Source organism: Desulfovibrio legallii (genome assembly GCF_900102485.1).
GTDB classification, from domain to species: domain Bacteria; phylum Desulfobacterota; class Desulfovibrionia; order Desulfovibrionales; family Desulfovibrionaceae; genus Desulfovibrio; species Desulfovibrio legallii_A.
Map to the genome: position 1 here is coordinate 24,295 of NZ_FNBX01000002.1, position 57,085 is coordinate 81,379.

Consider the following 57,085-nt stretch of genomic DNA (forward strand, 5'->3'; position numbering starts at 1 on the left):
CGACCGGGATGCGGGGTCTTTTGCCTTCTGGCAGCGTCAGGAGCCCGTTTCGGGCCGGGGTTGCACCAGGAGCGTACTATCCCCGCCCGGGCGGGCGATCCCTACCGCCGTCGGAACGTCGGCGCAGCGCGTGCCGCCGCAGGCGCCGCGTCTGTGCGCGGCCTGTTCGGCAGGCCGTTCCCCCTCTGGTTTTCCCCCAACAATGGAGGAGGCCTCCCTATGTTCTTGCAGCGTTTGTTTCCGGCAGCCGTTTCCCTGCGTGGGGCAGCGCTTCTGCTCTGCGCCCTGGCGTTGATCGCGGCCTTGGGCTGCGCCCCGCGCCAGCAGCGGCCCTTGACCTTTGAAGAGCAGCAACTGCGCATGGCCGAGGCCCAGTGCCGCCAGGAAGCCAGCTCCATGAACCCCGAATGGCGCGGCAACAGCCGTTACTTCCCCTGGCGGGCCTATTTTGAAATGTGCATGCACCGGCTGGGCGTGACGGATGCGGAGCTGAAGACGCTCTGGTACTAGGCATTGCAACTTTGCAATGCCCTGGCGGCTGCATGAGCAGACGCCCGCCGTGAAGGCGTAAGCGCAATGTATTTGCGCTGGCAAGCGCCGAAACGAGCGTGCCGTAAACTTTGAGTATGTCTGTTCTCAAGGGTAATCTGCTCTGGCGCTGCGGCAGCCATCGCAATCCCGGCAGTTATCCCGTCGGCGCGCTGTCCGTTGTCCGAGCCGGCGTGACCTTTCCCCTCTCGGCCATGCCTTTCCTGGGGCGCTTGTGGGCCGGGCTGCTGCCTTCGACGCAGCTGATGAAGCTGGAATCCTCCACCGCGGTCATGGGCGCGCCGGCCGTCGGGCAACTGCCTGCCTTGTGCGCCTTTGCGCTGCAGGGGTTACTCTTTGTCTTCGTCGTCGGGCCACCACCAGCGGGCGCGCTGGCAGAGCAGGTCCACGTCGCCGGCGGCGGCCAGGTTGAGCAGCTGGCGGTACTGGCGCACGGCTTCGTAGCTGTGGGGGTTGGCCTCAAAAAGGCCGGTGAACAGGGCGGCGTCTTCGGTAAGCATTTTGCGGGCCGCGTCCCGCCGCCGCCGGAAAGAGGGCGTGAGAAAGGGCAGCAGGTCGTCCTGCCCGGCCAGGAGGGCGAAGTAGGCCAGATTGGTGATGAAGTTCATGCTCTGGATGCGGGCCATGGCCTCGTCGTGCTGGCGGGCCGTGGTGCGGAAGGTCTGGAAGCCCAGAGCGCGGAAGAAGCCCTCCACCAGCGGAAGGGCTGTGTCGCCACCGTGTCCGGCAACGCGGCGGCCGGGCACGATGGCCACGGGCAGGGGGCCGTGGGGGTCCGGCTTGGGGCCGAAGAGGGGGTGCGTGCCCACCACGGGGCCAGGCCAGGCGGCCTCCATCTGGCGCAGGGGGCGCTCCTTGACGGAGGTAATGTCGGCCAGCACGGCGCTGGGCGGCAGGTGCGGGATAAGGCTGGCGAGAACGGCGGGCACCACGGCGGCGGGCACGCAGAGCAGAACCAGGCCCGCGTCCGCGCAGGCCGGGGCCAAGGCGGCGGGGGTCAGGGGCTGGTCCACGCCGCGGGCGTTGAGGCCCGCAGCGGCGGCGCGGGCCAGCAGCATGGCCCCCATGCGCCCGCGGGAGCCCACAAAAAGCAGGGGGAGGGCGCGGTCAAAGCCCTCGGTTGCGGCGGGCTGGGGGATGGTTGGGGTGCGGCTCATGCCAGTTGCTCCCAGACGTTCCAGAATTGCGGGAAGGATTTGCGCACCACGGCGGGGTCGTCCAGGCGGGCGCGGACGTGGGTTTCGGGTTCGCGCAGGTCCAGAAGCGCCAGGGACATGGCCATGCGGTGGTCGTCGTGGGCGGAGAGGGCGGCGTCGGCGGGCAGGCAGGGGTGGTCGGGCTTGCCGTGCCCGCGTCCGGCCAGGCCGTGCACCAGAAGGCCGTCGGAGAGCTGGTCCACGGTCACGCCCGCCTTGGCCAGCTCTGTGGCCGGGGCGCTGATGCGGTCCGATTCCTTGAGGCGCAGGTGGGCCACGTTGCGGATGCGGGTGGAACCGCGGGCAAAGGCGGCCAGCACGGCCACGGTGGGCACCAGGTCCGGGCAGTCGCCCATGTCCAGCTCCACGCCGTGCAGGGCCGAGGGGTGGACAGTGACGGCATTGGCTTCCGTTTCCAGGCGCGCGCCCATTTTTTGCAGGATGCCCAGCAGGGCGCGGTCGCCCTGGAGAGAGGCGGGGTTGAGGCCCTCCACCCGTACAGGGCGGCGGCCCAGGGCCCCGGCGGCCAGAAGGTAGGACGCGCCGGACCAGTCCCCTTCCACGTCGTAGACGCCGGGCCGGTAGGGGCCGGGGCGGACCGTAACGCGCAGACAGCCGGGCTCGGCGGCCTTGAGCTCGCGCCAGGCCCCGGGGGGCAGCGCCTGCCAGAGGACGTCAGGACAGGGGCGGGTTTCCACGTCAAAGTTCAGGCCGAAGGCTTCCAGGGCCTGCAGGGTCAGGCCCACATAGGGCCAGGACACGGCCTTCTGCCCACAGAGGGATACGGCTAGGGGGGCGGGCAAAAGCGGCGCGGCCAGGAGCAGCCCGGAGAAGAACTGGCTGGAGCGCTCCATACCCAGCTCCACCTCGCCGCCGCAGAGGGCCGGCTGCAGGCCCGCGGCATGGATGCGCAGGGGCGGGCAGCCCGGCTGGCCTTCGTAGCGGATGTCCGCGCCCAGAAAGCGCAGAGCCTGGACCAGCTCGTCCATGGGGCGCTGGTGCAGGCGGCCCGCGCCGTGAACGTGGAAGACGCCACGCCCGGCGGCCAGCACGGCCGTGAGCAGGCGGCAGGTGGTGCCGGAAGCGCCCACGTCGCAGTCCAGAGGGGCGGCGTCCGTGCCGCCCTGTGGCCGTCCGGCCGTGCCGGCCACCTGCCAGCAGCCTTCACCCATGCCGGGCAGGGGGGTGAAGCGCGCCCCGGCCGCGGCAAGCACGGTGCGGGTGCGGTCCGTATCGTCGCTGACCAGGGCGTGGCGCACGGTGGAAACGCCGTCCGCCAGGGCCGCGCCCAGAAGAAAGCGGTGGGAAAGGGATTTGGAGGCGGGCGCGCGCACCGCCGCGGGGGTAGAGGTCTGGCTCATGGGGTTCAGTGCTCCGGTTCTGCGGCGTTGAGGTCCAGGCGGTCCAGCTGCGGGCCCGTGGGGTAGCTGCCCAGGATGCGGAAGCTGGTGCAGGCTTCGTGCAATTGGGTAAGCAGCGCGGCGTAGCGCGGGTCTTCCAGGTCGCATTCCACATCCACAAAGAAGACGTACTTCCAGCACTGGCCGCGCAGGGGGCGGGATTCCAGCTTGCGCATGTTCACGCCGTGGCTCGCCAGGAGCTCCAGCACGCCGGAGAGCGCCCCGGCTTTGTCCGGCGTGGTGAAGAGCAGGGAGGTTTTGTCCGCGCCGGTGTGGCCGGGCTGGGGGCCGCTGAGGCGGCCGCCGTGGCGGGCGCTGCTGGGGCCGATGATGACAAAGCGCGTCCAGTTGCCGGGCTCGTTTTCAATGCGCCGGGCCAGCACGCCCAGGCCCAGCAGGTCGGCCAGCTTGCCGTGGCCGATGGCCGCGGCGTCGGGGCTGGAGGCGGCGCGCTGGGCTGCGGCGGCCGTGGATTCCACGGGCACCAGGGCCGCGCCGGGCAGGTGGGCGCGCAGCCAGACCCCGCATTGGGCCAGGGGCTGGGGGTGGGAATAGACCGTGCGCACGGCGGCCAGGGAAGGCGCGTTGCTCAAAAGGCAGTGCGAAATGCGGGAAAAGAGCTCGGCCTGGATATAGACCTCGTGCTTGAGGAAGAGGTCAAAGCTCACGCCCACGGTGCCCTGCAGGGAATTTTCCAGGGGCGCCACGCCCAGTTCGCACTGGCCGGAGGCCACTTCCTCAAAGACTTCGGTCAGGTCGTTGCAGGGATGGAAGCGGGCGGCGTGCCCCAGGTATTCCACCCCCGCGAAGTAGGAGAACGTGCCCTCGGGACCGAGGTAAGCCACGTTCTGCGGGCGTTGCAGGGCGCGGGAGGAGGAAAAAATCTCGCGCCAGATGGCCCGCAGATGGTCTTCGGGCAGGGGACCGGGGTTGTGGGCGGCCAGGCCGTCCAGCACTTCTTTTTCCCGCAGAGGCTTGAAGATGATGCCCGGCACGTCGGCCTTGATGCGGCCCACCTCCAGGCTCAGGGCCGCGCGTCGGTTGCAGAGGGCCAGCAGTTGGCTGTCCACGCTGTCGATTTCCTTGCGGATGACGGCCAGACGGGCCTGAGGATCCGCCGGGGCGGCCGCGTCGGCGGTTGCAGGGGCCTGGTCCGCGGCGTGGGCGGCCGTTGCGGCGGGCGTTCCGCGCCAGTGGCTGGTGCTGTCGTCCATGCCTAAACCTCCTGGATGTCTTCGCGTACGCGCATGCCGAAGTGGCGACCGGCCTCGTCCAGACGGCAGAGCACCGCATCGCCGGGCTTGAGGCCCACCACGCTCACGGGCGTGCCGTCGGGCGCGGTCAGGCGGATGGTCTCGGCATTCTGGAGGAAGACCGCGCCGCTGCGGGGGCCGTCTTCAGTTTCCGCCTGAGCTTCAATGAGCAGCATGGGCCGCACCTCAATCTTGACCCGGCCCAGCGTGGCCAGGGAGGCCGCGCCGTCCGCGTCCACAATCAGCACTTCCTGCCCGGCGCGCAGTTCGCCCAGGTAGGTGGTTTTGTCGTGGGGCAGACGGGCGTAGGCGTGCACAGCCCCGGCGTTGACCCGGAAGGGCCGGGCGGCCACATATTCGTTGTGCTCGGTTTCGGCGTGAACCAGGAAGGTGAAGGCGCTGGAATTGCCCACCAGCAGGCCCTGGCCCCGGTGCAGCAGCGAGAGGGTGTCCGCGCAGACGCGGTGCCCCAGGCCCACGGATTCCACGCGGGTGACCACGGCGGGCAGGAGGTTTTCGCGCGGCTGGGCCAGCTTGCACTGGGGCACGACCTCCTTGAGCAGCGGGGCCGGGCCGGAAAAAACAATGCCCGCCACGCCGCGTTCCAAAATTCCCGCGGCCAGGCGGGCTTCCTCCAGGGTGCCGGCCTCGGCCAGCACCGCGTCGCTCTGGGCCAGGAGGTTCTCCACGGGGATGACCTCCCAGCCGCGGGCCAGCGCCACGCGCTCGCCCTGGCGCAGGCGGGCCAGCACAGCCTCCTCGTCGGCCTTGGAGGCCAGCGTGGCCAGGGGGGTGTCCTCGTCGGCCCAGACCGAGCCGCGGGCCAGGCCCGCCACCTGCTCCACATGCTGGCGGGGGGCAATAATGCCGTCCACGCCCGATTCCAGGGCCAGGGTTACGGCGCTTTTGTCAAAGGGCACACAGCGAAAGTAGATGCGCGACATGTTATTCCCCCACGATGGTCAGGGCCTGGTCCACATCGGCATCCTGGTGCACGATGGCGCGCAGGGCCTTGACCAGGGCCACCCGGTTGGGGTGCTGGAAGACGTTGCGGCCCACGGAAATGCCCGCGCCTCCGGCCTGGAGGGAATCGTAAACCATCTGGAGAATCTGGCGGGTGGAATCCATGCGCTCGCCCCCGGCGATGACCACAGGCACGCAGCAGGCGGCCACCACTTCGGCAAAGCTGTCCACATCGCCGGTGTAGGGCACTTTGACGATGTCCGCGCCGAGCTCCACGCCCACGCGGGCGCAGTGGGCCACCACGGTCTTGTCAAAGCCGTTCTGCACCTGCGGGCCGCGCGCGTACATCATGGCCAGCAGGGGGATGCCCCAGTTGTCGCAGGATTCGGCCACCCGGCCCAGGTCGGCCAGCATAAGGCGTTCGTTGGGGTCGCCCAGGTTCACATGCACGGAAACGCAGTCCGCGCCGTGTTTGAGGGCCTCTTCCACCGTGCCCACCAGGGTTTTGGTGTTGCCGTATGGGGAAAGGGCGGTGGAAGCCGAAAGGTGGATGATGAGGCCGATGTCGCTGCCCGCGTTGCGATGGCCGCAGCGCACCAGGCCCTTGTGCATGAGCACGGCGTCCGCGCCGCCGGTGGCCATGTCGTTGACGGTTTCGCGCATGTCAATAAGGCCTGCCACCGCGCCCACGGTGACGCCGTGGTCCATGGGCACGATGATGGTGCGCCCGTCTTCGCGGTCGATAATGCGTTCCAGCCGGATTTTTTTGCCCAGATACATGGCGGTCTCCTTCCCTCTGCTGCGGTTGCGCGCGGCGTGTCCGCGCGGGTAGGGGAAGCGGGCCCGGCCCTTTCCGGCGGCCGTTACAAGAAAAGGGCCGCCGGCGGTTTGCCTGCGGCCCTTTTGAACTTCCCAACTTTTTTACGGCGTCAGCGAAGCTCCCGACCACAGGCTCCCATAAAGTACGCAAAGTAGTACCAGCTAAAGAAGCCGGCGGCGTAAGCGGAGGTGTGGTTAGGGGCGATGCGTTGCATGACGTGTTCCTGCATAAAAGCGTGAGAGGAGAATTACGCGCGGCCTGTGGGCTTGTCAACCCCAAAAATCCCCAGGTGGCAAAAAATCTGCGCGCCGCTTCCCGCAGGGCTTCAGCTTTCGGCGGCTTTGGGGGCGGCTGCCGGGGCGGCGTCCTGCCCGGCGGGCGGCGCAGGCGCGGCGGTCTGGCGGGGGCGCAGTTTGCGCGTCTCCAGTCTTTTGAGGACAAACTCCGCCGTCTTGACGCCTTCGGGCACGGCCTCCAGAGGAAACTCGGCCCGGCCCAGGGTGCGGTGGCCCCCGGCCTGGCCCACGTCGTAGAAGCAGGCGTCGGCCAGGCGGCCGATGTCCCGCCCGCCGTCGCCGCGGAAGATGACAATGACGGTTTTGCCCACAATGCCGCTCACGGCGATCCACTTGAGACCGTGCACGCGGGTGAAGAAGTCGGCCACGGCCACCAGCAGGTCTGCGCTGTTGACCTCGTTGAGGCAGGCGTGCGCGCCCGCGCCCCGGCAGTCCGTCAGCGAGCGGAAGGCGCGGGAGAACAGGGGCAGCCATTCACGCAGATATTCGCTGCGCATGATGCGGCGCAGCACATTGTTGTCCGCATGGCGGGAAAGCCACTGGTAGGCGCGGAAGTCGTCCTCGCCGCCGGAGCGCTCAAAGGCCGCGGTGTCCGTGCGGATGCCGTAGAGCAGGGCCGTGGCCAGACGCGGGCCGGGGCGCACGCGCAGGCCCTGGAGGTAGCGGGTCATCATGGTGCTGGTGGCCCCCACGCCGGGGCGGATGTCGTAAAAGGACGCCGCGTCCGGGGCGGCGTCGGCCGGGGCGGTCGGCAGGGGGTGGTGGTCGATGATGCAGTCGAAGGCCACGTCCTGGAAGGCTTTGTGGTGGTGGGGCTGGGAATCCACCAGGGCGAAGCGGGTGTACTGGCAGGCTTTTTCCGGCTGCCAGGGCTTCACCGGGATGTTCAGGTAGCGGATCATGGCCAGGTTGTCGGGCCGGGTGACTTCGTTAACGCGCGCAATATCCACGCTGTGCACGCGGGGGATAAGAATGCGCTTGAGGGCCAGTGCCGAGGCCAGGGCGTCCGGGTCGGCATTGATGAGGATGCACCAGCGGTCGTCCTTGTTCAGGCTTTGTCGCCACTGCTTCATGTGGGCGACAAGCTCTGCATTGCCTGTCATGTCATATCCTTATGCGGTTCCTGGTCCGGGGAGGGCCCCTTGGGCCAATGCAGCCAGAACGGGCAGCGAAGCGGCCAGCCCGTCCCACTGAAAAATTTCCGCCAGGTGTACGGCCGTGCGCGGCGCGCGGACCATAAGCCCGGCGGCCGTGCGGACTTCCTCCGGGGTGAAGGCCGTGAGCGGCCGGTGTCGGTCGCCGCCGTCCGGGGCGCTCCAGTGGAGCAGCTCCGCTTCTTCCGGCAGGGCGGAATGCAGCAATCGGCACTGAGCATAGCCCAGGAGATGCCCCACGTCCAGGCAAAGACGCAGATTATGGTCGGGAAGGAAGCCCCGCCCCAGGGCGGCAGGGTCGCAGACGTCGATATTTTCCACCAGAAGGGGCGGGCCGCCCCCGGCCTGCCAAAGGGCGGCAAAGTCCGCCAGCAGGCGGCGCTGGCGGGCGGGGGCCCCGTCCGGCGGGTGCAGCACGGCCAGGCGTGGCCGCAGGTAGGCCGCCTTGGCCGCCACGGCGCGGGCCAGGGCCACGCAGGGGGCCGCCGGGTGCGCGCCTGCGGCGCGCGCGGGCCAGGGCAGGTCCACGGGCAGATGCACATGCCAGCGCAGGGGCAGGCGGGCCAGGGCCGGCGGCAGGTCGGCCGGTCCGTAGGCCAGGCAGGCGCGGGCCTCAAAAAAGCAGAGCCCCACCTCGTCCACCTTGCCCGCCAGAAAGCGGGCGTTGGCCGCCACAGTGCCGGGCAGCACAAAGGAAGGCGCGGCCAGCCGCCCCGCCAGGGGGTGCACGGCCAAGGGCGCAGCCTCCGGCTGTGCAGGCGCCCCGCCAGCCGGGCTGTCGGCCGGGCCGCGATCGGGGCCGCCATGCGGGCCGTTGTGTGGGGTGGGCCTGTTGGAGCTCATGGCCGCGCGCCCTCTGGCGGGGCGGTGGGCCGCGGCGCGCCTGCCGGGGGCGGCGGCAGCCGTCGCATGGTCGCCAGCCATGCGCCCAGAGCGCGGGCGCAGGCCGGACTTTCCAGATCGTCAAAAGGCGCGGGAGGCTTGTTGTCCGGGCCGGAGCGCAGGGCCGCATAGATGCGCCGGGCCAGCGCGCCCCAGGGGGCCGGATCCGCGGCCGCGTTCTGCGCCTGCCCTTCGGGCGCGGGGGCCCCTTCCGGATCTGACGGGGCATCCTCTCCCCGGTGATGGCAGAGGGCCGCGTCCAGAAAATCGTTGCAGAATGCGGCGCGTTCAGCGGCGTCCACAGGCCGGTTCAGGAAGAGGGACAGCCGCTCCAGGGCCGTCTGGGGGGCGCGCAGCAGGGCGTCGTAATCCGCCAGCATCCGGGGCAGACCCGCGCTGCCCGTGAGCGCGCCCAGGGTGTGGGCAACCCAGAGGGCCTGGCTGTGTTCCGCGCCCAGGGCGTCGCGCCGGGCCAGGGAGGCGGCCACGCTCTGCGGGCTGCGCAGGCAGATGAGGCAGTGCGGCCGCAGCCCGGCCGCCGCCAGCACGGGCCGCCAGAAGGGCATGAGCAGGCTGAGGCGCGGATCTTTGAGCCCGACGGGCGCATCCGCAGCGCATTTTTCCCGCAGCAGGGCCAGGGCTGCGGCCCCGGCTTCGCCTCCGGCCAGGCGGCGCTGCTCCAGGGCGGGGGGCGGCGGCCAGTGGCTCCAGCTCGCGCCCAGCAGGCGCAGCAGCTCTTTGTTGCAGGCGTAAACATCCGCATCCTCAAAGAATCCTTTGGGGTTGCAGGGCAGGGGCGGCAAAAGGCGCGCGCCCAGGTCCGCGCCCAGCACGCGCAGGGCCCGGGCCCAGGCGCTGGTGCCGCTGCGGTGCATGCCCAGCACCAGGATAAGCTGTGCCGTTTGCGTCATGAAGCGTCTCCTCAACGGGCCTTGTGCGGCGACGGGCGCGCTCAGAGCGCCAGCACCACGAACAGAACCCCCCCCTGCATGAGCGCGGCCAGGCCCAGGGCCAGCCAGCGCTTGCCGCGTGAAAGGCTGCGCGGCGCGTGTTCGGCGCAGAGGGCCAGCATGCCCTGCACGGTCCGTTGCAGGGGCCAGAGCAGCGCCAGGGCGGTCCAGAGCAGCCCTGCCCAGGCGAACCAGCGGATTTCCCCCACGCTCCAGAAGTGTTCCAGGGCGCTGCAGAGGTTCAGGCTGCCCGCGCCAAAGGCGTTGGCGATGGCCTCCACCCGGTCCAGGGCCGCGCCCTCGCTGAAGGCGAGCCCCATGCCCAGAAACAGGCCCAGCAGCGCCAGAAACAGGAGCAGAAACAGCCAGACGGTATGCAGCTGCCATTGGGCGTGGGCTGCCCCCACGGCCTCTTCCCCACGAATGCGGGCCATGCGGCGCAACAGCAGGGCCAGGGCCAGCACGGGCAAAGGGGCCAGGGCCAGCCGGGGCGCCCAGAGCGCAAAAGAACCCCCCGCCAGCAGGAGATAGTCTAACCAGAACAACCAGGGGGTGGAAAGAGCGGCTGCGGGCACGGCACCTCCGGAGCGGACGCGCTCGATTTGGGCAAAGATTTTAGCAAGGCTATATAAAGAAATGTATTGCGTCCAGAAGTAAAATTACGGTCCCTCGCGCAGGCCCGCCCCGGCATTGCCGCAAGCCCTGGCACGTCTCTCGCAAAAAAAGGAAGGGCGCCGCCTCCCTCTGGGATGCGGCGCCGCAACAACGGAGACAAAAACCAAGACTACTTGATGGCGTCTTTCAGCCCCTTGCCGGGCGTAAATTTGGCAACCTTGCTGGCGGGGATGGTGATTTCCTTGCCGGTGCGGGGGTTGCGGCCCTTGCGGGCGGCGCGCTCCACCACTTTGAAGCTGCCGAAGCCGGTAAAGGTCACGGATTCGCCGGCGGCCAGGGCTTCGCGCAGGGCGTTCACCACAGCGTCCAGAGCTTCTTCGGCTTTGGCTTTGGTAGGCAGGCCGGCCTTGGCATGGATTTTTTCAACAAGCTCAGCTTTTGTCATGATGCTTCTCCAAACGGATTTCGGTTTCTTGTGCAGCCGGCCCGGCGGGGCTGGACCGGGGCCCGGGGCTGACGACGGCAGGCGACGCGGGGGGCGCTGTCAATCTGGGTCGGCCCGGCAAGAACGCGCCACGGGATAAGGCCTCTGGCCGCGTCAATCGCGGTCGGACTGTCCCTTCCTTACGTGAGGCCCCCTCTCCTGTCAACGAAAAAGCGCAGAATGCCGCGCCCTCTCTGGCTTTTAGGCCCTCGCGCCTTTTTGTCCGGTTTTCTTCGCGGTGACGCTTTTTACAAATTTATACAATAGTTAAAATATGTTGTATAAATTTGCTAGAGGTCCACCAGGGCTACTTCCGCGGGGTCCAGGGCGCGCCCCAGAAAGAGGCTGCCCGTGCGGGCAAAGCGGGCCGCGTTGTCCGTGGTAAGGAAGCGGCAGCGCGCGACGGCGGACGGCGGGCCGGGGCGCAGCAGGCCTTGACGCTCCAGGGACGCGGCTACCCAGGCCGCTGTGGTGGCTGCGGAATCCACAATGCGCACCTCAGGCCCCACCACCTGCCGCAGGGCCCCCAGCAGGAGCGGAAAATGCGTGCAGCCCAGCAGCAGGGTGTCCGGCGCGTCGTCCGGGCGGGCTTCCGGCGGGGGAAAAAGGTCGCTCAGGTAGCGGCGGGCCACGCTTTCCACCACGGGGCCGTCCATCCAGCCTTCCTCGGCCAGGGGCACGAAGAGGGTGCAGGCCCGTCCCGTAACCACGGCCTCAGGCCTGAGCCTGGCTATGGCCCGCTGATAGGCCCCGCCCGCGATGGTGGCCTCGGTGGCGATGACCACAATGCGGCCGTTGCGGCTGGCCTTGGCGGCAGCTTCCGCGCCCGGCTCCACCACGCCCAGCACGGGCAGGGGGGCCAGAGCCTCCCGCAGGGCCGGCAGGGCTGTGGCCGTGGCCGTGTTGCAGGCCACCACCAGCATTTTGACGCCCATGTCCACCAGGGTGCGGGCGGCCTTGAGCGTGTAGCGGACAATGGTGTCGCGGCCCTTGGTGCCGTAAGGCAGGCGGGCTGTATCCCCAAGGTAGACAAGGTCTTCATGGGGCAGGCGGGCGTTGAGGGCCTTGAGCACCGTCAGGCCCCCCATGCCGGAATCGAACAGCCCCACGGGCAGCGTGGCGGTATCGTGCATGGCGTGTATCCTTTATGCCGCGCGCAGGCTGCCTCTGGGGCGGCGCGCGGCGCTACACACCTTGGCCCAAATAACGCAGGGCTGTAAAGAGCAAAACCGCCGCCAGAAGAACCTTGAGCGCCAGGGCGGGCACATGCTTCTGGCAGCGCGCGCCGAGGTAAACGCCGCACAGGCCGCCCAGCCCTACCAGCAGGCCCATGCGCCAGTCCGGGGCCACGGCCAGATGCGGATAAAAGGGGGCGAGCAGGCTGTAGAAGCCCACCCCGGCCAGGGAGGTGAGCCAGGTGGCCAGCAGGGTGGCCCCGGCCACCACATGCACGGGCAGGCCGAAGCAGGCTACCAGGAAGGGGGCCATGATGGCCCCGCCGCCGATGCCGTAGGCCCCGCCCACCAGGCCCACCGCAAGGCTCAGCAGCGCTAGCTTGCGGGTGGAGACGCTGTAGCGGACCTCCTGAAACGCGAATTCCAGCACGCGGCTGTTCCAGGCGAGCACATGGCAGCACGAAAGGTCTCCCGCGGGCTTTGGGGCGGGCTTGCGGCCCCGCTCCCGCCACAGCAGGCGCGCCATGCGGCCCCCCATGTAGAGCAGAACCAGCCCGGCAAAAATGCGGAAGCGGGCTGGGTCCGGCAGTAGGGTGAGGCGGATGACGGCCCCCAGAAAGACCCCCGGCAGGGTGCCCAGGGCCACGGTGAAGGCCAGGGGCCAGAGCATGCGGCCCTCGCGCCAGTAGCGCCAGACGCCCGAAGGACAGGCCAGCACGTTGAAGAACTGGTTGGTGGAGCTCACGCTGGGGTTCACATAGCCCAGCACGCTCATGTGGAAGGGCAAAAGCAGAAAGGCCCCGGAAATGCCCCCCATGGACGTGACGAAGGAAATGCCCAGGGCCGCGGCAAAGGGAACAAGGGGGTGGCATTCGATGCCTGCAGTGGGAAAATACATGGAAGCCCCCTGGTTTGTCAAAATCTGTAAAAAATTATTTCAAATAAAACACGAAATTATTTATTTTGTTCTTCACGGTTTTTATAATAAGCGTGATTATATGATTTGTCATCCCCACAAGGCGGGGTTTCCCCCTGATTCAGCAGCGCCTGTTTGCAGAGTGGTTCGGGATTGTTGCCTTTTTACGGCTGAAAATTTTTATGCGGGGGGCAGGCCGCGGCGGCTTCCGGCGGCCGGGCGTTACGGTGCGCCGGGGCCTGCGGCCGGGCCGCGCGGCCGCGCGTTGCCTGCCGAGGCGGAAAACGCTATAGTCCTGCACCGCAACTGAAGGCATACGACCGGCGCTTTCCCCCCGTTTTGCGCCGTCCACACAAGAGAGGACGCACATGTTGGCCATTCTGGACTACAAGGCGGGCAATCAGACAAGCGTGCGCCGGGCCCTGGAGCATCTGGGCATACCCTGCGCCATCACGGCGGATCCGGCGGCGCTGGACGCGGCCCACGGCATCATTTTCCCCGGCGTGGGGGCCGCGGGCCAGGCCATGCGCACCCTGCGCGCGGGCGGCCTGGACCAAGTGCTGCGCCGCGCCGTGGAGAAGGGCCGCCCCTTGCTGGGCATCTGTCTGGGTTGCCAGATTCTGCTCGCGCACAGCGAGGAGAACGACACCCCCACTCTGGACATTGTGCCTGGCGTCTGCCGTCGGTTTGAGGACGGCCTGCGCCAGGAGGACGGCACCCCCGCCCCGGTGCCGCACATGGGCTGGAACAGCATTGAGCTGCAGGCCCCGTGCCCCCTGCTCACGGGCGTGGACCCCAGGGCGGAGTTCTACTTCGTCCACAGCTACTATGTGGATCCGGCCCCGGAGCTGGTCCTGGCCACCACTGTTTACGGGCGGGAGTTCTGCTCCCTGTACGGACGGGACGGCCTCTGGGCTGCCCAGTTCCATCCGGAAAAAAGCGGCCGCCCCGGCCTGACCCTGCTGCGCAACTTCTACAACTACTGCGAGGCCCGCCATGCTGCGTAAGCGCGTCATCCCCTGTCTGGACGTGCGCAACGGCAAGCTCACCAAGGGCATCCGCTTTGCGGGCAACGAGGATATCGGCGACCCGGTGGAGAGCGCCCGCCGCTACTATGAAGAAGGCGCGGACGAGATCGTCTTTTACGACATCACGGCTTCGGCCGAGGCCAGGGGCATCTTTCTGGACGTGGTGGAGCGCGTGGCCGCGCAGATTTTTATTCCCTTTTCCGTAGGCGGGGGCATTGCCAGCGTGGAGGACATGCGCGCCGTGCTGCTGGCCGGGGCCGAAAAGGTTTCGGTCAACTCGGCGGCGGTCAAGAATCCGCAGCTCATCAGCGAGGGCGCGGCGGCCTTCGGCTCCCAGGCCGTGGTGGTGGGCATGGACGTGCTGGCCGTGCCCGTGAGCCCGGCCATCCCTTCGGGCTACGAGATCGTCATCTACGGCGGGCGCAAGCGCATGGGCCTGGACGCCGTGGCCTGGGCCCGGCGCTGCCAGGAACTGGGCGCGGGCGAGCTCTGCGTTAACTCCATTGACGCGGACGGCACCAGGGACGGCTACGAACTGCGCCTGACCCGCGCCATTGCGGACGCCGTGAGCATTCCGGTCATTGCTTCGGGCGGGGCGGGCGAACCCCGGCACATGCTGGAGGCCGTCACCACGGGCGGGGCCTCGGCGGCGCTCATTGCCTCCATCGTGCACTACGGGCAGTACAGCATCCGCCAGTGCAAGGCCTATCTGGCCGCCCACGGCGCGCCCGTGCGGCTTACCTGGTAGGGCGGGCTGGACTTCGGCCCGGAAAGTGCTTATACATACCCACTTAAAATACAGGGTTGCCCCCTTGGAGGATTTTATGGCTCATAAAAAAGTGGAACGCAAAAAGGAACTGGACCGCCGCCGCCACCGTCGCGAACAGCGTCTGAAGCAGCGCGTGCGCGAAGCCAAGGCCGCCAAAGCGTAGTTTTTTTGCCTCCTTCCCTTCTGGGACGGGGGCGGAGCGCGCCCTGGGGCGTTGCCGTGCGGCAGGCCTCCGGGAGCGCCGAAACTTTATGGAGAACGGTGCGCGCGGCCCGGCCGCGCCGCCGTTGTTTGCAGCCATGCCTATTTACGAATATCAGTGTCCCAAGTGTCAGCATCGTTTTGAAGAATGGGTCAAACTGGCGGACGCCCACGGGCAGGAGCCCTGCCCCAAGTGCGGCGCGCCCGCGCCGCGCATCATGTCGCACACCTCCTTTGTGCTTAAGGGCGGCGGCTGGTATGTGAGCGACTACGGCTACCGCAAAGGCATTAAGGAAGACGGTTCTGCCGCTGCGGCCGGTTCCGGCGGCGCGTCGGGCGCGGCTTCTTCTGGCCCGGCCGCGGCAGCCCCAGAGGCTTCGGGTCCGAAGGCTTCCAGTGCGGCGGCTTCCGGCGCGGAGGCTTCCGGTTCCGGCGCGGCCGCCGCAAAAGGCGGGGCCGCTGCGCCCGCCCCCACCCCTGCGTCCAAGCCCGCTGCGGCGGCTTCATGAGGCTTGCATGATCGATCGTTACACCCGGCCGGCAATGGGCCGCATCTGGACCCTGGAAAACCGCTACCGGGCCTGGCTGGACGTGGAGCTGGCCGTGTGCGAGGCCTGGGGCGAGCTGGGCCGCGTGCCCGCCGACGCCGTGGCGCGCATCAAGGCCAGGGCGGCCATTGATGTGGACCGCATCCTGGCCATTGAAGAAGTGACCCGCCACGACGTCATCGCCTTCCTGACCTCTCTGGAAGAGAAGGTGGGGCCGGAGGCCCGCTACATCCACCTGGGCTGCACTTCTTCGGACATTGTGGATACGGCCAACGCCCTGCTGCTGGTCCAGGCCGGGACGTTGATCCTTAGCGATCTGGACGCCCTGCTGGCCACCCTGGCGGATCTGGCCCGCCGCCATAAGGGCGTGCTCTGCATGGGCCGCACCCACGGCATCCATGCGGAGCCCACCAGCTTCGGCCTCAAGATGCTGGGCTTTTACGCCGAATTTGTGCGGCACCGGGAGCGGGTGCAGGCGGGCCTTGAGAGCGTGCGCGCGGGCAAGATTTCCGGCGCGGTGGGCACCTACGCCTTTCTTTCGCCTGACCTGGAGGCCCGCGCCCTGGCCCGCCTGGGCCTGGCGGTGGACCCGCACTCCACCCAGATCGTGCAGCGCGACCGCTACGCCCATTTCTTCACCTCCCTGGCGATCATGGCCGGCGGGGTGGAGCGGCTCTGCGTGGAGCTGCGCCATCTGCAGCGCACGGAGGTGCTGGAAGTGGAGGAGGGCTTCGCCAAAGGGCAGAAAGGCTCCTCGGCCATGCCCCACAAAAAGAATCCCATCTCGGCGGAGAACCTGTGCGGCCTTTCCCGGCTGCTGCGTTCCAACGCCCTGGCCTCGCTGGAAGATCAGGCCCTCTGGCACGAGCGGGACATCAGTCATTCTTCGGTGGAGCGGGTTATTATGCCCGATTCCACCATCCTGGCGGACTATGTGCTGGCCCGGCTGGACCGGCTGCTGCGCGGCCTGGTGGTCAAGCCCGAACGCATGCGCGAGAACATGGAGCGCTCCTACGGGCTCTACTTTTCGCAACGGGTGCTCACGGCGCTCATCGCCACGGGCCTGCCCCGGCAGCAGGCCTACGAGGCCGTACAGCGCCTGGCCATGCAGAGCTGGGAAAGCCGCACCCCCTTCCCCGATCTGGTGCGCGCCGATGCGGCCATCAGCGGCCGCCTGGGCGCGGAAACCCTCAAGGATCTGTTTGATCCCGCCTACTACCTGCGCTACGAGGACGCCATTTTTGAGCGCGTGCTTGCCGCACCCCTCACGGAGGACCGCTAGTGGACGCCCCCATGCTGGACCATAAACGCCGCCTGGCGCGTCTGCTGGTGGAAAAATCCTACCGGGAAGGTGATTTTTTGCTGGCTTCCGGCCGCCGAAGCGATTATTATTTCGACTGTCGCGTTACCGCACTGCACGCTGAGGGCTCCTGGCTCATCGGCACGCTGTTCAACAACCTGCTCAAGGACGTTGACGTTCGCGGCGTCGGCGGCATGACCATGGGCGCGGATCCGCTGGTTTCCGCCACCACGGTTGTTTCGCACCAGCTGGGCCGCCCTTTGCACGGCCTTCTGGTGCGCAAGGAGGCCAAGGGCCACGGCACCGGCCAGTTTGTAGAGGGGTTGGGCAACTTCCGCCCGGGCGACCGGGTGGCGTTGCTGGAAGATGTGGTCACCACGGGCGGTTCGCTGCTCAAAGCCTGCGAAAGAATACGGGAGGCGGGCCTGTCCATTGCGGCGGTCTGCGCTATCCTGGATCGGGAGGAAGGTGGCCGGGAAAAGCTCCGTGAGGCGGGGTATGACCTGCTTGCGCTCTTTACCCGTGCGGAACTGGTGGCCCTTGCGCGTTGAGGGAGCCGGTTGCCGCCTCTGGGGGGCGGTGCTGACGCTGCTCCTTTGCGGCGTTGTGGCCTCGGCCCGACAGGCCCTGGCGGACAACTGGCAGGCCACCCTCTACAACGAGGGCCTGCCCACACATCTGGTGGCCGTGGATAAGGCGCGTCAGACCTTTCTTTTTTTTGAGAAAAAAAGCCCTCTTAAGCTCAAATACAGTTTCCCCTGCACCACGGGGCAGCTCCCCGGCGATAAGCAGGCCCTTAACGACCTGCGCACGCCTGAGGGCGTCTACTTTGTGGAATACAAAATAGCCAGCGGCCTGGACTTCAGGGAATACGGCGGCATAGCCTACACGCTCAACTATCCCAACCCTGTGGACCGGCTGCGCGGCAAAACCGGCCACGGCATCTGGATCCACAGCAAGGGCTTCGGCATTGAGCCCCTTTCCACCAGGGGCTGCGTGGCCATCGGCCTGGACGAGATCGGCGAGGTGGGCCCGCAGCTCACCCCGGGCACGGCCGTGGTCCTGGCCGAAAAGCTGGACGAGCGCAGCGTGCCCCGCCCTGACGACGGCACGGCCCGCGAGCTGCGCCGTCTTATGCAGGCCTGGAGCAACGCCTGGGCCGCGCGCTCCCGCAAGCTGTTCGAGTTTTACGATCCCGAAGCCTATTCCAGGGCCATGCCGGAAAGTTTCGCCGCCTTCCGGCAGAACAAGGAACGGCTGTTCAAGATCCTCAGCTTCATCAAAATCTACAACCGCAAAATCCATGCGCTGCAGGGGCCGGGCTACTGGGTCACCTGGTCGGAGCAGTTCTATACGGCCTCCAACCTTTCCACTGAAGGCATCCGCCGTCTGTATTGGCAGCGCGGCAAGGACAACAGATTTCGCATTGTGGGCATGGAGTGGACCCCGCGCGACCTGGGCATGCGGGCCGATTTTCAGAAGGGCCGCCTGGTGGCCGAGGCTCCGCTGCAGGTAGTGAGCGACGCCGCTTCCTCCGAAGCGCCCCGGCCGCCGCGCCTGGATATGCCCGAAAGCGCCGCCGAGCCGGCGTCCGCAGAGGCCGCGCCCGCCGCCGCTCCTGATGCCGCGCGGGAAACGGCGGCAGCGGAAAAAGCCCCGGCCCCGGCTGCCGCAAAGCCGGCTCCGTCCGCCAAGGCCGCGCCCGCGGAAAAAGCCGCCGCGCGCACTCTGCTGGCCGTGAGCGAGCCGCTGGTGCCGCGCCGCCAGGCTTCGCCGCCCCCGGCGGAAGTCAACTGGGGCGCGCGCCCCGGCATGGTTTCCGGCAGCGCAGCCCGGCCTGCCCTGCCGCCCGAAGAATCGCCCCGGCCCGCGCCCGCGAAATCCACGCCTGCGGCAGCCGCGTCGCCTGCGCCTGTCGCGTCCACAGCGACCGCGCAGCCCGCCCCTGCGCCCGCGACAGCCGCGCCTGAAACGGCGGCCGCGCCCGTCGTGCCCGCCGCGCCCGCCGCGCAGGTTCTGGAGCTCACGCCCGCAACTCGGCAGGCCCTGGCCGCGGCCGTGGAGGGCTGGAATGCGGCCTTTGCCGCCCGGTCCGCCCAGCAGATCGCCGCGTTTTATGACCAGGTCCGCTATAACCGCGAGCCCGGCGTGCCGCGCGGGCACTCCTTGCGCACCACCCTGCGCGAGCTGGAGCGGCGCTTTGCCGCGCCCTGGCTTACGGTCATCAACCGCAAGCCGGAGATGGAAATCAAAGGCAATCTGGTCGTGACCGCCTGGGCGCAGATGACGGCGGCCCCTGAAGGCTTTGCCGAAGGCCTGCGCACGCTTTGGTGGCGCAGGGGCGAGGACGGCGGCTTCCGCATTGTGGCGGCCCGCTTCCAGCCCGGCCCCACAGGGCTTGCCGCCGATTATCTGGACGCGGTCAGCGGCCAGGTCAGCGCAGATCTGGAAGCCTGGCGCAAGGCCTGGGAGGCCGGAAGCCTGGATGCCTACCTGGAGTGCTATACCGCGGACGCCCTGCAGCAGGGGCGGCGCGGGGCCGCCAATATCCGGCGGCAGAAGGAACAGCTCTGGGCCCGCGTCAAGCCCACCCTGGTGCGGATTTCCGGTTTGCGGCTGGTGGTGGAGCGCACGGGCCTGCGGGCGGACATGACCCAGATCTACGCGGACAGCTCCGGCCACAGCGACCGGGGCACCAAGACCCTCCAACTGCGCTACGACGGCAAGCGCTGGCGCATCGCCCGCGAGGATTGGGCCGCCCTGCCGCCCGCGTCCCAACCCTGACGCCTGTGCGGCGCGGAGCCGGCCTTGGGCTATAAAACCAACCTTTGCATTATCTTTATGCCCGATGCGGGGCCGCGCCGCAGCTATCGGGTGCGGCAAAGCCGCTTCCGCCTGCTGTTGCTGCTTTGCGCCTGCCTGCCCGTGGTCTGCGCGCTGCTGGGCTGGCAGTGCTGGCGGCTGTGGCAGCAGAACGCGCAACTGCGCGAAAACGTGCTGCGCTTTGAAAGCGACTACCAGGCCGCCCAGGCCACGGCGGAACGGCTGGAAAACCTGGAAGCCCTGCTGCAGGAGGAAAACCTGCCCGGCAGGGAGCAGGTGCTCCGCCGCCTCAACGCCCTGGAAGGGGATGAAGCGCCGCCCGCCGAGGCCGCGCCGCCGGAGCCCGCGCCCCGCGCTGAAGGCCCCGGCCATGAGGACTTCCCGGCCGTGGATACGGGCTATGTGGCGGTGAGCAATGTCCAGGCCCGCGCCCTGCGCGGCGGCAAGCTGCGCATCGCCCTGGACCTGCGCAATACGGACAGCCAGAAGATCGCCGTCGGCATGGTGAGCGCCGTCCTGCTCACGGCCGACGGCAAACGCCGCCCGCTGGACGTAACCCCGGAAAGCGCCGCCAGCTTTCGCATCAGCCGCTTTAAGCGCTCGGTCATGGTGGTGGGCGCGGGGCGCACCAGCATGGTCAACGCCCAGGTGCTGCTGGAGGTGCGCAGCCAGGACGGGGCGGTGGTCTTCCGCAATATTTTCCCGGTGGAGCGTTAGGCGTTTCAGGCCTCAATGTTCCTTCGCCAGCGGCGCGGACAGCCCGCCCCATCGGGCCCGCGCGGGCAGGGCGCGGACAAGCCTTGCCGGCACAGCCTTACCAATCCTTACCCTTCGGTTCCGTCAAAAGGATACAGTCATGAACAGGCACGGTTTCACACTGCTTACGGAAAAAATTCTGCACGAAGCGGGCGGCACGGCGCGCCTGTGGCGGCATGCGGTCACGGGCGCGGAGCTGCTCTCCGTCAGCAATACGGACGAGAACAAATGCTTCGGGGTCAGCTTCCGCACCCCCCCGGCGGATTCCACGGGCGTGGCCCACATCCTGGAGCATTCCGTGCTCTGCGGTTCGGCCAAATATCCGGTGAAGGAACCTTTTGTGGAGCTGCTCAAGGGCTCGCTGCAGACCTTCCTCAACGCCTTTACCTTTCCCGACAAGACCTGCTACCCCGTGGCCAGCTGCAATCTGCGCGATTTTTACAACCTTATTGACGTTTACATCGACGCCGTGTTCCACCCCCGCATCAGCGAAGACATTTTCAAGCAGGAGGGCTGGCATGTGGAGGCCCCCACGCCCGACGGCCCCTGGGCTTACAAAGGCGTGGTCTACAACGAGATGAAGGGCGTTTACTCCTCGCCCGACTCCATCCTGGGGGAGCAGAGCCAGCAGGCCCTGTTCCCGGATACGCTGTACAGCCTGGATTCCGGCGGCGACCCGGAGCGCATCCCCGATCTGACCTATGCGGCTTTTCACGAGTTCCACAGCCGCTACTACCACCCCAGCAACGCCCGCTTCTTCTTCTGGGGCGACGACCCGGAGGAGGAGCGCCTGCGCCTGCTGGCCGCGGCCCTGCAGGACTATGCGGCCCGGCCCGTGGATTCCGCCGTGCCCCTGCAGCCCCGGCTTACCATGCCCCGGCGGCTGGAGCTGCCCTATGCCGCGGCGGCGGGCGAAAACCGCGCCCTGTTTACCGTCAACTGGCTGCTGGGCGAACGCGGCGACGTGCACCAGGCCCTGCTCATGGAGATGCTGGAACATGTGCTGGAAGGGCTGCCCGGCTCGCCTTTGCGCAAAGCGCTGATCGCCTCCGGCCTGGGGGAGGATACCACCGGCTGCGGGCTGGAAACGGATCTGCGCCAGATGTACTACTCCACAGGCCTCAAGGGCGTGGCCCCGGCAGACGTGCAGAAGGCCGAGGCGCTTATTTTTGATACCCTGACGGACCTGACGCGCACGGGCATCCCCGCCGCCGCCGTGGAGGCCGCCGTCAACAGCGTGGAATTCGCCTACCGCGAAAACAATTCCGGCCGCTTTCCGCGCGGGCTGGCGGCCATGATCCAGGCGCTCTCCACCTGGCTCTATGACGGCGACCCCCTGGCCCCCCTGGCCTGGGAAGCTCCCCTCACGGCCATCAAGGACCGCCTGGCCGCGGGCGAAAAGCTGTTTGAAGCGGCCATTGCAGACAACTTCCTGAACAACGCCCACCGCGCCACGGTGGTGCTGTTGCCCGACGCCGGTCTGGGCGCGCGGCGGGAGGCGGCCGAGGCCGCCCGCGTGGCCGCCGTGCAGGTCGCCGCAGGGCCGGAGGCCAGGGCCGCCCTGACGGAGGAGACCCGCCGCCTGCAGGCGGCGCAGACCGCGCCTGACAGCCCGGAGGCCCTGGCATCCATCCCCGCGCTGGGGCTGGACGATCTGCCGCGCGAAAACGCCGCCATCCCCCGCGCTGTGGCCCAGTGGCCGGAAACGGCTCTCAGCCATGAGCTGCCCACCCGCGGCATTGCCTACGCCACCTTGCTGCTGCCGCTGGAAAATGTGCCGGACCGTCTGGCGGCCCTGCTGCCGTTGTTTGCCCGCAGCCTTACGGAGACGGGCACCGCCCGGCGGGACTATACGGAGCTGGGCGCGCTTATGGCCGCCAAAACCGGCGGCCTGGGGGCCGACCCTTTGCTGGGCGTAGTGCGCGGCAGCCGTAAGACCGTGAGCTGCCTCAGCGTGTCGGGCAAGGCCGTGTACGACAAGTTGCCGGACCTCTTTGCCCTGATGACGGAAATTCTGCTGGAGCCGCAGACCGACGTTGCGGCGTTGGGCGAGCGGCTGCGCCAGATGCTGCTGGAGGCCCGCGCGCGCCTGGAGCACGGCCTTCAGGCGGCGGGGCACGCTGCGGTGAGCGCCCGGCTGCGGGCGCGCTACACGGGCGCGGGGGCCGTGGCCGAACGCACCACGGGCCTGAGCTACCTGGAAAGCGTGCGCGGGCTGCTCCGGCAGTTGGAAACCGAACCGCAGGCCCTGCTGGAGGATATGGAAGACCTGCGCCGCCGCATCGTGGCCCGGCCCGGCGCGGTGTTCGACTGCACCGCCGAGGCCGAAGGCCTGGCCCTGGCCGAAACCCACGCCCGGCAGCTCTTGCGGGCCTTGCCGCCCGCGCGGGCCGGCGGGCGCGGCGACCTGGGCGCGGCCCCTCTGGACCTGCCCCTCGGCGAAGCCTTCGTGGCCCCGGCCCAGATCAACTATGTGGGCAAGGCCGCCAACCTTTACGACCTGGGCTATGCGTACCACGGCTCGGCCAGCGCCATTCTGCGCTATCTGCGCATGGGCTATCTGTGGGAACAGGTGCGGGTGCGGGGCGGGGCCTACGGGGCCTTCTGCGGCCTGGACCGCCTGGGCGGCACCCTGGTCTGCTCCTCCTACCGCGACCCCAATGTGGACGACACCCTGGCCGCCTTTGACGGCATGGCGGACTTTCTGCGCGCCTTCACCCCGGACAAGGCCCAGCTTACCCAGGCCATTGTGGGGGCCATCGGGGATCTGGACGCCTACCAGCTGCCCGACGCCAAAGGCGCGCAATCCCTGGCGCGCTGGCTCACGGACGATACGGAGGCCGCCCGCGCCCTCATGCGTGAGGAAATCCTCAGCACCACCCCGCGTCATTTCAAGGAGTTTGCCGAGGTGCTGGCCACGGCCGCGCGGGAAGGGGCCGTGTGCGTGCTGGGCGGGCCCAAAACCCAGGCCGCGGCAGAGGCCCACGGCTGGCCCGTGCAGAAGCTGGTGGAAACCCAGGGAACCGCAGCGGAATAACCGAAAGCAGCGGGGCCGGGCGCGTCTTTTGGAACGCCCGCGCACCCCGCGCAGGACGTCGTTCGGCGGTAGTGAGCCCCCGGCAACGGCAGGAAGAACAGCCTGCCGTTGCCGGGGGCTTCTGTGTTGCTGCAGGCGGGCGTGCGCCTGGACGCTTTATGCGTCCTCCCGCGTCGGGGGTGCATGAACGCCACAAAGCAAGCGCTGTGCCCACAGGGCAAACGAACGCACAGGCGGGGCCCTGCCGGTTCCACACCTGACCCTGCCAAGGGAGAAATTTTTTCAGCGCGCAAGGTGCGCGCCGCGCTTGAGAAAAAAAGCGCCATCCAGCCCGTCCGATGTGGGACGGGCACATTTTTTCCTTATTTCCCCCTTCTCTTTTGCCGTGGAGCAGGTTATGATGAACTATCTGCAAGCAGATGCGGGCCGCACCCCAGCTTCTTTTTCAGGCGCGTAGCCAAGATTTTTTTCGGGAGATGGTTGACTTTTTGTTAGATTATTCACAAGATGCTTTTTGAAAGCAGTCCTCCCGTTTGGCGAGCCGGCACGCCAGCTCCTGGGGGAGGCGCACATAACCAAAACACGGAGGATTTCGCGATGTCCAAACTGGTAGCTCCTCATGGCGGCAAGGGTCTGGTCTGTTGCTTGCTGGAAGGCAAGGCCCTGGAAGACGAAAAGAAAAAAGCCGCTGGCTTGAAGCAGATCGAAATTTCTTCCCGCGCCAAGGGCGACCTGATCATGATGGGCATTGGCGGCTTTTCGCCCCTCAAAGGCTTCATGAACAAGGCCGACTGGAAGAGCGTTTGTGAAAAAATGACGCTTTCCGACGGCACCTTCTGGCCCGTGCCGGTGACCATGGACGTGGCCGCCGCCGACGCCAAAAGCCTGAAGCCCGGCGAAGAAGTGGCCCTGGTCCGCAAGGGCGAAATCATGGCCACCATGAAGGTTGAGGAAGTCTATGAGATGACCGAGGCCGACAAAAAGTGGGAATGCGAGCTGGTGTTCAAGGGCGCCGGCCCGGACTCCGAAAAGTTTTGGGAAGTGGCCCCCAGCGACCACCCCGGCGTGAAGATGGTGCTGGCCCAGAAGGAATTCAACGTGGCCGGTACGGTCAAAGTGCTTTCGCAGGGCGAATATCCTGAGAAGTTCCCCGGCGTGTACATGACCCCCGCCCAGCTGCGCGCCAAGATGGACGAACGCGGCTGGCAGAAAGTGGCCGCCCTGCAGCTGCGCAACCCCATGCACCGCTCGCACGAGTATCTGGCCAAAATCGCCGTTGAAGTGTGCGACGGCGTGGTCATCCACTCCCTGGTGGGCTCCCTGAAGCCCGGCGACATCCCGGCCGAAGTGCGCGTGAAGTGCATCGACACCCTGGTGGACAAGTACTTCGTGAAAGACTTCGTCATCCAGGCCGGCTATCCCCTGGACATGCGCTACGCCGGTCCGCGTGAAGCCCTGTTGCACGCCACCTTCCGCCAGAACTACGGCATCAACAACCTCATCGTGGGCCGCGACCACGCCGGTGTGGGCGACTTCTACGGCATGTTTGAGGCGCAGGAAATCTTCCGCAGGATTCCCCAGCCCGCTGAGGAAGGCAAGCGCCTGCTCTGCCATCCGCTGAATATCGACTGGACCTTCTACTGCAAAAAGTGCGACGGCATGGCCAGCATGCGCACCTGCCCCCACGGCAAGGAAGACCGCGTGATCCTTTCCGGCACCAAGTTGCGCAAAATGCTTTCCGAAGGCGCGGAAGTGCCGGATCACTTCGGCCGTGAAGAAGTGCTCGCCATCCTGCGCGAATACTACTCCAGCCTCACCGAAAAGGTGGAAATCAAAATGCAGCGCGCCGCTTCCGGCTCGACCATGTAAGCTCGGCTCCGGAGCAACGCCATCACAACATCAGGGGGCGCCCGCAAGGGCGCCCCTTGGCGTTTGGGGCGCGTTGGCCTGCGGGGTTGGCATTTCAAAGTTGCAAGGCCTTAAGGCAGACCCAAAATCCTGACCACGCGGCCGCTACGAACTATGCGAAAATTCTGGACACCACCGCGGGTAGCTGCCGTGCGACTGTCAGAGCACTGCAGCGCGCTTGTCCGCACCAACGCCAAAAAAAAGAGAGGGCATCCCCTCTCTTTGTCCGCCTGCGGTCGTGCAGAAGGGCTTTCAGATGTTTTCCGTTACCCAGTCCACCACCTGGGCCATGCGTTTGAGCATGTAGCGGCGGTGGGGCAGGGGCTGGGCCAGATCGGTAAGGTCGCCTTCCAGGCGGTAGATGCGCCAGTCGCCCCGGGGCAGCCGCCCTGCGGCCATGGCCGCGTTGACGGCCGCACGGGCCGCGCCAGGGGAGCAGAAGAGCTCAAAATCGCTGGCCCCAGGATCCAGCACCACGTCCGCGCCGCTGGCAATATCAATGATGTAGTTGCCCGGCGCGTAAACGTAGACATACGGGCAGGGCTCGGCGGGCCCTTCCGGCGCGGGGGCCGGGGTGGGCTCCTGGGTTTTGGCGCAGGCCGTCAGCGCCAGACAGGCAAGCAGAAGAAGGCGTTTGGGCATGGACTGACCTCACCGGCAGGGGTTACCCGCGCTGTTGTTGCCGCGCCATTTCCTGGAGGCGGCGGATGCGTTCCTCAATGGGCGGATGGGTGCTGAACAGGCTGGCCATGCCCCCGTGGGCGAACAAGGGCGTGACGATGAACATCTGCTCCGTGCTGGGGTTGCCGTCCTGCATGGGAATGCGCCCGCTGGCCGCGGCCAGTTTCTGCAAAGCTCCGGCCAGGGCCAGGGGCTGGCCGCAGAGGGCCGCGCCCGTGTCGTCGGCCAGGTACTCGCGCGAGCGGGAAATGGCCATCTGGATGAGCCCGGCGGCCAGGGGGGCCAGCAGGGCCATCATAAGCGCCGCCAGGGGGTTTGCGCCGCCCTCGCCCTCGCGGTTGCCGCCAAAAATGGCCGTGAACTGAAAAATGTTGGCCAGGGTGACGATGGCCGAAGCCATGACCCCGGCAATGGTCTGGATGAGGATATCCCGGTTCTTGATGTGGCCCATCTCATGGCCTAGCACGCCGCGCAGCTCTTCGGGCGAGAGCAGGCGCATGATGCCCTCGGTCACGGCCACAACGGCGTGCTCCGGGTTGCGGCCTGTGGCGAAGGCATTGGGGGCGGCCTCAGGCACCACGCAAATGCGGGGCTTGGGGATGCCGGCGTTATGGGCCAGCTCCTCCACCATGCGGTGCAGGGCCGGGGCTTCTTCCGGGGCCAGCTCCCGCGCGCGGTACATGGAAAGGACGATCTTGTCCGAATACCAATAGCTGCCCAGATTCATGAGCAGGGCCAGGCCAAAGGCGAAAATAACGCCCGTGCGCCCGCCCAGCAGGCCGCCCATGACAATGATGATGCCCGAAAGCAGACCCAGAAGAAGAACGGTCTTGATCTGACTGGTCATGCCAACTCCTTATGCTGCAAAAACGTCCGTCCGCGGCGCAAGACCGCATTCCTTATAGTATAAGCACCCAGGGGGCGCTGGCAAGCGGGAGCGCATCGCCCCGCCCCCGTGTGCCGCGCACAACTGCCGCGGAAAGATGTGCCCGGCCAGAGGCCGACACATGCGTAAAAACGCTCGGCCAGGGTACTAGCGCAGAGTACCTTTGAGAACAGGCATTGCTCAAAGTTTCAGGCACGCTCGTTTCGGCGCTTAACAGCGCAAATAAATTGCGCTTACACCTCCACTGCGGGCGTCTGCCCGCACAGCCGCCAGGGCATTTCAAGGTTAAAATGCCCTATTCGGATCCATAGATAATATACCCTTCCCCCCACAAAACGCTGTTTTCTCCCCAATTTTTCTGTCTCAGTCCTTGTGCGCGAGCCAGCAGGCCACGCGGTGCGGGCCTTGGGCGTGCTCTGGGGGCATCTGGACGGCGCAGCGGGGCAGGGCGTGGGGGCAGCGGGGGTGGAAGGGACAGCCGGGGGGCATCTGGCGCAGGTCCGGCACGCTGCCGGGGATGGTGGGCAGGCGGCGCAGGCCGGGTTGGCGCAGGGCCGGGGCGGCGCGCAGCAGGCCTTGGGTGTAGGGGTGGCGCGGGTGGGCGAAAAGCTCTTGGGTGGGGGCGCACTCCACCAGGCGACCGGCGTACATAACACCCACGGTTTCGGCCATCTGGGCGGCGATGCCCAGGTCGTGGGTAATGAGCAGCACAGCCATGCCGCGTTCCTGGCTGCGGGCGGCCAGCAGGCGCAGGATCTGGCCCTGAATGGTGGTATCCAGGGCGGTGGTGGGTTCGTCCGCCAGCAGCAGGCGGGGGCCGCAGGCCAGGGCCATGGCGATCATGACCCGTTGGCGCATGCCGCCGGAAAGCTGGTGGGGGTAGTCGTTGCAGCGGTTGCGGGGATCGGGGATGCCCACTTCAGCCAAGAGGGCCGCGGCTTCCCGACGGGCGTCCGCGCGGGAGCGGCGCAGGTGCAGGCGCAAGGGCTCCGCCACCTGGCTGCCCACGGTGAGCACGGGGTTGAGGGCGGTCATGGGCTCCTGAAAGACCATGCCCACCAGGCGGCCACGCACGCGGCGCAGTTCGCGTTCGGAGCAGGCGGCAAGGTCCGTGCCTTCCAGGAGGATACGGCCGCGTTGCTGGGCGTTTTCCGGCAGCAGGCGCAGCACGGCCTTGGCGGTGAGGCTTTTGCCGCAGCCGGATTCGCCCACCAGGCAGGTGGTGCGGCCCGCGGCCAGGCGCAGATGGAGCCCCTGCACGGCAGGCAGCAGGCCCTGGTCCGTGCGGAAGTGGACGTGCAGATCCTCGATTTCCAGCAGAGGGGCGGCTGCAGCGGGCTCCGTGCCGCAAGGCGTCCCGGCGTTCTGCGGGGCGCGCGCCTGGGGGCCTGTCCGCGGCGTGGGCACGGCGGCGGACGGCATGGAAGGCGAGGCGGCGGTCATGGCCTTAGTGCAGCACTTGCGCCCGGCGGAAGCTCACATAGGCTTCACGCATGGCGATGTAGGGATCCACAGCCACGGAGTTGAGGTCTTCGTAGAGGGGCAGCACATCGCCCAGGGCGTTGAAGCGCAGGCCCCCGCCCGCCCCGAAGCTCAGCTCCCAGGGCTGGAGGTAGAAGAGCGGCTCGGCGAAGAGGTCGCCCACGCGGCCCACGGTGTCGCGCGCCGAGCTGGGGCCGAGGAAGGGCCAAACCAGGTAGAAGCCGTGGCCCAGGCCCCAGCGGCCCAGGGTCTGGCCGAAATCCTCGCCGGCGGGGTCCACGGGCACCACGGTTTTGAGGCCTTTGGCCACATCGGCGAAGCCCGCGCTGGAGGTGGTGTTGATGATGAAGCGGCCGAACTCCACCCCGGCTTCCATGAAGCGGAACTGAAGGATATTGTTGATGAAGCGCACGGGGAAGAGGATGTTGGAAAAGAAGTTTTTCAGCCCGCTGCGCAGCTGGTGGGGGGTGATGAACTCCCAGGCCTTATAGACGGGCTTGGCCACATAGAGGAAGAAGATGTCGTTGAAGTGGAACCAGAAGCGGTTCCAGGGTTCAAAGGGGTCGGCGATGACGCTTATGGGCGCGTCGTCGTAGTCGTCCAGGTTGTCGGAAACGCGCAGGCTTCCGTAGGGGTGGACGGTGACGGCGCCGGGCGGCAGGGCCGGGGCGTTGCCGTAAACGGTGGAAGGCGCGGCCTGCTCCGGCGCGGCGGCGGCGGGCGCGGCGTGCAGGCAGCAGCATACGGTCAGCGCGGCCAAGGCAGTGACGCCGCAACGCCAGGGGCGTGTGACCCGGTCAGCTGCCACTCTGGCCCACCTCCCGGGTTTTGGCCCGGATTTTTTCAATAAGCTGGTCGGGGCTTGCACTGTTCAGAATGTCCTGAAACTGGGTGCGGTAGTTTTTGACCAAGCTGAGGTTCTCGATAAGCACGTCATAGACGAACCAGGAGTTGCGCTTGGGCAGCATGCGGTAGGCCACGGGCACCTTTTTGCCGTCCTTCATGGTGATGCTGGTCTGGATTTCCACGCGCTTGCCGTCGGGCGAGACGGTTTCGCCGGTGTAGAGCACCTGCTCGCCGTTATAGCCGTCGATTTTGTTCAGGTAGGTGTTGATGAGCAGATCGGCGAAGGCGTCGCTGAAGCGGCGCTGCTGCTCCGGGGTGAAGGCGCGCCAGCGCGGCCCTACCGTGCGGGAGGAAAATTCGCCGAAATCAAAGACATGGAGCACCTCGTCCTCGATCTGCTGGCGCAGGGGGCCGCGAGTGGCGGGATTGACGTAGTCCGGATTTTTGATGCAGTTGAGAATGCGGCTGATGGAGGTTTCCAGCGTCTGGCGGGCCGGTGTGGCGGCCCCGGCGGGCAAGGCGGCCAAGGTCAGGGCCAGCAGGCAGCAGAGCAGCAGGCAGCGGCGGAAGGCGCGAAGGCGCGAAGGCCTGGCGGCGGGCATCATTTGACTCCTCCGAAGGCGTATTTACTGATAAGGGTGCCCAGGTCCACGGCGGATTCCGTTTCCGTAATGGCGTCGCCGGGGGCGAGCATCTGGTCCGAGCCTCCGCGCGAGAGGCTGACGTATTTGTCGCCGATAAGGCCGCTGGTGCGGATGGAGGCCATGCTGTCGTCCGAAAGGCGCAGATCCTTATGGAGGCGCAGGCGCACTACGGCCTGGTTGCGCACCGGGTCCGGATCCAGATGGATGTCCACCACCCGCCCCACGGGCACGCCGGACATTTCCACATCCGCTCCCACCCGGAGGCCGGAAACGGAATCAAAGCGGGCCACCAGCTCAAAGCCTTGCGAGCTGAACAATTCCATCTTGCCCAGCTTGACGGTGAGGTAGGCCACGCAAAGCAGGCCAATAAGAACAAAAAGGCCCACGGCGGTTTCTCTAGCGGAATTCATGCGGTATCCAGATTGCCGGTTTGCAGGTGATAACCGTTGGTAACTATACGGACACGGGGGCCAAGTTTCAAGCCCTGCGCCGTTGCAGGCGGCCACGCGGCAAAAGCGCGGCCCTTGCAGCGGACGGCGCGGCGGCTCAGGAGGCCAGCCAGCGGTCCAGGGCCTGCCGCACTGCTGGGTCCGGCGGGTCCTGAAGGTTGATGCCCGCGCCCGGGCCGGGTTCGCGACGCAGAAACTGGCGCAAATAGGGATCCGCGCTGCTTTCCAGCGCGGCCAGGGAACCGGAAAACAGGGCTCGCCCTTCGCCCAGCACCAGCACATGGTCGGCGATGACGCGCAGGCTTGCGAGGTCGTGGCTTACCACCACCAGGGTCATGTCGGGCATCTGCTCCCGCAGGGAGAGCAGCAGGGCGTCCATGCGCGCGGCAGTGATGGGGTCCAGGCCGCTGGTGGGTTCGTCGCAAAGCAGCACGCGCGGCTCGGCGATGATGGCCCTGGCCAGGCCCGCACGTTTGCGCATGCCGCCGGAAAGCTGATTGGGATAATAATCGGCAAAATCTTCCAGCCCCACCAGCCGCAGCACCCGCAGGCCCGCCTCGCGGATGCGCGTTTTGGAGAGGCGCAGGTGCTCGCTTAAGGGCAGGGTGACGTTCTGCACCAGGGTCAGGGCCCCCAGCAGCGCGCCGTCTTGAAAAAGCACGCCCATGTGGCGGCGGGCCCGGCGGAAGTCGCGCCGGCCAAGGGCAAAGAGGTCGCGCCCGCCCAGCAGCACGCTGCCTTCCAGGGGGCGCGCAAGGCCGATGACCTGCCGCAGCAAGGTGGATTTGCCGCAGCCGGAACCGCCGAGAATGACGGAAACCTTGCCCCCCGGCAGCACGGCGTTGATATGGCGCAGCACCACATGTTCGCCGTAGCCTGCGCTCAGGGCGCGAAATTCAATGTCCCATGCCTCCATGCGGCTCCTTGTGCGGGGGCGCAACGCGCCCGCCGTTGCCCAGTATAGACCGGGAAAGGCGGGCGCGCAAGCGGGTCAGTCAGTAAGCATGTCGTCGGGGAAATCCGCGTTGGCGTAAACGTTCTGCACGTCGTCGTTGTCGTCCAGGGCGTCCATAAGGCGCAGCACCTTCTGGCCCATGTCCGCGTCCACGGGCACCAGATTCTGCGGCACCATGGCAAGCTCCGCGGACTGCATGACAATGCCCGCGGCCTCCAGGGCGTCGCGCACGGCGGCGAAATCGGCCATGGCGGTGTGGATGGTCCAGACGTCCTCGTCGTCAATGACGTCGTCGGCCCCGGCTTCCAGGGCGGCTTCCATGATTTTGTCTTCAGCGTAGGCGGCCTTGTCCACAGAGATGACGCCCTTGTGGTCAAACATCCAGCCCACGCTGCCGTTCTCGCCCATGGAGCCGCCGTGCTTGGTGAACAGGTGGCGCACTTCGGCCACGGTGCGGTTTTTGTTGTCCGTGGCCACTTCCACCATAACGGCAATGCCGCCGGGGCCGTAGCCTTCATAGAAGGTTTCGGTCAGGTCGCCGCCCGCGTCCTCGCCGGTGCCTTTGCGGATGGCGGCGTCGATTTTGTCCTTGGGCAGGTTCACGGCCTTGGCGGCGGCGATGGCCGCCCGCAAACGGGGGTTGCCCGCGGGATCGCCCCCGCCCTTGGCGGCGATGATGATTTCTTTGGCGGCCTTGGTGAAGATCTTGCCGCGCTTGGCGTCCTGGCGTCCCTTACGGTGCTGAATGTTGGCCCATTTGCTGTGCCCTGACATAAAACCTCCGAAAAAACCTGCGGTGAGTAAAAAGTTCAGATGCCCGGCGGCGCGTCCTGCCCGTGAAAATGCAGGCCCACAAAGAACGTCTCCTTGCTTTCCGCCCGCGAGCTTTTGGGCTTGAAGGATTTGACCGTGGCAAAGCCCGCGCGCATGGGCGCGAGCAGCTCCTGAATGTCCGGCCCCATAAAAATCTTGACCACAAAGTGCCCACCGGGCTTAAGCCGCTGGCGGGCTACGGCCAGGGCTTCCAGGGCCAGCTCCAGGGAACGGGCCTGGTCGGTGAAGCGCGTGCCCGTGGTGCGGGGGGCCATGTCGCTCAGCACCACGTCAAAAGGGCCCAGCGCCGCAAGCCGGGCCTCAAAGGCCGCAGAACGGGCAAAAACGTCCTCCTGCGCGAACTCCACCTGGGGGGGGAAGGCCGTGTCCGTGGCCTGAATGTCGCAGGCCAGCACCAGGCCGTGGTCCCCCACGCGCTCCGCCGCGCCCAAAGACCAGGAGCCCGGCGCGGCGCCCAGGTCCAGCACCTTCTGGCCGGGCTTGAGCAGCCGGAATTTGGCGTCCAGCTCCTTGAGCTTGTACACGGACCGGGCGGGGTAGTGCTCCCGCTTGGCCTTAAGAAAGTAGTGGTCTCGATATTCCTTCATGACAAATCCCAACATGTGAGCATACACTTTTTGTCGCCATTCGCCAAGGGGGCGAAATCCGGCTTCCGGGTTGACCCATACGCCGCCTTTGCGTAGGGTTTTACTATGTGGAAAAGGCGTGCGGATTTTCGCGTGCCGCAATTCCCCCACAGGAGACGTTTATGAAAAGAATTCTTCCTGTTCTGCTGGTTATGGGCGGCGCTCTGCTGCTGGCCGCGGGCCATGTCCGGGCCGAGAGCGTTACGGTTCCGATCAATAAGATAATGGACGCCGGCGTGGACAAGGCGCTGGGGCAGGTGGTTTTTGCGGACGACGGCAAGGGCGGGCTGGACATTCTGGTGGAAGTGGCCGGGCTGCCGCCCGGGCCCCACGGCATGCACATTCATGAGAAGCCCTCGTGCGCCCCAGGCCTCAAGGACGGCAAAAACGTGGCGGGGCTGGCCGCCGGCGGCCACTTTGACCCCGCCCACAGCGGCAAGCATGAAGGCCCCGGCAAGCCGGGCCACAAGGGCGACCTGCCCTTTATCACTGCCGACGCCCAGGGCACGGCCAAGGCCAAGCTGCACGCCCCCGGCCTGACCACGGCGGAAATCCGGGGCCGCTCCCTTATGATCCACGCCGGCGGCGACAACTACGCCGACGTGCCCGCCCCCTTGGGCGGCGGCGGGGCGCGGATAGCCTGCGGCGTCATTAAGTAGCGCAGAGTACCGTTGAGAACAGGCATTCTCAAAGTTTAAGGCACGGTTGTTTCGACGCTTAACAGAGCAAATAAATTGCGCTTACACCTCCACAGCGGGCGTTTTTGGCCCGCTGGCTGCATCAACGGGCCGCTCCGATTCAGGTCAGTGCCGCAAGGGTACTTTCCCTGTTTCGGGGCGGCCTATTTTGCCTCGTGTACTTTCCCTGTTCCGGACGGCCTTTTTGCCCGGTGTGCGCTTCCTGCTCCGGACGGTTTGTTTTTTGGTCCAAGGTACGCCTGTGGCGTCCCCTGAGGGGAGAAAAGTTTTTTGAAGGGGATGGGGGGTGTGGGGGGAAGGGGGGACTTTTGTCCACAAAAGTCCCCCCTTCCCCCCACAAAAAACAACAGTCCAAGGCCCCTTACTGTCCCGCGCGCATGGCTTTGCGCAGGGCGGCCACTTTGGCGGGGATGTCGGGCGCGCCCACGAGGTCGGTGATCAGGCAGCAGCAGCGCGCGCCGTGGCGGGCCACGTCGGCGATGTTGTGTTCTTTGATGCCGCCGATGGCCACCAGGGGCAGGTCGATGTTGCTGTGCACCCAGTCCAGGTACTGGAGGCCCACGGGGTCCACGACGTCTTCTTTGGTGTGGGTGGCGTAGATGGGGCCCACGCCGATGTAGTCCGCGCCCAGGCCGCGCGCTGCCTGGGCTTGTTCCGGCTTATGGGTGGAGAGGCCGATGAGCATATCCGGCCCCACCAGGGAGCGCACTTCGGGCACGGGCAGGTCTTCCTGGCCCACATGCACGCCGTCGGCCTCGGCCAGGATGGCCAGGTCCACATAGTCGTCCACGATGAAGCAGGCGTCGGCCTCGCGGGTCAGGCGGCGGAGCAGGCGGCATTCTTCCAGCATGGCTCCGGCTTTGAGCTTTTTTTCGCGGTACTGCACGATGCGCACACCGGCGCTGAGCAGGGCGCGGACCACTTCTTCCAGGGGGCGGCCCAGGGAGTAGTTGGGGTCGGTGATGGCGTAGATGTCGGTTTCTCCGGGCAGGATTTTGGGCATGGGGTTCTCCTTGCCGTTCAGGTGCGGAAGACGGCGCAGATGCGGCGCGCGCAGCTTTTGAGCAGGCGTGCCGGGTGAAAGGAGGTATGGGCCAGGCGCGCGGGCAGCACAAAGCCCGCGGCGTCAAAATCTTCAGGACGCAGCAGGGGGTAGACGGGCACGCAGCCTGCGGCGGCCGTGCCTGGGGCCTGGCGGCGGATCAGCGCCGCGCCCAGGGGCACGGATGACGGCGTGCGGCCCAGCACGGCGCAGAGGGCTTCGTCCAGGGCCGGGGCGCTGGCGCAGGCTCCCAGGAGGTTGAGGGGGAAGGGTTCGCCCTTGCTGGGGCCGGTGACGTGCATGGCGCGCACGCCGTCGGCCAGGGCGGCCACGGGCGGCAGCGCGGCCCAGAGCGCGGCCAGGCAGTCGGCGAAAAAATCCGGATCGCGGCCTTCGCGGGCGTGGACCACGGCCTTGCGCAGGCCGCAGACGCAGCCGAAGCAGTTTTTTACCGCCAGGGTCAGGAGCATCTGGCTGTGGGCCTTGACCCTGGGCAGGGAGAGGATGGCGTCGCTTTCCAGGGCCAGGCGGGCGATGCCGAAGCGCGGGGCGCGGCCGTGGGGCGGGGGGGAGCCGGAGAGCAGGGGCAGGGTTGTGGGCACGGGGGTTTCCAGCGGGCGCACGGCGAGGCCCAGGGGTTTGAGGGCGGCCTCCAGGCCCACGGCGCGGGCCACGGCGGCGGCGCGGCCAAAGCCAGGGGCGTCGGCCACGGTGACGCGCGCGCCCTGGTCCATGAGCCAGGCGCAGGCGGCGGCGACCACGGCGGGCGTGGTGCAGGCCAGGGCCTTGGCCTGCAGGAGGTTGGGTTTGACCAGCACCCGCGCGCCGCGCAGGGAGATGTGCTCCGTCAGTCGGGCGGCGTCCAGGGCCGCGCCGGTCTGGCGGCTCAGGGTTGGTTCCGTATAGTCCTGGCAGCGGGTCAGGGCCACGGGCAGGGGGGCGTGAACGGGGGCAGGCGCGGTCATGGCTGAACTATGCCGCCCGAGGTGCGCCTTGTAAAGCGGCTCTTTTCAAATGGGCGCGCTTGACGTATGCACAGGCATTGCGCACGGCCGCGGCCTTTGCGGCGGCGCGACACTCTGCGTAAGGATGGCAGCATGCGTGCAGTCATTATGATTTTTTGCATGGCTCTGGCGCTGACCTGCGGCGTGGGAAGCGGCCCTGGGCCGGTTCTGGCGGCAGCGGCAAGGGATAAGGCCGCGCCCAAGGCCGACCTGGACGCCAAGGGCGCGGACAAGGCGGCCAGGATAGAGGCCGCCAAAAACGGCGCGGATAAGAACGCGGACAAAGCGTCGGCCAAAGCGGACGCCGCCAAAACGGACGCGGACAAGGGCGGCGACAAGGCTCCGGCCAAAGCGGACGCTCCCAAAGCGGACGCGGCCAAGACGGGTGCGGATAAGACGGATGCGGACAAGCCCGTCCTGCCCCTGCAGGATCCCTGGGAAGCCGTCTGGAGCAACCAGCGGACCATGCTGAACGAGGTGGACGACAAAGCCGCGCAGATGAGTGCGGATTTCAGCCAGCGCACGGTCAATCTGAGCGCGCGGGTGCAGCCCTATACGGAGGAGGCCCGCCGTCTGCTGGTGCTGGTGAATACATACAAAAACTGGCCCAACCCCATGGAGGCCGTAAGCCGCCGCATCACGGTCACCATGGAAGACCTGCGCAAACTGCTGGACCCCATGACGGCGGCCCGCAAAGAGGCGCAAGGCCTGCTGGAGCGCATCGGCTACCTGGCGGACAGCCTGCCCGAAGACCTGCAGGACAGCAGCCTGAGCCCGGAAATTCAGGATTACGCCAGGCGTCTGACGCTCACCCGCCTGCGCCTCACGGCGGTGCTGGCCCAGTTTGACGCCGCCCTGGCCCCCTCCCTGGCCCTGATCAAGCGGCTGGAAAAGACCAGGGAAGAGATCGGCGCGCAGCTGCCCTTGCTGTGGAAGGACTATTACCTGCAGCGCCCGGTGCCCTGGCTCAGCCCCGACGCCTGGCGCGACTTCTCCAAACAGATGGGCTATTCCCTGCAGGGCATGGTGCTGCGCCTGCCCGTGGAGATTCCCGTTACGCCGGACCGCTGGGGCACGGCCCTGGTGCGCCTGCTTATCGGGCTTCTGGTTACCGGGGCCTTCTGCACCCTGCTGTACCGGCGCTATGCGGCGGCCGCGGCGCAGAACGCCACGGTGCGGCACATCTTCCGGGTCAGCCTGCCCTGGCTCTGTGTGGGCCTGGCCCTGCTGGGCAGCTCCATTTCCGCCACAGGCGAGTTCTTTCGGCTGCTCCTGGCCGTGGGCAACCTCTGCCTTATTGTGGCGCAGCTCTACCTGGCCTGGGACTTCCGTCGGCTCAAGTATCCTGATGTAGCCGTGGAGCGCGCGCCCTTCTGGGATCTCATGCCCCTCACCCTGGGGGCGTATGTGCTGCTCTATCTGCCGCTCACCAAGGCGCTGGTGCTGCTCATCTGGCTGGGGATAGTCATTGCGGCCATGGTGCGCCAGCGCCGCCGCCCCCGGCCGGATCTGGGCCCCCTGCATGTGGAGGCCAGCGTGCTGGAATGCGAGCCCCTGGCGCTCTGGATCTGCCTGGTGCTGGCCCTTTCCGGCCTGCACATCTATAGTATGGTGCTGTACCTGCTTTTTGCCTCCACTTCGCTGGCCCTGCAGCTCTGCCTGGGCGGCATGGCCATGGTCAGCAACCTGAACGACAACCTGCCCAAGGAGGGCGTGCGCGCCGCGCTTGCCCATCTGGCCGTGGCCCTGGCCGCGCCCGTGGTGCTGGTGGCCGTGGTGGTGGGCGTTTCGCTCTGGATCGGCACCCTGCCGGGCGGCATGGCTCTTATGCAGCGCTACCTGCTGCAGGGGGTCAGCGTGGGCAGCACGCAGTTCAACATCGTTCATGTGCTGCTGATCATCACCATGTTCTACCTCACGCGCACGGCCGTGGCCATGGGCTCGCGCTTTCTGGCCCGTCTGCCCAAGCAGGGCCTGACCATTGATTCCACCCTCATCCCGCCCATGCAGACGGCCTTTACCTACGCCCTGTGGTGTTGCTTCGGGCTGTTTGTGCTGCGGGCCCTGGGCATGGAGCTGAGCAACCTGGCCATGGTGGCCGGCGGTCTTTCCGTGGGCATCGGCTTCGGCATGCAGACTATTGTCAACAACTTCCTTTCGGGCCTGATCCTTATTTTCAGCCGCACCCTGCAGGCCGGGGACGTGGTGGACGTGGGCGGCATCCAGGGCCGGGTGCGCAAGATCAGCGTGCGCGCCACCATGGTGGAAACCTTTGACAACGCCCTGATCATCGTGCCCAACTCCGAGTTTGTAGCCAGCAGGCTCATCAACTGGACGCGCAACAGCCGCACCGTGCGGCGGGAGATCAAGATCGGCGTGGCCTACGGCAGTTCGGCCGATCAGGTCATGAAGATCCTGCTGGCCATCGCCAACAGCCACAGCAATGTGCTCAAATATCCGCCTCCGGCCGTGTCGTTTGACGATTTTGGGGCCAGCACCCTGGACTTCACCCTGCGCTTCTGGGTTCGGGATTACGACGTGAGCGTGTCCACTTCGTCGGACATCCGCCTGGAGATCGAAAAAGCCTTCCGCGAGGCGGACATAGAAATTGCCTTCCCGCAGCTGGACGTGCATATTAAGGATGTGCCCGCGCCCCGCGCTCTGCGGCCTGCCGCGCGCCCCGCCCCGCGCCCGGCGGCGAATCCGGCTGCCGCGGCGGTGCCCACGGCCGTTGCGGACCAGGCCCCCCCGCGCCGGGCTGGGCAGCCCGGCCAGCCCGGAGGTCAGGCGCGCCGTCGGCCGCGCCTGGTGGGCGGCAGAACCCGGCGTCCGGCCAGGCCCGGCAATGCTGCGCCTGCCGCTGCACCCGTCGTTACGCCTGCCGCTGCACCCGCCGTGGAGGACGAGGACGAAAATTGATCCCCCCGCACCCCAAAACCAGAGGAGGACGCTTATGATCCATCGCGCAACGGAACTGGAAACTTTTGCCAAAGAAATGTTCGGCGGCCCCGGCGACGTGCATTTTACCAAGATTGTCCCGGCCGAGGGCCTGGCGGGCAAAGGCCGTCTGTTCAACATCGGCCTGCTCAAGCCCGGCTGTGCTGTGGGCATGCACGGCCACAAGGGCGAAATGGAGATCTACTACATTCTGGAAGGCCACGGCCTGTATAACGACAACGGCACAGAAACGCCCGTGGGGCCCGGCGACGTCACCGTCTGCCCCGACGGCGAGAGCCACGGTCTGCTCAATACCGGCGATACGGACCTTAAAATGGTGGCGTTGATCCTGTTTGCCCAATAGAACAGGCCGCCTTTGCGCATATGCGTTCTCAACGGTTATGACACGCCCGTTCCGGCGTTTAGCAGCGCAGAGGCATGCGCTTATGCCTGCACGGCGGGCGTAAGCTCGCGCAGCCGCCACGGCGTGGCAACGTTGCAACGTCGGAATGCACGTGTCCTTGCGGCTGCGCGGCCTCAAGGAGAAGCCGGGCCGGATACGGCAACGGGGGGCCTCCGGCAGTGGGCGGCCCCCCGTTGCGTTTTGGGGCGCGGGCTTATCCGCGCTTCATTTCCTCTATAAGGTTGTTGAGCTGCTGGGCCTGATTGGCCAGGTCGGAAACGGCATGGGCCGCGCCGTCCATGGCATCGGCAGTCTGGTGGGACATGCTGCTGATGTGGTTGATGCTCTGGTTGATTTCCTCGCTGGCGGCGGACTGCTCCTCGCTGGCGGCGGCAATGGCGTTAACCTGGTCGGCCGTGGCTTCCACCGTGCTGACGATCTCTTCCAGCGCCTTGCCGGACTGCTCGGCAAAATCCGTAGCCTGGCCTATCTGGCGCACGGCGTTGTCCACGCCCTCCATGCTTTTGGCCGTGCTGTCCTGAATGGCGGCAATGGCGTTGCCCACGTCGGTGGTGGAGGCCATGGTTTTTTCCGCCAGTTTGCGCACCTCGTCGGCCACCACGGCAAAGCCGCGTCCGGCTTCGCCCGCGCGGGCGGCCTCAATGGCCGCGTTGAGCGCCAGAAGGTTGGTCTGGTCCGCAATGTCGGAGATGACGGCCATGATGCGGCTGATGGCCTGGGCGTGCTCGTTGAGGCGGGCCATGTCCTCTTTGAGGGCCAGGGAGGCGTCGCGCACGCTTTCAATGCTCTGGAGGGACTGCTCCACAATGCGCGCGCCGGCCAGGGCGCGCTCGCGCGTGTCGCTGGAGGCCCCGGAGGCCTGGCTGGCGTTTTTGGCCACTTCCTGCACGGTGGCGTTCATTTCGTTCATGGCCGTGGCGGCCTCGGTAAGGCGCTGGGCGGATTCTGCGGCGCTGCGGTCCGATTGTTCGATCTGAGTCGCCAGCTTGGTGGAGGCGGAGGAGAGCACGCCCACCACGCCTTCCAGTTGCCCGGCGGCGGCCAGCATGCCATCGCGGCGCGCGCTTTCGGCCCTGGCCGTGGCGGCCTCGGCCTCGCGGGTGGCCTGGCGGGCTTTTTCCGATTCCGCCTTGGCGTCGGCGGCCAGGGCTTCCGCCTTGGCTATGGTTTCCAGCAGGGACTGGATCATGGCCTTGAGGGCCGTGCTCAGGGTTTTCATTTCGCCGCCGAAGCCTTCGTCCTTAATGGTGTGGCGCAGGTCGCCGCCGGCAATGACTTCGGCGGTGCGGGCCAGATAATTGACGGGCCGCAGGGAGCTGCGCACCAGCAGAAAGACGGCCAGCAGCAGGGCCGCCAGCAGCACGGCGGACATGGTCAGGGTCAGGCGGCTGATTTCCGTGGCCTGGGCCATCACCTCGCTTTCAGGGGCGGCGACGCTCAGGTACCAGTGCTGGCTGCTGCCCTCAATGGCGATGGGGTGGAAATAGCGCAGCATAACGCCCGTGGCGGCGTTCACGGCTTCAAAGTACGGTTCGCCGGCCTTGAAGGCCGCCATGGCGGCCTGCTCGTTCTGTAGCGCGTTGGCCTGAAAGACGTTTTTGCCGATAAGCTCGCTTTTGTGGTGGGCCAGAATGCGCCCCTGGTCGTTCTGGAGCGAAGCGTAGCCCGTGCTGTAGACCTTGATCTCCGTAACAAGCTGGACAAGACGGTCCACGGAAATATCCGCCAGCACCACGCCGCGAAAGGCCTTCTGGACCAGGACAGGGTAGGCCACGGAGGACATGGGCACCGCCTTGCCGTTGACCGTGTAGGGCTGCGGGTCGGAAAGAAAGACCGCCTGCGTTGCCTTGGGCGTTGTATAGTAGGGCTGGTCCAGCTGTTCGCCCAGGTTCACCAGCTTGGCCCCGGTGGCGCAGTAGGGCAGAAAGCGGCCGTTGGCGTCGCTGCCCGCCGCGCCGCGGCAGTCGGCGTCTTTGCCGTCGTAAGCGTTCGGTTCCCACATGGCGCCCACGCCAAAGAGGTCCGGATTGCCCATCTGCACGCCGCGCAGCAGGGCCGCCAGGCTTTCCCGCGAAGGCTGCTGCCCTGTGGCGATAGCCTGGGCCAGGGCCCCGCTCAACGCCTTGGTCTCGCCCACAGCGCCATTGATGAAACTGCGGATCAGGTTGCCTTTTTCGCCGCCCAGGGCGGCCAGCTCCCGCTTGGCTACGCTGCCTACGGCGGCTGCGCTGCGCCACTGGATCTGCCAGGCCAGCAGGCCAAGGCCCAACACCAGAATCAGCGCCACAGGGATGACTACTTTGGGAACAATACGCAATCGTTTGTATGCACCGAACATATTCCCCTCCCGCAAACTGATGTTTTTTATTCAAGGATGTTATTGAAGAATTATCAAATGAAAAACAGTTATGATAATTATAGTTACGACATTTTGCGCGCAAAGTTTAGTCATAAGGCTTAAATTGCAAATTCAGTGGGGAAGAAAATATTTTTTAACTGTTTTAAATACAGCATGTTGATATGCGATGTTTGGCTTGCTGCAAGATATGATGGGCGTAAAAGAGTTTGTAACGCAGCGAGATATATTGGCTATACATAAAAAAACAAAAAACGCTCCCCAGAACAGGGAGCGGCGGCGGAATCACGGCGTCTGTGCGAACAGACGCCCGGCGTAGAGGCGCGGGCGTAGCGGCGCTGCGCGGGGAAGCGCCAGAGGGTGCGTTTTGCCTGCCCTTGGGAACAATCGTTCGCAGGGGCAATAATCTTCAGGGGATCAGGGGCTGGGCGGGCTGTCCTCCGGACCAGCGGGAAACGCGGCCGCGTCGGCCGGATCCGGCGCGCCGTCTGTGGCCGCATGCAGGGCCTGGGCCAGCTCCTTAGCCAGGGTTTCCATAAAATAGGGAGGCAGGCTTTTTTCCTGCCGGATACGCTGGCTGAGCAGCAGCCCCAGGCGCATCTGGCTGTCGGAAATGGCGTTGCGGCTGCTGATGTTTTTGAGCCGCGCCCGGCCCGGCTTGGCCGCGCTGGGCACCCGCCTGAGCACCAGCAGCACGTCGGCCACCAGGGCCGTGCCGCCCTGGCCCGCAAGGCGGGAGGGCGCGTCGTAGCCTGCGGCCACCACGGCGCGGGCCGTGGCCGGATCCGTGGGGCCCGCGGCCAGCACGTTCATTTGCAGGATGTAGCCGGCCTGGCTGGGGTTGGGCACCAGCTCGTAGCCTGCCTGGCGCAGGCGGGCTTCGGCCAGGGGGCGCAGGCCGGGGGCGTGCCCCGAATTGTCGCGCAGCCCCAGGTAGACCAGCCTGGGGATCTCCGCATCGTTGGCGGCGTCTTCCAGCGCGCCGGCGCGCAGAACCTCCAGCCGGGCCGGGTCGCCCTGCTGCCGCACGCAGGCGCAGAGCGGCAGCAGGCAGCAGAACAGGGCCAGAAGCGCGGAACGGGGAAAAGCCATACAAGCCTCGATAGGGGTCCGTGGCTGTGCGGTCACGGGCAAGAGTGCAAAAAGCGCCGCCGTGCTCTGTGCGGCAAAAGGGACGCCGCCGGGGCAGGGGCTTCGGGCCGCGGGCGGCCCGGAAGGGGGTCAGGGCTGCAGGGCGTCCACCACCTTGCGGCTCAGGGCGTCTTCCAGGCCGGGCAGGCTGGCCTCGCGGCCCATGTTTTCGCCTTCGGCGGTGACGCGCACGCGGCTCCAGGCGTCGTCTGCAGGCTCGTGGCCGTGGCGGCCGAAGCCCACCTGGGCCTCCAGGCCCCAGACATTGTAAGAACCGCCGTCCGAGAGACCCACGCCCAGGCCCAGCAGCGCGCCGCCGCCGATGCCCCAGGCCGCGCCCCGGCCGCCGCCCACAGCCCCGCCCAGCATGGCCCCCAGCACCGCGCCCGTGGCCGTTGTGCCCAGGGTGCGGCCGCCGCTCGCGGGGGCGCTGCGGGAGCCCAGCTGCCGGATGTCTTCCACGCGCACGCGCACAACAATGTCGGCCTCCTGGGCCGTGTCGGCGGGCGTCAGGCTGCGGTCGCTCTGCAGATAGCCCGTGAGCATGGAGGCGAGGTCCGCGTTGAAGGATTCGCTGCCGCCGCGCACGCCCACATGCACGCTCTGGCCGGGCTTGGCCGTCACCGTGGGCAGGGCCGCAGACCAGCCGGGAGCGGCCGCGTCGTCCGCAGCCGGGCCGGAGCCGCCCGCGTCCTTGCCGGCGCAGCCCGCCAGCATGAAGCAGACCGGCAACGTGAGGCAGGCCAGCAGCAGGGCCCGGCACAAGGGGCGGAAAGACTGAAAATTCGGCACCATGGCATCCTCTGGCTTTACGGCATATTGTATCTGCATAGCGTATATCCCGTCCGCTGTCCAGGCGGCGCCCGGCGCGCCGCACTTGACGCCCTGCGGTTTTGTCGTATCTTGCCGTAACAGCAGCGGTGCATGACGGCAGCCGCAGCGCAACACGGGGGCAGCATGGGCAAGCAGCTGATTATTGTGGAATCGCCGGCCAAGGTGAAGACCATCAAAAAGTTTCTGGGGCCGCAGTACATGGTGCAGGCCAGCGTGGGCCATGTGCGCGACCTGCCCTCGGGCCAGCTGGCCGTGGACGAGGAGCACGACTTTGCCCCGCACTATGAAGTGATTGAAGAGAAAAAAAAGGTGGTCAGCGAGCTGCGCAGCGCCGCCGCCAAGGCCGATACCGTGTACCTGGCCCCGGACCCTGACCGCGAAGGGGAGGCCATAGCCTGGCATGTGGCCGAGCTTATCAAGGATAAAGCCAAGGACATCAAGCGCATCCAGTTCAACGAGATCACCGCGCGGGCCGTGAAGGAAGCCCTGGCCCATCCCCGCGCCCTCAACGGGCACCTTTTTGAGGCCCAGCAGGCCCGCCGCGTGCTGGACAGGCTGGTGGGCTACAAAATTTCCCCCCTGCTCTGGAAAACCGTCAAGCGCGGCATTTCCGCCGGGCGGGTGCAGTCCGTGGCTCTGCGGCTCATTGTGGAGCGCGAGGAAGCCCGCGAGGCCTTCAACCCTGAGGAATACTGGCTCTTCCGCGCTCTGCTGGCCGGGGAAACCCCGCCGCCTTTCAAGGCGGAGCTCGCCAAAATCCACAATAAGAAGGCCGTGGTGGCCAATGCGGCCCAGGCCGAGGAGCTGGAAGCCGCCCTCAAGGGGCAGCCCTTTGTGGTGCAGAGCGTGGAGGAAAAGGAACGCGAACGCGCGCCCCAGCCGCCCTTCATCACCTCCACCCTGCAGCAGGCCGCCAACCAGCGTCTGGGCTACACGGCCAAGCGGACCATGAACCTGGCCCAGCGCCTGTACGAAGGCGTGGAGCTGGGGGATAAAGGGCTCACGGCGCTCATCACCTATATGCGCACGGATTCCACCCGCATTGCCGACGAGGCCCGCCAGGCGGCCAAGGAATACATCGCCGCGGCCTTTGGCAAGGAGTATCTGCCCAAGCGCGCCCGCGTCTACAAAGCCAAGGAGAGCGCCCAGGACGCGCACGAGGCCATCCGCCCCGTGGACGTGACCCTCACGCCGGAGACGGTCCAGCCCCATTTGCCGCCGGATCAGTACAATCTTTACCGGCTTATCTGGTCGCGCTTTGTGGCCTCGCAGATGGCCGGGGCGCGGTTTCACGACACGGCCGTGACCATTGCCTGCGCCCACACCCAGTGGAAGGCCAAGGGCGAGCGTCTGCTCTTTCCCGGTTTTCTGGCGGCCCTGCCGCGCGGGGCCAATGAAGACGCCGCGGCCCTGCCGCCCCTGCGCGCCGGGGAGACCCTGAATCTGGAAAAGCTGGAAAAGGAGCAGAAGTTCACCCAGCCCCCGGCCCGCTACAGCGAAGCGAGCCTGGTGCGGGAGCTGGAAGAGCTGGGCATCGGGCGGCCCTCCACCTATGCGGCCATCATCTCCACCCTTCAGGACAGGGAATACGTGACCCTGGCGGAGCGGCACTTTGCGCCCACGGACCTGGGGCGGGTGGTCTGCCGCCAGCTGACGGAAAATTTTTGCCGGCTCATGGACGTGGGCTTTACGGCCAAAATGGAAGAAGACCTGGACAAGGTGGCCGAGGGCAAGGAGGGCTGGGTGGATTTGCTGCGCGCCTTTGCGGGCGACTTCAACCCCACCCTGGCCGCGGCGGCCAAAAACATGCAGAGCGTCAAGGGCGGCCTGCCCGCCAACCTGTCCTGCCCGGAGTGCGGCAAGCCGCTGGTCATCAAGTTTGGCAAGGCCGGGGCCTTCCTGGCCTGCTCCGGCTATCCGGAATGCCGCTACACCAGCAACTTTGAGCGGCGGGAGGACGGCAGCGTGGCCCCCGTGGCGCAGCAGAAGCCGCAGTACGAAAAAGTGGGGCAGTGCCCCCAGTGCGGGCGCGATCTGGTCATCAAGCGCTCCCGCACGGGCAGCAGCTTCATCGCCTGCACGGGTTACCCAGAATGCCGCTACGCCGCGCCTTTGTCCACGGGCGTGCCGTGTCCGCGTTGCGGCAAGGGGCAGCTGGTGGAAAAAAGCACCAAGCGCGGCAAGATATTCTATTCCTGCGATCAGTACCCGCAGTGCGATTTTGCCCTTTGGGACAAGCCCGTGCCCGGCCCTTGCCCGCGTTGCGGCTCCCCCTATCTGGTGGAGAAAAAGCAGCGCGGCGGCGGGGCCAGGGTTGTCTGCCCGGTTAAGGGCTGCGGCTATGTGCAGGAGGAAGAAGCGCATGAGTGAGATTGCCGGCGGCATGCCCGCGCCCCTGTGGGAAGAAACCCTGGAAGCCCGCGTGGTGGAACTGCTGTGCCGGGAGGAGACCGTCGCCCTGGTGACCATTGTGCGCAGCGCTGGTTCGGCCCCGCGCCATGCGGGCACGCGCGCCCTGTGCACGGCCGCTGGTTTTGAGGGCACGGTGGGCGGCGGCGTTTTGGAGGCCCGCGCCATGGCGGCGGCCCGGCAGTGCCGGGAGAGCGGCCTTTCGGCCCTGGCGCGTTGCGACCTGAGCGGCGTAGGGCCGGACAGCGACATGATCTGCGGCGGCAGCATGGACGTGCTCTGCGAAGTGCTTACCCCTGAGGCCGCCGCTCTGTTTGATTTGGCCGCCGCGGCCCTGCGCGAGGACAACCGCGGGGCCTGGCTGGTGGACGTGAGCGAGCCTTCGCTGCCCCGGCGGCAATTGTGGGTGGAGGCCCTGCCCCAGGACCACGCCCTGCCGCCGCATGTGCTGGCGGACGCGGACGCGGCCCGCGCCCTGCTGGAGGCCTGCGGCCGCAAGCCCGGCCTGGTGACGCAGGCGGGGCGCAGCGTGTATGTGGAGCCCCTGAACGCGCCGCCTGTGCTGCTGTTGTGCGGGGGCGGGCACGTTTCGCTGGAGGTGGCCCGCCTGGCGCACGCCTGCGGCTTTGTGGTGGACGTGGCGGACGACAGGCCCCAGTTCGCCAATGTCGAGCGCTTTCCCATGGCCCGTCATTGCTATGTGCTGCCGGAGTTTGCCGGGCTGGTGGAGGCCTGCGGCGTGGGGCGGCGGCACTATCTGGCCATTGTCACCCGGGGGCACAGTTTTGACCGGGAGGCCCTGGCCCAGGCTCTGACCAGCCATGCCCGCTACATCGGCATGATCGGCAGCAAGGCCAAGAAGGCCCAGGTTTATGCGGCCCTGCGCGCCCAGGGCGTGCCCGATGCGGAGCTGGCCGCCGTGTGCTGCCCCATCGGCCTGCCCGTGGCGGCGGAAACCCCGCAGCAGATCGCCGTCTCCATTGTGGCGGAGCTGCTGGCCGTGCAGGCGGGAACCTTGCAGCGTCTGCGGATTGAGGATTAGACTTGCGTCGGCCCTTTTTTGTTCCGCGCCTGCGCTTGCCGCGCGCGCGTCTTGTCTTTTTTGCAGGCCGCAACGTTTTTTGAAGGGGCAGGGCAGAAGGGGGGCGCCTGCGCGCAAAAGTTTCCCCGCCGTCATGCAGGATTCTCTTTCCGCGCTCGCCCGGCCGTAACCTGTCCGTCGCTTGACATTTGCTGCCCGGCACGACACTGTGAGCGTGCACAGGCGGGCGTTATGGATGCGACCATCATTGCCGCGCTGGTTCTGTTTCTGGCGTTCATTGTTCTTGACGCCCGCAGACGGACGGCGCAACAGATTCGGCTTATTGCCGAAGAGAAGCGCGACATTGCCGCGGCCTCCGATATGACGGCCAGCATCGGCGTGTTCTATCCGGACGTGCGCACCACGGTGGTCATGGGCGCTTCCGAAGATACCGGAACGTGCTATTACCGCGTGCTGCGCGACGGCAAGGTTCTCAACCGCAGCAAGATAAGCCTGGCCAACATTGCGCGCGTGGAGCTGCTCGTCAACGGCGCGCCGTTGACGCTGGAGGCGGAATCCCGTCAGGCCACGAGCTTTCTCCGGGCCACGGACGTGGCCGGCCGCTGCATGAGCCAGTTTTCTCCGGCGCAGCTGCAGGCCGTGCAGCGGGCCGGACTGCGGCTGGTTTTTCTGGATGAAGCAGGCGCGCAGAAGGCCCTGGACATTACCGTGCTGCGCATGAACGACGAGCGGCACCGTTTCAAGCGCATGGAGCTGTTCAGAGACGCCGTGTGGTGGCGCACTTTTCTGGACAGTGCCGGCGCCAACGCCCGGCAGGCGCTTGCTCATCCGGAGCAGGCCCCCCCCCACCGAACTGGGCGAAAATTCTTTGTAATTTTTTTTATCAAACAAAAGCAATATGTTAGAAAAAATTTATACGGTCGGCTAACCCATTGGAATAGCGTTTCTTTTAAAAACGTTGCTCCCAATGCGGTCGGATTGCTTTTTCATATGAACTATGTTCTTTACTTTCCGTCCCTCCGTTCAGGGGTGGATTCGGCAGTTCCCGGCGCGTGAATGCGGCGCCACTATGGAGTAGTGCATGACCAGAAGAACGCTTTTTTCCCTTTCCCTCATCCTGTGCTGCCTGCTGGCGGCCTGCAAAGGCGACGACAAGGCCGGCCAGGCGGACATGCGCCTGCCTGTCTCAGTAGTGGACGTGACCGCTGCGGACGCGCCCTGGCCGGCGGAATACCAGGCTCAGGCGGCGGGTTCGCGCGCCGTTGAGGTGCGCGCGCGGGTGCAGGGCATCATTGAAAAACGGCTCTATGAGGAAGGCGACTTTGTGAAGGAAGGGCAGCTGCTCTTCCAGATCGAGCGCGACCAGTACGAAGCCCAGATGCAGCAGGCTCAGGCCCAGTTCACCAATGCCGAGCGCGAGTGGCGGCGCATCCGCCCCCTGTACGAGAAGAACGCCGTTTCGCAGAAAGACCGCGACAACGCCCGCGCCTCTTACGACAGCGCCCGCGCGGCCCTGCGTCAGGCCAAGATCAATCTGGATTACTGCCAGGTGACGGCCCCTGTTTCCGGCTACAGCAGCAAGGAAAATGTCACCCCCGGCAACCTGGTGAGCAACAATTCCCTGCTCACCCATGTGAACCAGACCGATCCCATGTACATTGATTTTTCCATCCCCGCGCCCGAACGCATGACCAGGCAGAACCTGGCCGCGCAGGGGCGGCTGCGCTTCCCCGAAGGCAACCGCTACAAGGCGCAGCTGCGCCTGCTGGACGGCAGCCTGCACCAGGGCGAGGGCGAGGTAACTTTTATCGACAGCCAGGTGCAGCCCGGCACCGGCGTCATCAAAGCGCGCGCGGTCTTCCCCAATGCGGACCGCAGCATTATGCCCGGCCAGTATGTGCGCTTGTATGTGGAGGGGGACGTGCTGCCCAACGCCGTGCTCATTCCCCAGAAGTGCGTGCTGCTTACCCAGAAGGGCTCCATGGTCATGGGTGTGGATAAGGACGACGCGGTGTACGCCATCCCCGTTACGGTGGGCGTGGCCGTGGGCGACAAATACCTGGTGCTGGAGGGCCTCAAGGGGGGCGAACGCATCATCAGCGAAGGCATCATCAAGGCCCGCCCCGGGGCCAAGGTGCGCGTGCAGCAGGGGGGCGGCCAGAAAGCGCCCCAGGAAGCCGCGCCCAAGAAGTAGGTAGTTTATGGCTGTTTCCACCAAGCCCAATTTCTTTTTGCGCAGGCCGGTTCTTTCGGCGGTCATTTCCATCGTCATCACCCTGGTGGGCGCGCTGGCCATGAAGGCCCTGCCCATTGCCCAGTATCCTGATCTGGTGCCGCCTACGGTCAACGTATCGGCCTCCTATCCCGGCGCTTCGGCCGAGACCATCGCCTCCACGGTGCTGGCCCCGCTGGAAGTGAGCATCAACGGCGTGGAAAACATGCTCTACATGACCTCCACGGCCGCTTCCGGCTCCGGCTCCGGCAGCATCAACGTCTATTTTTCCCTGGGGTCCAATCCGGACATGGCCCTGGTCAACGTTAACAATAAGGTTAACCTGGCCCAGACCACCCTGCCGGAAGAAGTGCGCCGCCAGGGCGTGAGCGTGGTCAAGCGCTCCCCGGCCATGCTCCAGGCTTTTGCCTTCTTTTCGCCCGACGGCCGCTACGACCAGATCTACATCCACAACTGGATGCAGATCAACGTTGTGGACGAGCTCAAGCGCGTGGAAGGCGTGGGCGATTGCTCCGTCTTCGGGTCCATGGACTACGCCATGCGCGTCTGGCTCCAGCCGGACAAGCTGGCCAAGTACGGCGTTTCCATCAACGAGGTCAAAGCGGCCATCCAGGAGCAGAACTCCCAGTACGCGCCCGGCCGCCTGGGCGATATGCCCACCAGCGAAGACACCCAGCTGGGCTGGCAGATCGACACCCAGGGCCGCCTGGTCACGCCTGAGGAATTCGGCCAGATCGTCATCCGCACCGGGTCGGACAGCGCCATGCTGCGCCTGAAGGATGTGGCCCGCATTGAGATGGGCGGCAAGGATTACAGCGTCAGCTCCACCTACAACGGCATGGTGGCCCGCATGGGCGCGGTGTATCTGCTGCCCGGTGCCAACGCCATCGCCACGGGCGAGCGCGTCAAGGCCCGCCTGGCCGAGATAGCGCGCACCATGCCCGACGGCATGGAATATAAGATCGTTGTGGATACCAACGACTTCGTCCTTGAGTCCATCAAGGAGGTGCTCTCCACGTTGGTGGAAGCCATGATCCTGGTGGTCATCGTGGTCTACGTCTTCCTGCAGAACTGGCGGGCCACGCTCATCCCCTGCATTGCCGTGCCCGTGTCCATCATCGGCACCTTTGCGGGCCTCTACGCCTTCGGCTACACCATCAATACGCTGACCCTCTTCGCCATGGTGCTGGCCATCGGCATTGTGGTGGACGACGCCATCGTGGTGCTCGAAAACGTGGAACGCATCATGAGCACGGAGCATCTGCCGCCCAAGGAGGCCACGGCCAAGGCCATGAACGAGGTGACGGCCCCGGTCATCGCCATCGTGCTGGTGCTCTGCGCCGTGTTCATCCCGGTATCCTTCATGGGCGGTCTGGCCGGGCAGATGTACAAGCAGTTTGCCATCACCATTTCGGTCTCGGTGGTGCTCTCCGGCATTGTGGCCTTGACCCTTACCCCGGCCCTCTGCGCCCTGCTGCTCAAGCCCCACGGGCACGATTACAAGCCTTTCCGCGCTTTTATCTGGTTCAACTACGCCTTTGGGCGGGTCACCCGCCGCTACGTCAACATCGTCCGCTTCATTAAAAGCTCCACGTTGCGGGCCCTGCTGCTCTGCGCCGTCATGGTCGCCTTTACGGCCTGGCTTTTCCGCGTGGTGCCCGGCGGCCTGGTGCCCAACGAAGACCAGGGCTATATGCTGGGCATGTACATCCTGGACGACGGCGCGGCCCTGCCCCGCACCCAGAAGGTAGGCGCAGTGCTTACCGACTTTCTGACCAAACAGCCTGCTGTGGAGGCCATGTCCAACATCAACGGTCTGGACATCACCTCCATTTCCGTCAAAAGCAATTACGGCACCTTCTTCGCCAAGCTCAAACCCTGGGAAGAACGCACGGGGCCGGGCATGTCCGCCGACGACGTCACGGGCAAGGTCATGGCCGTGACCATGATGCAGCCTGAGGCCGTGGTGCTGGGCTTTACCCCGCCGCCCATCAGCGGCATGAGCACCACCGGCGGCTTTGAAGGCTATGTGCAGATGCGCGGCACCGGCAGCCTCAAAGATATGGAGGCGGTGACCAACAAGCTGGTGGCCGAGGCCACGGCCAAAAAGCCCGACGGCACGCCCAAATATCCGGCCATCGGCATGGTGCGCAACCTCTTTTCCACTGGTTCTCCCCAGCTCTACGCCAACCTGGACCGCGAACGCTGCAAGGATATGGGCATCAGCATTGCCGACGTCTTCACGGCCATGGGCGGCACCTTTGGCGGAGCCTACGTCAACGACTTCAACTACATGGGCCGCACGTTCCAGGTGCGTCTGCAGTCCGAATCCAACTACCGCGACCTGCCTGAAGACCTTGGCGACGTCTTTGTGCCCAACAATAAAGGGGAAATGGTGCCCCTTACGGCCGTCATGACCCTGGAGCGCCGCACGGCCCCCCAGGTGGTGGAGCGTTACAACGTCTTCCCCGCCGCCCACATCATGGGTTCGCCCGCCGAGGGGTATTCCTCCGGCCAGGCCATCGGGGACATGGAAAAAGCCGCGGCCGTCGTGCTGAATACAGACTATCAGCTGGGCTGGGTGGGCTCGGCCCTGCAGGAAAAACTGGCCAGCGCCGACACCACCACCATCTTTGTGTTGGCCCTGGTCATGGTCTTCCTGATCCTGGCCGCCCAGTACGAATCCTGGTCTCTGCCCCTGTCCGTGCTCACGGCCGTGCCTTTCGGCGTGTTCGGCGCGCTGCTGGCCACCTGGGCGCGGGGCCTTTCCAACGACGTTTACTTCCAGGTGGCCCTGGTCACCCTTATCGGCCTGGCGGCCAAAAACGCCATCCTGATCGTGGAGTTCGCCGTAGAGGCCTGGCGCGCGGGCCGCAGCCTGGACGCCGCCGCCGTGCACGCCTCCAAGCTGCGCTTCCGGCCTATTGTCATGACCTCATTGGCCTTCATTCTGGGCTGCGTGCCCCTGGCCATCAGTTCCGGCGCGGGCGCCAACAGCCGTCACGCCATCGGCACGGCGGTCATCGGCGGCATGCTGGTGGCCACCTGCATCGCTACGCTGTTCATCCCCTTCTTCTTCAAGCTGATCATGCAGATCTCGCTGAAAATTCAGGGCAAGACTGATCCCCACGCCGGCCAGAACGGCGCGGGGGACGAACAGGAGGAAATATGAGCGCTCTCCGTCCCGCCCGCGTCCCGGCCTTGGTGCTGGCGCTGGCCTGCATCACGCTGTTGGCGGGCTGCTCTCTGGCGCCGCATTACGAGCGTCCGGACCAGACCCTGCCGACCCAGTGGCGCAGCGTGGACTTGGGCTCCGCCCCGCTGCATACGGATTGGTGGACCCGCTTTAACGACCCCGTGCTGACTGCCCTGGTGGATGAGGCCCTTAAAAACAATCAGGATCTTGCCCAATCCCTGGCCAACATAGATTCCGCCGCCGCCCAGGTGGGCGTGGCCACGGCCGGGCTTATGCCCCAGGTTTCGGGCGCGGGCGGGGCCAAATCCGCCAGCCTTTCGGAGCGCTCGGTCAATACCGGCTCCTATGAGGCCAAGGGCCTTACCCGCTCCTACACCGATTACCAGGGCTCGCTCAACGCCTCCTGGGAGCTGGACTTCTGGGGCAAGCTGCGCAACCGGCGCACCATGCTGGGCGACGTGCTCATGAACACGGTCATCGGGCACGAGGCCAAGCGCCTCTCCGTGGCCGGAGAAACCGCCCAGGCCTACTTCGCCCTCCTGACTTTGGACATGCAGCTGGATACGGCCCGCCGCACCCTCAAAACGCGCGAAGACGCCTTCACTATCTACACCAGCCGCTACAAGCAGGGCGACATTACCGAGCTGGACTGGCAGCGCGCCCGGGCTGAGGTGGAAACCGCCCGCGCCCAGGAGCACACCAGCACCGTGGCCGTGGATAAGGCCGAGGCCGCCTTGGCCGTGCTGCTGGGCCGCTCCCCCCGCGACATCATGGAGAGCGCCATGGTCCGCGGCCAGGCCATCGGCATGCTGCCTGCCCCGCCCGTGCTGCCGGCAGGCCTGCCTTCCGACCTGCTGGAACGCCGCCCGGACATCCGCGCCGCCGAGTTCCTGATTATGGCCAACAACGCCAATATCGGCGTGGCCCGCGCCCAGTTCTTCCCCTCCATTTCCCTTACGGGCATGCTGGGCACGGTCAGCTCCTCAGTGGGCAGCCTGTTCGGCGGTCCGGCAGGCGTCTGGAGCTACGGCGTCTCCGGCAGCGTGCCCCTGCTGGACTTCGGCAACAACTGGTACAACCTCAAAGACGCGGAAGCCAAAAAACGCGCCGCCATTGCCGAATACCGCAAGGCCGTGCAGAACGCCTTTGCGGATATCCGCACTTCCCTCACGGCCCAGCGCGAGGCCGACGCCATCGTGCGCAGCATGCAGATCCAGGTGGAAAGCCTGCGCCGCTCCACCCAGATTGCCCGCCTGCAGTACGACAACGGCTATACGGATTACCTGACCGTGCTGGACGCCGAGCGCCAGCTCTTCGCCGCCGAGCTGCAACTGGCCGAAGCCCTGCGCGACCGCCTGGACAGCGTGGTGAGCGTGTGCATGGCCCTGGGCGGCGGCTGGCAGGATTCCGGCGCGCGTCCCGGCTTCCCCGTGACGGATGCCGAGACTCTGGTGCAGGAACAACAGGCCAAGCCGGCCCCGGCCGCGACGCCCGCGGCGGTTCCGGCCGCCAAGGCGGAGTAGGGCAGAACCGGAAGGTTTTGTTAAAAGGTTTTGTTTTTTGTGGGGGGAAGGAAACTTTTGTGAACAAAAGTTTCCTTCCCCCCACGCCCCCCATCCTTCAAAAAACTTTTCTCCTTTCAGAGAGCGTGCCGGGCGTACCTTGGCCGTGAGGCCGTTGCCGGCTCCGGCAAGGTTCATGGGGGGGCAGCCGCCCTCTCGATCCTCAAGCCCATTTGAGCCTCCTGGGCTCCGGCAAGGTTCATGGGGGGCAGCCGTCCTCCCAGAAAAGCGGGCCCCAGGGAAGCTCGGCCGCAGCCGCTCCCCCGGAAGTGGAGCCCCAGGCGAGGCTGCCCTGCGCTCCAGATCCGGGCGCGTTGGCCACTTGACAGAAGGGGCGCTTTTGCCTATTGCTGTTGTTCTGCGCAGTTGGCGCAGTGTGGGGAAGTAGCTCAGCTGGGAGAGCATCGCCTTCGCAAGGCGGGGGTCGAGGGTTCAAATCCCTTCTTCTCCACCAAATTTCAAGGGGTTACGGGTTATGCCGTGGCCCCTTTTTTGTTTTGAGAAAACGGGGTTGCACGGGTCTACACCAAAGACCGGGGCAGGCGCTTTCAGCGGGCCCTCCAGCGCGGCCTCCCGGACTGTCGCCAGGGCGTCCGCATCCGTTCAGGGCGGACATTTTGGGGTACAGAAAAAGCCCCCTGCCGACATGTATTCCGGCGGGGGGCTTTTTGTATGGGGGGGCAGGCCGCCCCCCATTTGGCCAAAAGGTTATGTACGCGCGGGCTTATTCCTCGGCCAGGGCGCGCACGGGTTCGCCGTAGGCGTCCTTCACCGTGGTCTTGATGCCCATCAGCTCGTTCCAGCGGCGGAAGGTGCCTACAAAAACGAAGATCATCAGCACCATGACCAGGCAGGCCAGGGAGGCCAGCAGGTACTTGCCGTTGGGGATGTAGTCGCCCGTCACCTGCAGGTAGCCGGCCCAGAAGGTCACCGCGGCCATAAACACGCCGGGGATGGCCGTAATAAGGCAGAGCTTGCCCCTGTTCATGCGCAGCAGCATGGTGGTGCTCACAATAAGGGCGCAGGCGGCCAGCAGCTGGTTGCTCATGCCAAAGAGCGGCCAGATGCTGCTGATGTTGCCGGTGTAGACCAGGTAGCCCCACATGGAGGTGAAGAGCAGGCTGGTGATGACCACGCCGGGGGCCCAGTTCTTGTCGCCAAAGGGGGCGTAGACCTTGCCCAGCATCTCCTGCAGGAAGAAGCGGCCCACGCGCGTGCCGGCGTCGATGGCGGTCAGGATGAACACGGCCTCAAACATGACGGCAAAGTTGTACCAGTAGGCCATCAGGCTATCCATAAACGGCAGTTTGTGGAAAATGTGGGCCATGCCCACGGCCAGAGAAACGGCACCGCCGGGGCGGGCGTGCAGGTTCAGGCCGATCTTTTCCTCAAAAAAGCCCAGGTCCACGGTATTGAGCGCGGGGTGCGCGGCCACCAGGGCGTCAAACTTGGCCGGGGTGGCGTTAATGGCAAAATAGTCGCCCGGCATGAGCGTGCAGGCGGCAATAAGGGCCATCATGGCCACAAAGCCTTCCGTCAGCATGGCGCCGTAGCCCACAAACAGGATGTCCCGCTCGCTGGCGATCATCTTGGGCGTGGTGCCCGTGCCGATGATGGCGTGGAAGCCCGAAACGGCCCCGCAGGCAATGGTAATGAAAATAAAGGGCAGCACAGGCCCGCCGATGACGGGGCCGCCGCCGTTGATGAAGGGCGTGATGGTGGGCATAAGCAGGGTGGGCCGCACAAAGATGATGCCCAGAGTCAGCATGAGGATGGTGCCGATTTTCAGATAGGTGGAGAGGTAGTCGCGCGGCACCAGCAAAAACCACACCGGCAGCACAGAGGCGATGAAGCCGTACACGGCAATGGCAATGGCCACGGTGTTGCGGTTCCAGTCAAAGGCCCAGCCCAGCACGTCCTGCTTCATGAGGTCGTGCCCGCTCAGAATGCCGATGACCAGCAACGCCACGCCCACCACGCTGGCCAGGATGACGCTGTTCTGCCTGTAGCGCATGATCAGGCCCATGAGCATGGCGATGGGCATGGTGATGACCACGATGAACAACGACCACGGCGCGTTGTGCATAGCGCTGATGCAGGCCAGCGAAAGGCCCGCCAGGGTCAGAATCAGAATGCAGAGCACGGCGATGCCGGCCACTGTGCCCGTTACCGGGCCCACCTCGCGCGTGGCGATGGCCGCCAGGCTCTGGCCCTTATGCCGCACAGAGGCGAACAGCACCACCATATCGTGCACGGCCCCGCCCAGCACGCAGCCGATAAGAATCCAGAGCGCGCCCGGCAGATAGCCGAACTGCGCCGCCAGCACCGGCCCCACCAGCGGCCCGGCGGCGGCAATGGCCGCAAAATGGTGCCCGTAGAGCACAAATTCATTGGTTTTTACATAGTCGTGCCCATCGGCAAAGCGCACGGCCGGGGTCGGGCGGCTGCCGTCCAGCCGCAGCACTTTGTTGGCGATAAAAATGCCGTAAAACCGGTAAGCGATGGCAAAGACGCACAATGCCGCAAAGACCAGCGTCAGGGCATTGATATGTTCTAACGATTCCATCACGGTTTCTCCCGTCAGAAATGTTCGTAAGGCACAGGGGGCGGTCACGCGCCTTGCGGCCGCGGCCGCGGCAACAACCAGCTGCTGACGATGGTCGGTATGACTTCTGACAACCTCCTTAAGGCAACGAGTTCCGCTCTCACAAGGCATTGCGTAACAAAATCCGTTTTGCCTGCTTGTTCAATCAGGCACATGGCCTTTGCCTACACCTAATAAGTATCAGTGTCCAGAATTGCGCATCGGCCCCACGCCTTGTTTTGCGGACGCGGCCGTGCCCCCTGGGGGGAAGCGCGCGGATTCGTTGACGCATTGCGGCGCAAAAAGTTTCGGCCGCGCAAAAATTGCGCGCAGGGCCGTATGGGCCGCCGTTGCCCCTTGCCATTGCCCCGGCGCAGGACTATGCTTGCACCGTAACCGGCTGGGGGAGCCCACACAAGGCTGAGAAAGGGTGATCGCGCCCTGACCCCTAGAACCGCGCAAAACGCGGTTCTGCACCTGACGCGGATAGTGCCGACGAAGGGAAGCTGGCCAACCTGCCAACCGCAGGTTTGTGCTCGCCCGCAGCCGTAATGGTCTGACGGGCGCTTTTTTTTGCCCCGCAGCGGGGGCGTCCGCCGTTCCGTTACCCACCAACCTGTAGCGTCTGGAGGCGTAGTATGGACATCCAGGTCAACGGCGCGACCGAGCCCCACCCGGAAGGGTGCAGCGTGGCCGAGGTGCTCGCCGCGCGCGGGCACGACCCCGCGGCCGTGGTTGTGGAGCGCAACGGGCAGATCCTGCCCCGCGAGCGCTTCGCCCAAACCCCCCTCGCGGCCGGGGACCGTCTGGAAATTGTGCAGTTCGTGGGCGGCGGTTAGGGCATTTCAACTTTGAATGCCCTGGCCGCTGCGAGCAGACGCCCGCTGTGGAGGCGTAAGCGCAATTCATTGCGCTGTTAAGCGCCAAAATGAGCGGCCTTAAACTTTGAGAATGTCTGTTCTCAAAGTGAATCTGCCCTAAGGCCGCGCCTCGGCCTTGGAGCCTCTGCAGAGCCCACGATTCCGCAACCCTTTCACAGACGGAGCAACATTATGGAAGATTCTTTTGTCATCAACGGCGTGGCCCTCAAAAGCCGTCTCTTCATCGGCACCGGCAAATACGGGGCGGATAGCCTTATTCCTGAAGTGGCCGCCGCCAGCGGCGCGGAAGTTATCACCGTGGCCATGCGCCGGGTGGACCGCCAGGA

Annotated in this window: 49 protein-coding genes and 1 tRNA gene (1 of these 50 cut by a window edge); 23 read left to right on the top strand and 27 right to left on the bottom strand. The window is 66.2% G+C overall.

Going from position 1 to position 57,085, the window contains the following annotated elements; genetic code table 11:
• The first annotated feature begins 219 nt into the window (after positions 1-219).
• A complete protein-coding gene (locus BLS55_RS01355) occupies positions 220-510 on the top strand; it encodes a hypothetical protein (protein ID WP_257243084.1) in 291 nt (96 codons plus the stop codon).
• A gap of 368 nt (positions 511-878) precedes the next feature.
• Here the strand turns inward: BLS55_RS01355 and BLS55_RS01360 are convergent, their stop codons facing one another.
• From BLS55_RS01360 to BLS55_RS01415, 12 genes are all read right to left on the bottom strand, one after another.
• Complete coding sequence (locus BLS55_RS01360) at positions 879-1,706, bottom strand: prephenate dehydrogenase/arogenate dehydrogenase family protein (RefSeq protein WP_092152557.1); 828 nt, start codon at positions 1,704-1,706, stop codon at positions 879-881.
• Complete coding sequence (locus BLS55_RS01365) at positions 1,703-3,106, bottom strand: 3-phosphoshikimate 1-carboxyvinyltransferase (protein WP_092152559.1); 1,404 nt, start codon at positions 3,104-3,106, stop codon at positions 1,703-1,705. Before BLS55_RS01365 ends, BLS55_RS01360 begins: the two co-directional genes overlap by 4 nt.
• 5 nt (positions 3,107-3,111) lie before the next feature.
• A complete protein-coding gene (gene pheA / locus BLS55_RS01370; RefSeq protein ID WP_092152560.1) occupies positions 3,112-4,359 on the bottom strand; it encodes a prephenate dehydratase in 1,248 nt (415 codons plus the stop codon).
• Between the two features lie 2 nt (positions 4,360-4,361).
• Complete coding sequence (locus BLS55_RS01375; protein WP_092152561.1) at positions 4,362-5,342, bottom strand: 3-dehydroquinate synthase II family protein; 981 nt, start codon at positions 5,340-5,342, stop codon at positions 4,362-4,364.
• Position 5,343: 1 nt separating this feature from the next.
• The gene (locus BLS55_RS01380; RefSeq protein WP_092152563.1) at positions 5,344-6,141 is read right to left on the bottom strand and encodes a 2-amino-3,7-dideoxy-D-threo-hept-6-ulosonate synthase; all 798 of its coding nucleotides are present in this window, start codon (positions 6,139-6,141) and stop codon (positions 5,344-5,346) included.
• 365 nt (positions 6,142-6,506) lie between these two features.
• On the bottom strand, positions 6,507-7,580 hold the full coding sequence (locus BLS55_RS01385; protein ID WP_092152564.1) for a DHH family phosphoesterase: 1,074 nt from the start codon (positions 7,578-7,580) through the stop codon (positions 6,507-6,509).
• 9 nt (positions 7,581-7,589) lie between these two features.
• The gene (gene cbiR / locus BLS55_RS12360; RefSeq protein ID WP_306806873.1) at positions 7,590-8,474 is read right to left on the bottom strand and encodes a cobamide remodeling phosphodiesterase CbiR; all 885 of its coding nucleotides are present in this window, start codon (positions 8,472-8,474) and stop codon (positions 7,590-7,592) included.
• Positions 8,471-9,424, bottom strand: coding sequence for a sulfotransferase family protein (locus BLS55_RS01395; RefSeq protein ID WP_092152565.1), 954 nt, complete (start codon positions 9,422-9,424; stop codon positions 8,471-8,473). Before BLS55_RS01395 ends, cbiR begins: the two co-directional genes overlap by 4 nt.
• Before the next feature lie 41 nt (positions 9,425-9,465).
• The gene (locus BLS55_RS01400) at positions 9,466-10,038 is read right to left on the bottom strand and encodes a hypothetical protein (RefSeq protein WP_092152566.1); all 573 of its coding nucleotides are present in this window, start codon (positions 10,036-10,038) and stop codon (positions 9,466-9,468) included.
• Positions 10,039-10,247: 209 nt separating this feature from the next.
• Positions 10,248-10,559, bottom strand: coding sequence for an HU family DNA-binding protein (locus tag BLS55_RS01405; RefSeq protein WP_373886017.1), 312 nt, complete (start codon positions 10,557-10,559; stop codon positions 10,248-10,250).
• Positions 10,560-10,852: 293 nt separating this feature from the next.
• Positions 10,853-11,695, bottom strand: a complete 843-nt coding sequence (gene murI, locus BLS55_RS01410) for a glutamate racemase (protein ID WP_092152570.1) — start codon at positions 11,693-11,695, stop codon at positions 10,853-10,855.
• A gap of 52 nt (positions 11,696-11,747) precedes the next feature.
• A complete protein-coding gene (locus tag BLS55_RS01415) occupies positions 11,748-12,635 on the bottom strand; it encodes a sulfite exporter TauE/SafE family protein (RefSeq protein ID WP_092152571.1) in 888 nt (295 codons plus the stop codon).
• On the opposite strand from BLS55_RS01415, the gene BLS55_RS11775 reads away from it, so the two are divergent.
• The 10 genes from BLS55_RS11775 (at position 12,634) to sat (ending at position 24,984) form a co-directional block, all read left to right on the top strand.
• On the top strand, positions 12,634-12,963 hold the full coding sequence (locus BLS55_RS11775; RefSeq protein ID WP_143339492.1) for a hypothetical protein: 330 nt from the start codon (positions 12,634-12,636) through the stop codon (positions 12,961-12,963). The genes BLS55_RS01415 and BLS55_RS11775 overlap by 2 nt on opposite strands.
• Before the next feature lie 58 nt (positions 12,964-13,021).
• A complete protein-coding gene (hisH, locus tag BLS55_RS01420; RefSeq protein ID WP_092152572.1) occupies positions 13,022-13,660 on the top strand; it encodes an imidazole glycerol phosphate synthase subunit HisH in 639 nt (212 codons plus the stop codon).
• Positions 13,650-14,429, top strand: a complete 780-nt coding sequence (gene hisF, locus BLS55_RS01425; protein ID WP_092152573.1) for an imidazole glycerol phosphate synthase subunit HisF — start codon at positions 13,650-13,652, stop codon at positions 14,427-14,429. The genes hisH and hisF overlap by 11 nt, the downstream gene beginning before the upstream one ends.
• A gap of 320 nt (positions 14,430-14,749) precedes the next feature.
• Entirely contained in the window at positions 14,750-15,160 is a 411-nt protein-coding gene (locus BLS55_RS01430) for an FmdB family zinc ribbon protein (RefSeq protein ID WP_092152763.1), read from the top strand.
• Positions 15,161-15,167: 7 nt separating this feature from the next.
• Positions 15,168-16,481, top strand: a complete 1,314-nt coding sequence (purB, locus tag BLS55_RS01435) for an adenylosuccinate lyase (protein WP_092152574.1) — start codon at positions 15,168-15,170, stop codon at positions 16,479-16,481.
• An 11-nt stretch (positions 16,482-16,492) separates the two neighbouring features.
• Complete coding sequence (gene pyrE, locus BLS55_RS01440; RefSeq protein WP_092152764.1) at positions 16,493-17,050, top strand: orotate phosphoribosyltransferase; 558 nt, start codon at positions 16,493-16,495, stop codon at positions 17,048-17,050.
• Positions 17,051-17,078: 28 nt separating this feature from the next.
• Positions 17,079-19,283 (top strand): L,D-transpeptidase Cds6 family protein, encoded by a 2,205-nt coding sequence (locus BLS55_RS01445; protein ID WP_257243085.1) that lies wholly within the window; start codon positions 17,079-17,081, stop codon positions 19,281-19,283.
• A 24-nt stretch (positions 19,284-19,307) separates the two neighbouring features.
• Positions 19,308-20,039: a hypothetical protein gene (locus BLS55_RS01450; protein ID WP_092152577.1), complete on the top strand. Its 732-nt coding sequence runs from the start codon at positions 19,308-19,310 to the stop codon at positions 20,037-20,039.
• A gap of 139 nt (positions 20,040-20,178) precedes the next feature.
• The gene (locus BLS55_RS01455; protein ID WP_092152578.1) at positions 20,179-23,115 is read left to right on the top strand and encodes an insulinase family protein; all 2,937 of its coding nucleotides are present in this window, start codon (positions 20,179-20,181) and stop codon (positions 23,113-23,115) included.
• 597 nt (positions 23,116-23,712) lie between these two features.
• Entirely contained in the window at positions 23,713-24,984 is a 1,272-nt protein-coding gene (gene sat, locus BLS55_RS01460; RefSeq protein WP_092152580.1) for a sulfate adenylyltransferase, read from the top strand.
• Positions 24,985-25,275: 291 nt separating this feature from the next.
• Here the strand turns inward: sat and BLS55_RS01465 are convergent, their stop codons facing one another.
• From BLS55_RS01465 to BLS55_RS01505, 9 genes are all read right to left on the bottom strand, one after another.
• Entirely contained in the window at positions 25,276-25,665 is a 390-nt protein-coding gene (locus tag BLS55_RS01465) for a DVU_2496 family lipoprotein (RefSeq protein ID WP_092152582.1), read from the bottom strand.
• 22 nt (positions 25,666-25,687) lie between these two features.
• Complete coding sequence (locus tag BLS55_RS01470) at positions 25,688-26,551, bottom strand: zinc metalloprotease HtpX (protein WP_092152583.1); 864 nt, start codon at positions 26,549-26,551, stop codon at positions 25,688-25,690.
• 402 nt (positions 26,552-26,953) lie between these two features.
• Positions 26,954-28,033 carry an ABC transporter ATP-binding protein gene (locus tag BLS55_RS01475; RefSeq protein WP_257243086.1) on the bottom strand — a complete coding sequence of 360 codons (1,080 nt, stop codon included), beginning with the start codon at positions 28,031-28,033 and terminating at the stop codon, positions 26,954-26,956.
• Between the two features lie 4 nt (positions 28,034-28,037).
• Positions 28,038-28,880, bottom strand: a complete 843-nt coding sequence (locus BLS55_RS01480) for an MlaA family lipoprotein (RefSeq protein ID WP_180365359.1) — start codon at positions 28,878-28,880, stop codon at positions 28,038-28,040.
• A complete protein-coding gene (locus BLS55_RS01485; RefSeq protein ID WP_257243087.1) occupies positions 28,870-29,523 on the bottom strand; it encodes a Tgt2/MlaC family protein in 654 nt (217 codons plus the stop codon). The genes BLS55_RS01480 and BLS55_RS01485 overlap by 11 nt, the downstream gene beginning before the upstream one ends.
• Positions 29,520-29,972: an outer membrane lipid asymmetry maintenance protein MlaD gene (mlaD, locus tag BLS55_RS01490; RefSeq protein WP_092152588.1), complete on the bottom strand. Its 453-nt coding sequence runs from the start codon at positions 29,970-29,972 to the stop codon at positions 29,520-29,522. Before mlaD ends, BLS55_RS01485 begins: the two co-directional genes overlap by 4 nt.
• Before the next feature lie 136 nt (positions 29,973-30,108).
• Positions 30,109-30,927, bottom strand: a complete 819-nt coding sequence (locus BLS55_RS01495; protein ID WP_092152589.1) for an ABC transporter ATP-binding protein — start codon at positions 30,925-30,927, stop codon at positions 30,109-30,111.
• A 75-nt stretch (positions 30,928-31,002) separates the two neighbouring features.
• The gene (locus BLS55_RS01500; protein ID WP_092152591.1) at positions 31,003-31,740 is read right to left on the bottom strand and encodes a YebC/PmpR family DNA-binding transcriptional regulator; all 738 of its coding nucleotides are present in this window, start codon (positions 31,738-31,740) and stop codon (positions 31,003-31,005) included.
• A 35-nt stretch (positions 31,741-31,775) separates the two neighbouring features.
• Positions 31,776-32,387 (bottom strand): RlmE family RNA methyltransferase, encoded by a 612-nt coding sequence (locus tag BLS55_RS01505; protein ID WP_092152592.1) that lies wholly within the window; start codon positions 32,385-32,387, stop codon positions 31,776-31,778.
• A 161-nt stretch (positions 32,388-32,548) separates the two neighbouring features.
• On the opposite strand from BLS55_RS01505, the gene BLS55_RS01510 reads away from it, so the two are divergent.
• Complete coding sequence (locus BLS55_RS01510; RefSeq protein ID WP_092152593.1) at positions 32,549-33,085, top strand: superoxide dismutase family protein; 537 nt, start codon at positions 32,549-32,551, stop codon at positions 33,083-33,085.
• A 400-nt stretch (positions 33,086-33,485) separates the two neighbouring features.
• Here the strand turns inward: BLS55_RS01510 and thiE are convergent, their stop codons facing one another.
• Both thiE and BLS55_RS01520 read right to left on the bottom strand, forming a co-directional pair.
• The gene (thiE, locus tag BLS55_RS01515) at positions 33,486-34,127 is read right to left on the bottom strand and encodes a thiamine phosphate synthase (RefSeq protein ID WP_092152594.1); all 642 of its coding nucleotides are present in this window, start codon (positions 34,125-34,127) and stop codon (positions 33,486-33,488) included.
• 17 nt (positions 34,128-34,144) lie between these two features.
• Positions 34,145-35,131: a DUF362 domain-containing protein gene (locus tag BLS55_RS01520; protein ID WP_092152596.1), complete on the bottom strand. Its 987-nt coding sequence runs from the start codon at positions 35,129-35,131 to the stop codon at positions 34,145-34,147.
• Positions 35,132-35,263: 132 nt separating this feature from the next.
• Here BLS55_RS01520 and BLS55_RS01525 point away from each other — a divergent pair, with 132 nt between their 5' ends.
• Together BLS55_RS01525 and BLS55_RS01530 are read left to right on the top strand one after the other, a co-directional pair.
• A complete protein-coding gene (locus BLS55_RS01525) occupies positions 35,264-38,089 on the top strand; it encodes a mechanosensitive ion channel family protein (RefSeq protein ID WP_257243088.1) in 2,826 nt (941 codons plus the stop codon).
• A gap of 34 nt (positions 38,090-38,123) precedes the next feature.
• Positions 38,124-38,471 carry a cupin domain-containing protein gene (locus BLS55_RS01530; RefSeq protein WP_092152599.1) on the top strand — a complete coding sequence of 116 codons (348 nt, stop codon included), beginning with the start codon at positions 38,124-38,126 and terminating at the stop codon, positions 38,469-38,471.
• Between the two features lie 253 nt (positions 38,472-38,724).
• On the opposite strand, the gene BLS55_RS01535 is transcribed toward BLS55_RS01530, so the two are convergent.
• From BLS55_RS01535 to BLS55_RS01545, 3 genes are all read right to left on the bottom strand, one after another.
• Positions 38,725-40,869, bottom strand: coding sequence for a methyl-accepting chemotaxis protein (locus BLS55_RS01535; RefSeq protein WP_092152600.1), 2,145 nt, complete (start codon positions 40,867-40,869; stop codon positions 38,725-38,727).
• A 435-nt stretch (positions 40,870-41,304) separates the two neighbouring features.
• The gene (gene traT / locus BLS55_RS01540) at positions 41,305-41,979 is read right to left on the bottom strand and encodes a complement resistance protein TraT (RefSeq protein ID WP_092152601.1); all 675 of its coding nucleotides are present in this window, start codon (positions 41,977-41,979) and stop codon (positions 41,305-41,307) included.
• A 129-nt stretch (positions 41,980-42,108) separates the two neighbouring features.
• Positions 42,109-42,849, bottom strand: coding sequence for a hypothetical protein (locus BLS55_RS01545; protein WP_143339493.1), 741 nt, complete (start codon positions 42,847-42,849; stop codon positions 42,109-42,111).
• A 126-nt stretch (positions 42,850-42,975) separates the two neighbouring features.
• Between BLS55_RS01545 and topA the strand changes: the two genes are divergently transcribed.
• From topA to BLS55_RS01580, 7 genes are all read left to right on the top strand, one after another.
• Positions 42,976-45,222, top strand: coding sequence for a type I DNA topoisomerase (gene topA, locus BLS55_RS01550; protein WP_092152766.1), 2,247 nt, complete (start codon positions 42,976-42,978; stop codon positions 45,220-45,222).
• Entirely contained in the window at positions 45,215-46,303 is a 1,089-nt protein-coding gene (locus BLS55_RS01555; protein ID WP_257243089.1) for an XdhC family protein, read from the top strand. Before topA ends, BLS55_RS01555 begins: the two co-directional genes overlap by 8 nt.
• Positions 46,304-46,321: 18 nt before the next feature.
• Positions 46,322-47,359 (top strand): hypothetical protein, encoded by a 1,038-nt coding sequence (locus BLS55_RS12045; protein WP_180365360.1) that lies wholly within the window; start codon positions 46,322-46,324, stop codon positions 47,357-47,359.
• A gap of 25 nt (positions 47,360-47,384) precedes the next feature.
• On the top strand, positions 47,385-48,497 hold the full coding sequence (locus tag BLS55_RS01565) for an efflux RND transporter periplasmic adaptor subunit (RefSeq protein ID WP_092152604.1): 1,113 nt from the start codon (positions 47,385-47,387) through the stop codon (positions 48,495-48,497).
• Between the two features lie 7 nt (positions 48,498-48,504).
• Positions 48,505-51,708 (top strand): efflux RND transporter permease subunit, encoded by a 3,204-nt coding sequence (locus BLS55_RS01570; protein ID WP_092152605.1) that lies wholly within the window; start codon positions 48,505-48,507, stop codon positions 51,706-51,708.
• Positions 51,705-53,255: an efflux transporter outer membrane subunit gene (locus BLS55_RS01575; RefSeq protein WP_092152606.1), complete on the top strand. Its 1,551-nt coding sequence runs from the start codon at positions 51,705-51,707 to the stop codon at positions 53,253-53,255. Before BLS55_RS01570 ends, BLS55_RS01575 begins: the two co-directional genes overlap by 4 nt.
• A gap of 417 nt (positions 53,256-53,672) precedes the next feature.
• Positions 53,673-53,748: transfer RNA gene (locus BLS55_RS01580), tRNA-Ala, on the top strand.
• Positions 53,749-54,018: 270 nt separating this feature from the next.
• Here the strand turns inward: BLS55_RS01580 and BLS55_RS01585 are convergent.
• On the bottom strand, positions 54,019-55,860 hold the full coding sequence (locus BLS55_RS01585; protein WP_180365361.1) for a carbon starvation CstA family protein: 1,842 nt from the start codon (positions 55,858-55,860) through the stop codon (positions 54,019-54,021).
• A gap of 656 nt (positions 55,861-56,516) precedes the next feature.
• On the opposite strand from BLS55_RS01585, the gene thiS reads away from it, so the two are divergent.
• Together thiS and BLS55_RS01595 are read left to right on the top strand one after the other, a co-directional pair.
• A complete protein-coding gene (gene thiS, locus BLS55_RS01590) occupies positions 56,517-56,717 on the top strand; it encodes a sulfur carrier protein ThiS (protein ID WP_092152607.1) in 201 nt (66 codons plus the stop codon).
• Between the two features lie 213 nt (positions 56,718-56,930).
• Positions 56,931-57,085 carry the 5' portion of a thiazole synthase gene (locus BLS55_RS01595; RefSeq protein WP_092152608.1) on the top strand. Its footprint extends 634 nt past the window's final position, so 155 of the gene's 789 nt are visible here — the first part of the coding sequence; the start codon lies at positions 56,931-56,933; its stop codon lies off the right edge, out of view.

Bases quoted from the DNA above. Each gene is read 5' to 3' on its own strand.
- BLS55_RS01465 (WP_092152582.1), bottom strand. From the start codon at position 25,665: ATGCCCAAACGCCTTCTTCTGCTTGCCTGTCTGGCGCTGACGGCCTGC.
- thiE (WP_092152594.1), bottom strand. From the start codon at position 34,127: ATGCCCAAAATCCTGCCCGGAGAAACCGACATCTACGCCATCACCGAC.
- hisH (WP_092152572.1), top strand. From the start codon at position 13,022: ATGTTGGCCATTCTGGACTACAAGGCGGGCAATCAGACAAGCGTGCGC.
- BLS55_RS01545 (WP_143339493.1), bottom strand. From the start codon at position 42,849: ATGCAGATACAATATGCCGTAAAGCCAGAGGATGCCATGGTGCCGAAT.
- BLS55_RS01430 (WP_092152763.1), top strand. From the start codon at position 14,750: ATGCCTATTTACGAATATCAGTGTCCCAAGTGTCAGCATCGTTTTGAA.
- BLS55_RS01395 (WP_092152565.1), bottom strand. From the start codon at position 9,424: ATGACGCAAACGGCACAGCTTATCCTGGTGCTGGGCATGCACCGCAGC.
- BLS55_RS01555 (WP_257243089.1), top strand. From the start codon at position 45,215: ATGAGTGAGATTGCCGGCGGCATGCCCGCGCCCCTGTGGGAAGAAACC.
- sat (WP_092152580.1), top strand. From the start codon at position 23,713: ATGTCCAAACTGGTAGCTCCTCATGGCGGCAAGGGTCTGGTCTGTTGC.
- pheA (WP_092152560.1), bottom strand. From the start codon at position 4,359: ATGGACGACAGCACCAGCCACTGGCGCGGAACGCCCGCCGCAACGGCC.
- BLS55_RS01365 (WP_092152559.1), bottom strand. From the start codon at position 3,106: ATGAGCCAGACCTCTACCCCCGCGGCGGTGCGCGCGCCCGCCTCCAAA.
- BLS55_RS01570 (WP_092152605.1), top strand. From the start codon at position 48,505: ATGGCTGTTTCCACCAAGCCCAATTTCTTTTTGCGCAGGCCGGTTCTT.
- BLS55_RS01520 (WP_092152596.1), bottom strand. From the start codon at position 35,131: ATGACCGCGCCTGCCCCCGTTCACGCCCCCCTGCCCGTGGCCCTGACC.
- BLS55_RS01505 (WP_092152592.1), bottom strand. From the start codon at position 32,387: ATGAAGGAATATCGAGACCACTACTTTCTTAAGGCCAAGCGGGAGCAC.
- BLS55_RS01380 (WP_092152563.1), bottom strand. From the start codon at position 6,141: ATGTATCTGGGCAAAAAAATCCGGCTGGAACGCATTATCGACCGCGAA.
- BLS55_RS01470 (WP_092152583.1), bottom strand. From the start codon at position 26,551: ATGACCAGTCAGATCAAGACCGTTCTTCTTCTGGGTCTGCTTTCGGGC.
- mlaD (WP_092152588.1), bottom strand. From the start codon at position 29,972: ATGAATTCCGCTAGAGAAACCGCCGTGGGCCTTTTTGTTCTTATTGGC.
- BLS55_RS01565 (WP_092152604.1), top strand. From the start codon at position 47,385: ATGACCAGAAGAACGCTTTTTTCCCTTTCCCTCATCCTGTGCTGCCTG.
- BLS55_RS01415 (WP_092152571.1), bottom strand. From the start codon at position 12,635: ATGTATTTTCCCACTGCAGGCATCGAATGCCACCCCCTTGTTCCCTTT.
- cbiR (WP_306806873.1), bottom strand. From the start codon at position 8,474: ATGAGCTCCAACAGGCCCACCCCACACAACGGCCCGCATGGCGGCCCC.
- BLS55_RS01355 (WP_257243084.1), top strand. From the start codon at position 220: ATGTTCTTGCAGCGTTTGTTTCCGGCAGCCGTTTCCCTGCGTGGGGCA.
- hisF (WP_092152573.1), top strand. From the start codon at position 13,650: ATGCTGCGTAAGCGCGTCATCCCCTGTCTGGACGTGCGCAACGGCAAG.
- BLS55_RS01585 (WP_180365361.1), bottom strand. From the start codon at position 55,860: ATGGAATCGTTAGAACATATCAATGCCCTGACGCTGGTCTTTGCGGCA.
- BLS55_RS11775 (WP_143339492.1), top strand. From the start codon at position 12,634: ATGGAAGCCCCCTGGTTTGTCAAAATCTGTAAAAAATTATTTCAAATA.
- BLS55_RS01530 (WP_092152599.1), top strand. From the start codon at position 38,124: ATGATCCATCGCGCAACGGAACTGGAAACTTTTGCCAAAGAAATGTTC.
- topA (WP_092152766.1), top strand. From the start codon at position 42,976: ATGGGCAAGCAGCTGATTATTGTGGAATCGCCGGCCAAGGTGAAGACC.
- thiS (WP_092152607.1), top strand. From the start codon at position 56,517: ATGGACATCCAGGTCAACGGCGCGACCGAGCCCCACCCGGAAGGGTGC.
- BLS55_RS01455 (WP_092152578.1), top strand. From the start codon at position 20,179: ATGAACAGGCACGGTTTCACACTGCTTACGGAAAAAATTCTGCACGAA.
- BLS55_RS01500 (WP_092152591.1), bottom strand. From the start codon at position 31,740: ATGTCAGGGCACAGCAAATGGGCCAACATTCAGCACCGTAAGGGACGC.
- murI (WP_092152570.1), bottom strand. From the start codon at position 11,695: ATGCACGATACCGCCACGCTGCCCGTGGGGCTGTTCGATTCCGGCATG.
- traT (WP_092152601.1), bottom strand. From the start codon at position 41,979: ATGGCTTTTCCCCGTTCCGCGCTTCTGGCCCTGTTCTGCTGCCTGCTG.
- purB (WP_092152574.1), top strand. From the start codon at position 15,168: ATGATCGATCGTTACACCCGGCCGGCAATGGGCCGCATCTGGACCCTG.
- pyrE (WP_092152764.1), top strand. From the start codon at position 16,493: ATGCTGGACCATAAACGCCGCCTGGCGCGTCTGCTGGTGGAAAAATCC.
- BLS55_RS01575 (WP_092152606.1), top strand. From the start codon at position 51,705: ATGAGCGCTCTCCGTCCCGCCCGCGTCCCGGCCTTGGTGCTGGCGCTG.
- BLS55_RS01495 (WP_092152589.1), bottom strand. From the start codon at position 30,927: ATGGAGGCATGGGACATTGAATTTCGCGCCCTGAGCGCAGGCTACGGC.
- BLS55_RS01360 (WP_092152557.1), bottom strand. From the start codon at position 1,706: ATGAGCCGCACCCCAACCATCCCCCAGCCCGCCGCAACCGAGGGCTTT.
- BLS55_RS01385 (WP_092152564.1), bottom strand. From the start codon at position 7,580: ATGACAGGCAATGCAGAGCTTGTCGCCCACATGAAGCAGTGGCGACAA.
- BLS55_RS01375 (WP_092152561.1), bottom strand. From the start codon at position 5,342: ATGTCGCGCATCTACTTTCGCTGTGTGCCCTTTGACAAAAGCGCCGTA.
- BLS55_RS01510 (WP_092152593.1), top strand. From the start codon at position 32,549: ATGAAAAGAATTCTTCCTGTTCTGCTGGTTATGGGCGGCGCTCTGCTG.
- BLS55_RS01535 (WP_092152600.1), bottom strand. From the start codon at position 40,869: ATGTTCGGTGCATACAAACGATTGCGTATTGTTCCCAAAGTAGTCATC.
- BLS55_RS01475 (WP_257243086.1), bottom strand. From the start codon at position 28,033: ATGACCGCCGCCTCGCCTTCCATGCCGTCCGCCGCCGTGCCCACGCCG.
- BLS55_RS01485 (WP_257243087.1), bottom strand. From the start codon at position 29,523: ATGATGCCCGCCGCCAGGCCTTCGCGCCTTCGCGCCTTCCGCCGCTGC.
- BLS55_RS01525 (WP_257243088.1), top strand. From the start codon at position 35,264: ATGCGTGCAGTCATTATGATTTTTTGCATGGCTCTGGCGCTGACCTGC.